The following is a 57,671-nucleotide window of genomic DNA, read 5'->3' as shown; positions in this document are numbered from 1 at the left end:
ATTTGAAGTAGCGCTCGACGGCATATGGTTAGCCTATTCGCTCGCCTCGGGCTAGTTGAGTTCTAATGCTCAACTAGCACCACGGGTATGTGCTATTTTTCTCAATCACTCAATTCTTTTTCTAACTAACCTTACCGACGTAAATTAGCATTTCCTCGGCGGCCTTGGCCCCCAGTACTGATAGTAATGCGTCTCAATGAAACCGTTAAACAGCTTGCGCCGCTTCGTCGCTGGCTTGCCGTAATGCGTTTCAAAGCCGCGGTGGGCGGTCAAGATGTACACCGACCACGTATCCAAGGCGGAAAAGGCACGGCCGATAGCACGGTAAAGGGCTTCGACTTCCCGCCGTTCGCCGAGCCGTTCCCCATATGGCGGGTTGCTGACGATCACTCCGTACGATTTGTCCGTCCGAAACTGCTCCGCCCGTCCGGTTTGGAACGAAATAAGATCGGCCAACCCGGCTTCGGCCGCGTTCGCCCGGGCCATGTCAACCATGCGCGGGTCAAGGTCGATCCCGCAAATATCGAGCGGCTCATCGTAGCGCGCCATATCTTCCACTTCTTGACGCGCCCTCTCCCATGCGCGCTCCCCGATCCACGGCCACTGCTCGGACACGAAATCGCGATTAAATCCCGGGGCGATGTTTTGCCCGATCAACGCCGCTTCAATCGCAATCGTTCCCGATCCGCAAAACGGATCGACAAACGGGCGATCCGGCGTCCAATTCGTCAGCAGCACTAAGGCGGCAGCGAGCGTTTCCCGAAGCGGCGCTTCCCCTTGACGGACACGGTAGCCGCGTTTATGCAGTCCCGCTCCGCTCGCATCGATCGTCAATGTGGCGATGTCTTTATGAAGCGCCACTTCAATGCGGTAAAGCGGTCCGGTTTCCGGGAACCATGATAGACGGTAGCGCTCTTTTAAACTTTCAACGATCGCTTTTTTGACGATGGCTTGGCAGTCGGAAACGCTGAACAGCGTCGACTTCACCGATTTCCCGATAACCGGAAATTCCGCGTCTTTCGGCAAATAATCGGCCCACGGCAGCGCCTTCGTTTGTTCAAACAGTTCCTCAAACGTCGTCGCCCGAAACTCACCGACTTTCAGCTTTACACGGTCGGCGGCGCGCAGCCAAAGATTGGCGCGACAAATGGCGAGCGCATCGCCTTCAAACGTCACTTTGCCGTTCTCGACTTGGCAATCGTAGCCAAGCCGGCGCACTTCGTCGGCGACGACCGATTCGAGCCCCATCGCGGCCGTGGCAATCAACGAAAACGAAGTCATTTTGTTCCCCCTATCTAACAGACGTATGTACAAGCTCCGTTTCTCTACTCCTCATTATAGCCATGACAGCGAAAAAACAGCAAAAAGAAATGGAAAAGCCCTCCTTCCTGCAGGAGGGCTTTTCACGATTCCATCCACCGCGTTCATCATGTTCTGTAAGCCATGTTCTGTACCATCGTACTGCAAGCGGCTTGCGCCTCGTACTCCGGCGGTAATCATCTATCTACAGGCAGCGAGCGCCGCCTGTCCTTCCCTCCGTTCATTTCCTTCGGGAAGGTGCCCCTACCATCATTTGGGTTTCTCGCTCGTGGGGTTTACCGCGTTCCACCTCTAAGGTTTCCCTTAGAGCTCCGTCACTGTGGCACTTTCAGGGTAATCGAACCATATCCGCATAGCGGACGTAGGTTCTTTCCCCGCCGTCAGCCCAGCCGAAGCCAGACTGCCCTAGCTTATGGATTCGCTAGGCACGAACACTACGGGCATCTCAGCACCGTGCGAGCATGGACTTTCCTCTACGGCCAACACCGGCCGCAGCGATTACCCGAACATGATGAACGCTGCGAGCATCTTTTAGTATAATTCATTTTCCTCAAGCAAGCAAGAGGAAAAAACTGGAATCTTTTTTTCGCTGACGCGGCTCTGCCGACTATTCATACAATTTACGGCCAAACACATGCTTCTCTAAGTTGGAAAGACGCTGCAAAATATCATAATTCGTCGTTCCCGCCGATACAGCCGGCCGTTTTTGCAACTCCTCAACTTGCCGCTTCAGCCGGGCGTTTTCTTGACGAAGCTCATCGATTTCTTGCTGAAACGCCTCGTAATCTTTGATGATGAGATCCAAAAACTGATCGACCTCGTCTTGATTGTACCCCCGCATACTGACTCGAAACTCTTTTTCTAATATGTCCTTTGGCGTCAGTTTCACCCTTTGGGCTGACATGATTTTTCACCTCAATCCGCATTCAACGATCATCTTTCCTTTATTTTTTCAGAAATTGCGCTGATTGTCAATGAACCGAGCGGAAGAAACGAAGCGACGCCTCCACTTCGATGCTATGTCCGGATCGTCCGTCTGCCAAACCGTTTTCAGCGTTTTCGACACCAAGAACAGGGCGAGCAAAAAAGCGCCATGGCCCATCGGTTCCCCTCCGCCCAAGGATGAAGCGCATGGCTCGCTGGCGCGGATGTTCAGCAAAAAAGCCGATCGCAGCGTCTTCCCGGCAAGCACGGACATTCATTGCCGCTGCGGGATGTTCATAGAAACGCCATGGACAACGCTTTGCCCTCCAGCCAAGGATGAAAATCAACGCTTGGTAAAGGGATTTTTACAAAAAGATCGATGAGCAGCGCGGTCTACCCTCCACCTGGGGATGAAAATCCCGCGCCCGTGCGGCATTTTCACAGAAAGATCCATGGGCAGCACGGTCTACCCTCCACCTAGGGATGAAAATCCGCGCCATTTCGAGATTTTTATGGAAAAGTTCCATGGGCAATGGTCTGTCCTCGACCCGTTGAAAATCTGGCGCCAGTCTTGCATTGTCACGCAAAAGAAGGGGTCCCCGTGTTGACGGGAACACCCTTTTTTGGCCTCGAGCCACTCCTTTTTAGCGCATAGGTGGCGCAGGGAATGGCCCCCATCCCGGCATCGGAGCAGGGCAGTACACATGGCGGTTGGCCGCTTGTGCCACTGCCGATTCCGTATGCGGGAAATAATGCTGATGTTCATACAGGTGATGATACACGTGCGTCGTGTGCGATGGATGGATATGCGGCACAATCGTTGCTTGGAAATGGTGTTGGACGCAACATTGAGGCGGATGAACGATCGGCGCCGTTACATGTGGTGGGCAATGCATGGCATCCTTCTCCTTTCATCATCTAGGCTGATTGTTGACAATACTAGCCTATGATGAACAGAGCCGTCTTGTACTAGTATAGATACCCATTTTCTTCTTTTGGCAGGCGCCTTGCTCGATCCTTCCCGTCAACGAAAAACGTTGGGCAAGCTCTTGTTAGTACACATACCGAAACACGACAAACGTCAAGCCGACGACAATAAAAAAGAGATACAAAATTTTTTTATACATGCTTCGCATCGTCTTCGTCTCCCTGCCATCGTTTTCATTCGTTCCGATGCCATTGTACATGTTTTTCTTTTTTTCTACAAGATTCGCAACAAAAAAGCCGCTATTTTTGCATTTTTGTCACATTTTGCGCTTGCCGGGGAAATGAGCGAACGACGACTTGGCTTTCTTGCGTTCCAACCGCGCCAACCGCTTGCGCCACTCCATTTCCTCTTTCTCGCTGCGTTCCCGACTTGCCCGGACGAGCGGCCGCCACGCTTCGTACGCCATCACCGCATAGCGGTGCGCCTCTTTAGCATCGCGGAAATGGTGTTCATACGCTTTCGCCAGCTCCAACCCGGCTTTCACTTTCCAGCGCGCGTTCCCGCCGGCCAATAAGTCGCGCCAAATGGCCGCGGCCTCTTCATATCGCTTTTCTCTTCGATACAAAAGCGACAGCTGCCATTTTGCCGCTTCGGCCTCTTTTGCTTCTTTACCGCTTGCTTGTTCGTAGACGTTCCGGGCGGCGGCTGTTTCCCCCACCGCTTCCAACCATCGCGCAGCGGCCAGCTGCTCCCTAGGATCGGCCAGCTGTGCCGCTTCAAGCAGTTGGATGGATAAATGGATGTAAAGGGAGATGAGCGACAGCACATCGTTTTCATTATGGCGCAATATCGGCATCATTCGGTCGGGATGCGGCGTGTGCAAAAACTCTTTGTACATCATCGGCGCCAAAAAGCCCGGCACATCCTCGCCCCGTTCGATCGACAGCAGGCTCCGTTCGACTTCCTCAAGGCGAAGGGAGTCGAGCGCATCTTTCCATAAGCGGCGAGCGGCGTGATATAAGTCGAAATGGCCGAACGACGGCAGGCGGGGGACGACGTCGCGGACGAGCGCGTGGCGGGTTTTCAGGCGCGGCCAGTCGAACGCTTTCCCGTTGTAGGTGACTAGCGTTGTGTAATCGACATCCGACAAGAAGCTTTGGTAAAGCGCCGCTTCCGCCCCGGGATAAGGCAGCACGTGCTGACGAACGACAACGCGATCGCCGAGTACACGGGCATGGCCGAGCAAAAACATGACGTTTCCGACCCCGCTCGACAACCCCATCGTCTCGGTATCAAAAAAGAATAAATCGCTAACGGCCAAACCGCGGCACGAAAGGGGATGGGAAAAAGGCGCCTCCTGCCATCTTCGGTGCACGTCATACAAATCACCAAGCCGATAGCGGCCGTGTGGCCAAGCGAGCGGATACGACGTTTCCCGAACAAGGCAATAATCGCCCTCATACCAATACGGCTTTACGCCGTATTCCTGCCAGAGATCGACATACGGCACGTCCGACCGCTGCTTGGCCGCTTCCCCGTTTTCGTCCGCCGGCCGTTTCGACTGATGACGAGCGGCAAGCAACTCTTTCCATTGCGATAACTTCGGCTTCATCCGTCCACCTCCCTTTGGCTCTCCGCATGCCCCACGATGTTCAATGGAATGGTTTGTGTGGAATTTTCATAGAACTTTTGACGCTACCGGCTCTAGCCGTACTTAGTTCACTTGCCCCCTCGTGACCTGCCCCTTTTCGCCATTCGAGCGAACTGTTGATCATCGGCTGGTTTGTTAAACCGATGACGGCAGCCAAGCGGCCATCTGCTCGCGTAAAAATGCAACGAGCTGACGCTTCACTGACGGCAAAGCGGCGCTTGAAACGCCGATGCACGACGGACACCCGTCCGCACATGGGCAATGCTCCACCCATTGCCGCACCCGCTCTACGATTTCTGTCCATCGCTCAAACACCGCTTCAGACAGACCGACACCACCGGGGTAATGATCGTAAAGAAAGATCGTCGGCCGCCCGGAATGCGGAGCTTTTAATTGCGGCACAACATGAATGTCAGAACGGTCGCACATGACAAATACCGGCACAAGGTGGCCAAGCACATTGGCCATGCTGACGAGAAGCTGTTCAAACTGCGCCGGTGAAAACTGCGGCGGCACCGTCTCCCACTCCACCCATGCCGCTGACGTATGGATCGTTTCCTCCGGAAGCCGGATTGGCCCGGAGCCGATCGTTTCAAACGTCGACAACTTGATCTTTTTAAAAATGGTTGCCATCGCCCGAACCGATACATCTCCATAGCGCACGACCATCGACCCGTTCGTTTGACGGCGGTCTTCCGACAGCACATCGAGCCGCACGGCCAAATTGGCGTCTGTAAAATAGTCGACATCCACTTGGCGGACGTACGCCTTTTTCTCTTCCCAGTCCAGCTTTTCAACTTGGTATTGAGTCCCCTCGTGCAAATAAATCGCTTCCTCATGGAGCAGCGTCATGGCGCTGAACCGATCCATCTCGCCGATGACGCGAGGGCGGGCCGTCTCGGAACGATCGATGATGACCACATTTTCCTGAGCCGCAGAACGCAAGCTGACATCATGCGCCGGAAACGCGTCACTCATCCAATGCCAGCGGCCGGCGCGTTCGTTTAGCACCCCTTGCTCAGTCAAAAAATCGAGCACCTCTTCGACCTCCACACCGCCGAACGTCTCGCCGCGCCGGAACGGCAGCTCGTAGGCCGCGCATTTGAGATGGTCGACCAAAATGAGCAAATTGTCCGGATTGATGCGCGCCGTTTCTGGGGAGCGGGCGAAAAGATATTCCGGGTGGGAGATCATATATTGATCGAGCGGATTGGAGCTGGCCACCAGCACTACGAGCGAATCGCCGTGGCGCCGGCCGGCGCGTCCCGCCTGTTGCCATGTACTGGCAATCGTTCCTGGATACCCGGCCATGACGCACGCTTGCAGCTGTCCGATATCAACGCCGAGTTCAAGGGCGTTTGTGCTGACGACGCCGAGCACCTCCCCACTGCGCAATCCTTTTTCAATCGCGCGCCGCTCGTTCGGCAAATAGCCGCCACGATAGCCGCGAACCGCCGTTTCTCCGCCCCGGCTGCGCAGCGCTGCCTGCAAATGGCTTAAAATAAGTTCGACGCGGACGCGGCTGCGGGCGAATACGATCGTCGGAATCCGGTTGAAAAGCAGCTGGCGGGCCAATTCGACCGCCGTTTTGGCCGCGCTTTGCCGGACGTTCATCGTTCGCTCGACGATCGGCGGATTGTAAAGCACAAACCATTTTCGCCCTTGCGGCGCTCCGTTTTGATCGATGAGCGTCATCGGTTCCCCTGTCAACCGCTCAGCCAGCTGCTGCGGATTGGCGATCGTCGCTGAAGCGCAAATAAATGTCGGGGAACTCCCATAAAAAGCGCATATTCGCTTTAAGCGGCGAATCACGTTCGCGACATGGCTGCCGAACACGCCGCGGTATGTATGCAATTCGTCAATAATGACATAACGCAGCTGCTCAAACAAAGAAATCCATTTCGTATGATGGGGCAAAATCGCCGTGTGCAACATGTCCGGATTCGTAATGACAATATGGCCGGCTTGACGGATTTTTTGCCGCAACACCGGGGGCGTGTCGCCATCATACGTATACGTGTAAATCGGCGCCTCCATCTCGGCGATGATCTCATGGAGTTCATGCATTTGGTCTTGAGCGAGCGCTTTTGTCGGAAACAAATAAAGCGCACGGCTTTCCGGCGCTTTCGCGATGGCGTCCAGCACCGGCAAATTATAGCAAAGCGTTTTTCCGGAAGCGGTCGGCGTGACGGCCACGACGTTCCGCCCGCCCCGCGCCGCCTCGTACGCGGCCGCCTGATGCGTATACAGCGAAGCGATGCCGCGCGCCTCGAGCGCCAAGCGCACCCGCGCGTCAAGTTCAGCGGGAAACGGAACGGTGTCCGCTTCTTTCGGTTCGATTTCATGCCAATAGACGACATGCGGATCTTGACGAAGCTGTTCCATCCATTCCGAAAGCGTTTGTTTTTTCACGTCGCAAATCACCTCGCTTCTATTTTACATGCATGGCTTGCTGATTTGCACGAAAAACATCGATGAGGAAGCGCCTCTTCCTTGGCATGAAAAGCGCCTTTTTCCTAAAAAAAGCGCCCAGCTGTTACAGCTGGACGGAGTGAGGCTGCCGGCACCCAAGCCGAGCTGACAGCTCGCTGCCGATCTGGCGCATGCGCACGGCCAAATCGCTGATCCGGTCGTCGGTCATGCGAATCGTTGGGCCGGAGACGCTGATCGCCGCTACGACACTGCCGGTATAGTCAAAAATGGGCACCGCCACACAGCGGATGCCATACTCGTTTTCTTCCAAATCGAGCGCATATCCGTTTTGCCGAACGATCTCAAGCTCACGGAAAAATGCCTCGCGGTTGGTGATCGTTCGATCGGTATGCTTCGGCAGCCCTTTTCGCTCAATGATCTCGGCGGCCACCGCCGGCGGCAAATGCGCCAAAATTGCCTTTCCGACCGCCGTGCAGTGCATCGGCGCCCGCTTGCCGACTTTCGAATGCATGCGCAGCGTCTCCGTTCCTTCCAATTTTTCAATATAAATGACTTCCCCTTGGTCATAGACGACGAGGTGGATCACCTCATTCGTTTCCTTTTCGAGCTGGCGCAAATACGGCTTTGCCTCTTGGCGCAAATCGATCGAATCAAGCAGCTTCGAGCTGAGTTCCAAAAATTTGTAACCGAGCTTATACCGCTCCGTTTCCGGATGCTGTTCGATATAGCCATATTGGGCGAGCGTCGTTAAAATACGATAGACCGAGCTTTTGTTGATGTCCATTTGCTTGGCGATTTCCGTCACACCCAGCCCATCCTTTTTCGCGCTGACGATCTCGATAATTTGCAGCGCCCGGCGCACGGACTTGACCGTATGCTCTTTTTCCATTTCATTCACCTCGATTTGTTCTCTCTGCTCGTCATTATACACGAACAGCCGGGCGTTTGCAGGCAAAAAGAGGGCCACCGGCGCGCATGGCAACGGCAGCGCCGCCTTAACGGACGGGACGCATTCACCATCAGGACGCGCCTGATACCGTGTTTGGCCCAAGGATGCCGCATGTTCGTTATGAACGTCGGATGGAAACGGCCGGCGTTTGGGCGGCAACGAACGTATTGCGGAGCATGCCGATGCCGTCCACCTCGCACTCCACCACCGTCCCCGGGCCGACAAGCTCGGCGCCGACCGGGCTTCCCGTCAAAATGACGTCGCCCGGCTGCAGCGTCATGACATGGGACAAATACGAAATCATTTTGCTGAGCGAAATGATCATCAGCCCGGTCGGACTGTTTTGCTTTTCCTCGCCGTTCACCCGCGCTTTCACCGATACGGTTCGAGGATCGAGCTCTGTTTCAATCACGGGGCCGAGCGGAGTGAACGTATCAAACGATTTGCCGATCGTCCAATGGCCATCCGGGTGGAAAAACTGCGGCGCGGTGACATCGTTGGCGACTGTATAGCCGAAAATATACGACCACACGTCCTCTTCGCTCACCTGCTTTGCCTCTTGGCCGATCACAACCGCTAGCTCGGATTCAAATTTCACTTCACCAATCCCGCTCGGAATGACCACCTCCGCTTCCGGCCCGACGACCGACGAGGATGGTTTAAAGAAAAAGACCGGAATATCTGGCAGTTCCACCGGCAGCTGTTCACTGGAGGCCACATAGTTGGCGCCAATGCCGATCACATGGCGCGGGACAAGCGGCGCCACGAGCGAAACGCGATCATAGTGAAAGACGTTTCCCGTATAATCCCAAGCGGTAAACATATTTCCTTCGATTTCGCGGATCACTTCACCGTTTACCACACCGGCGCGAATGGCGCCGTCGGCAAGAAAACGGGCAAATTTCATCGATGGCTACCCCTCTCTGACACGAATTCGTTCCGCAGTTTTTTCCGTGACTCGCGCCACCCCGGTCTCCACGGCGGCGCGGGCGACGGCGGAAGCGACCGCCTCGACAACGCGCCGGTCAAACGGGTTCGGGATGACATAGTCTTCCGCCAGCTCTTTTGGCTGGATCAGCCCAGCGATGGCTTCGGCCGCAGCGATTTTCATCGCCTCATTAATCTCTGTCGCCCGCACGTCAAGCGCACCGCGGAATACCCCCGGAAATGCCAACACGTTGTTCACTTGATTCGGCAAATCGGAGCGGCCGGTCGCGACAACAGCAGCTCCAGCGGCTTTCGCCTCATCCGGCATGATCTCCGGCACCGGATTGGCCAAAGCGAAGACAATGGCGTTGCGGTTCATCGTCTGCACCATCCTTGGCGTCAACGCGCCGGCAACGGAGACGCCGATAAACACATCCGCGCCTTGAATGACGTCCGCCAGCGTCCCGGAGATACGGCGGTGGTTCGTGTGCCGGGCAATCTCTTCCTTAATGACGTTCATCCCGTGCGGGCGCCCTGCATAAATCGCTCCTTTTGTGTCGCAAACGATCAGGTCACCGACCCCCATCGACAGCAGCAATTTGGCGATCGCCACCCCGGCAGCGCCGGCGCCGTTGATGACCACCCGACAATCGGCGAGCGATTTGCCGACCACTTTTAAGGCGTTCGCTAGCCCAGCAGCCACGACAATCGCCGTGCCATGCTGATCATCATGAAACACCGGAATCCCCATTTCCTGGCGGAGCCGCTCTTCAATGACAAAGCAGGCCGGAGCGGCGATGTCCTCCAAGTTGATGCCGCCAAACGTCGGTTCAAGCAGTTTGACCGTTTGGATGATCTGCTCCGGGTCTTCCGTGTCCAAACAAAGCGGCACGGCATCGATGCCGGCAAACGCTTTAAACAAAGCGGCTTTCCCTTCCATGACCGGAAGCGCCGCCCGCGCGCCAATGTTGCCAAGCCCAAGCACCGCTGTGCCGTTGGAAACTACCGCGACGAAATTGCCTTTCACGGTATAGTTGTAAATTTCCTCTCCATCGGCATGAATTTGTTTGCACGGCTCGGCCACTCCCGGCGAATAAATGACGCTTAAATCGTTCGCATCCGTGACCGGCACTTTCAATTCCACGGTTAATTTCCCTTTCGCCTGCCGGTGGACAAGCAACGCACGTTCCCGCAAATTCTCCATCGCTCATTCCCGGCTACCAACCTCGCCACATCGTTTGCGCCGTTTTGTTCTCCGTTTCGTTCAAAAACCGGCCAGTAGCAACGAGGAACTGCCCCCTTTCTATTGACAAAATTTTCAGAACAAATTCGATAAGGAAGGAACAAGGGCGCGCAGCCCTTGTTCAAGTGGTTGTTTATTGTTCCACTGCCGCAAATTTCGCTTTCGCTTCTTGACGGCGGCGGTGCAAAATCGGTTCCGTATAGCCGTTTGGCTGTTCGTAGCCGAGGAAAATGAGATCGCACGCCGCTTGGAACGCCACCGAATCATCATAGTTTGGCGCCATCGGCCGGTAGTTCGGATCGCCGGCGTTTTGTTCATCGACGACTTTCGCCATGCGCTTCAGCGTTTCCAGCACTTGCTCTTTCGTGCAAATGCCGTGATGGAGCCAGTTGGCGAGAATTTGGCTCGAGATGCGAAGCGTCGCCCGGTCTTCCATCAGCCCGATGTTGTGGATATCCGGCACTTTCGAGCAGCCGATCCCTTGGTCGATCCAACGGACGACATAGCCTAAAATGCTTTGGCAGTTGTTGTCAAGCTCCTCTTGAATGTCTTCCGCCGTCCATTGCGGGTTGTCGACGACCGGAATTTGCAAAATGTCGTCGCGGTAATCGCGCCGTTCGTTTGCCAGCTCACTTTGCACAGCGGCGACGTTCACTTGATGGTAATGAAGCGCATGAAGTGTGGCCGCTGTCGGCGACGGCACCCATGCTGTATTGGCGCCGGCTTTTAATTGCGCTCCTTTTTGCTTCAACATTTCCGCCATCAAATCCGGCATCGCCCACATCCCTTTGCCGATTTGCGCCCGGCCGCGGAAGCCGGCGGCAAGCCCAACGGCGACGTTCGATTTTTCGTACGCCTGCAGCCACGTCGATGATTTCATCTCGTTTTTCCTGCGCATCGGCCCGGCTTCCATCGATGTATGAATTTCATCGCCTGTCCGGTCAAGGAAACCGGTGTTGATGAACACGATGCGGTCGCGCACTTGGTAGATGCAGTTTTTCAAGTTAAGCGACGTGCGGCGCTCTTCATCCATCACGCCGATTTTGATCGTATTCCGCTCAAGGCCGAGCAAATCTTCGACGCGGTCAAACAGCTCGTTGGCAAACGCCACTTCCGCCGACCCGTGCATTTTCGGCTTGACGATGTAAATCGAGCCTTTGCGCGAGTTCAAGTAGCGGGTGTTGCCGATCAGCGAATGTTTCATGATCAAGCTGGTAATCACCGCGTCGATGATCCCTTCGTGCACTTCTTCGCCGTTCGCATCCAAAATGGCGTTGTTTGTCATCAGATGGCCGACGTTGCGCACGAACATGAGCGAGCGGCCCGGCAGCACGAGCTCCCCGCCATCCGGCGTTTTGTAGACGCGGTCCGGATTCAAGGCGCGCGTCATCATTTTGCCGTTTTTCTCAAACGTCGCGGTCAAATCACCTTTTATCAAACCAAACAAGTTGCGATACACGACCACTTTATCCTCGGCATCGACAGCTGCGACCGAATCTTCGCCGTCCATGATCGTCGTCACCGCCGCTTCTAAGACGATGTCTTTCACGCCGGCTTGATCTGTTTTGCCGACCGGATGTTCGCGGTCGATTTGAATTTCAATATGAAGGCCGTTGTTTTTGAGCAATACCGCCGTCGGGCGTTGCGGCTCACCTTGGAAACCGACGAATTTTTCCCGCTCTTTGAGCCCTGTCGTTGCCCCTCCTTCGATGGTCACGACGAGCTGCCCATCCACAATGGCGTACTGGACAGCGTCTTTATGGGAATATTGCGCCAGCGGCACCGCTTCATCTAAAAACTGCCGCCCGTAGGCGATCACTTTCGCCCCGCGCACCGGGTTGTACGACGAACCGCGTTCAGCGCCGTCTTCTTCACTAATGGCGTCCGTCCCGTAAAGCGCATCATACAAGCTGCCCCAGCGGGCGTTGGCGGCGTTTAACGCATAGCGGGCGTTCGTCAGCGGCACGACGAGCTGCGGCCCGGCTTGCACGGCGATTTCGTCGTCCACGTTGTCCGTTGTAATCTCGAAATCTTCCACTTCCGGCTCCAAATAGCCGATGTCTGTCAAAAACGATTTGTATTCATTGAAATCAAAGCGGCCGCGATGCGCTTTATGCCACTCATTCAATTGGTTTTGAATTTCGTCGCGGCGAGCGAGCAATGCTTTGTTGCGCGGCGTCAGATCAGCAATGAGCGCGCCGAAATCGCGCCAAAACTTGTCTTGATCCACCCCGCTGTTCGGCAGAAGCTCCTCGTTGACGAAGTCGTACAGCACTTTGGCCACTTGGATCGTCCCTGTTTGTACGTACTCGGCCATCGTTCCAGTCCCCTTTCTTGTTTCTTATTACGAAACATTGTTTCTTAATCAGCCTAAAAAAATGATACCATGAAAGCAAACGACGGGCAATCATTTTCGCAACATTTTCATTTGACTGGCAATGGCGCTTGTTTCGTCTCGACGCACCGCCCCGGCGTCGGAAACAGCTTGCCGGCATTGAGCAAGTTTTTCGGATTGAACACATCGCGGATCGCCGTTTGCGCCAAAATTTCCTCGTCCGTGAAAATGAAGCGCATCTCTTCTTTTTTCTCAATGCCAACGCCATGTTCCCCTGTAATCGATCCGCCGACCGCCGCGCACGCCTTGAGGCATTCGCTTCCGGCGGCAAGCGCCCGCTCCGTCTCCCTAGGCTTGCTCGCGTCAAACAGCACAAGCGGGTGCAAATTGCCGTCGCCGGCGTGGAAAATGTTAGCGATTCTCAGTCCATACCTGCGGCTGATCGCGGCGATTTCCCGCAGCACTTCCGGCAGCCGGCTGCGCGGAATGACGCCGTCCTGCACTAAATAGTCAGGCGAAATCGCCCCCATGGCGCCAAAGCCGGTTTTCCGATTCGCCCACCAGCGGGCTCGTTCTTCCTCTGACTGAGCGACTTTCACTTCGCGCACACGATGGCGGCGGCAAATCGTTAAAATATCGTTGATTTGTTCGTCGATTCCAGCGGAAATGCCATCCACTTCAATGAGCAACAGCGCGGCGATGTCTTTCGGGTGCCCGACCGGAAACGCGGCCGCTTCGACCGCCTCGATGGCGGTTTGATCCATCATCTCGAGCGCCGCCGGCACGATCCCGGCGGAAATGATGTCGGAAACGGTTTGGCTCGCGTCTTCGACTTCATCAAAATAAGCGAGCACCGTCTGTTTCGCCTCAGGATTTTTCAACAGGCGGACGGTAATTTTCGTCACGATGCCAAGCGTCCCTTCCGACCCGGTCAGCAGCCCGAGCAAATCGTAGCCGGGCGGATCGGGGACGCCGTTTCCGCCGATTTCAATCACTTCGCCGGTTGGCAAGACGACTTCAAGTCCTAAAATATGGTTCGTCGTCACTCCATATTTCAAGCAATGGGCGCCGCCGGCGTTTTCCGCGACGTTGCCGCCGATCGTGCAGCAATATTGGCTTGACGGGTCGGGCGCGTAGTAATAGCCGCGGTGGGCGACCGAGTTCGTCAGCTTCAAATTGACAAACCCCGGTTCAACAACGGCGCGGCGATTTTCCAAGTCCACATGCAACAGCCGCTTCATCCGCGTTAAGCTGATGACGACTTCGCCGTTTAACGGAATCGCTCCGCCGCTTAGCCCCGTGCCAGCGCCGCGGGCGAGAAACGGAAGGTCATGCTTATGGCAATAGTTGACGATTGCCGCCACTTCCTCAGTGCTGTTTGGAAAGACAACGGCCCTTGGCAAATGGCGGTGGACGGTGAACCCGTCGCAGTCATAGGCGATCAAGTCTTCCTTCCGGTACAAAATCGCCGTTTCGCCGACGATGCCGGCGAGCGCCTGAATGTGCGGGTCGTTCGTTGCAATCGGCCGCTTTCTCATATGCGCACGTCCTTCCCTTCTTTTTGATACGCCCAATCGAGCAGCTGCACCGTATGGACGATTTTTTGGTTTCGGCCATGTTTCATGACGCCAAGCGCCATTTGCAGCATGCAACCCGGGTTGCCCATCGAGATGAGTTCCACCTCTTGCGGCACGTGTTGCATTTTGCTCTCCAGCACCGCTTGCGCCATCTCCGGATGGGTGATGTTGTAAATGCCCGCACTGCCGCAGCAGCGGTCGGCGTTCGGCATGGCGACCATTTCCACCCCCGGAATGCTTTCAAGCAAGGCGCGCGGCTCTTGGCGGATGCCTTGGCCGTGGGCAAGATGGCACGCATCATGGTACGTGAGGCGCACGTTCAGTTCGGCTCGCGGTCGCTCAAAGCCGGTATCATGCAGAAACTTTGACACATCCTCGACTTTGGCGGCAAATTGCTCTGCTTTTTCATGCCATTCCGGATCATTGCGGAACAGTTCCGGATATTCTTTCAACATGCAGCCGCAGCCGGCGGCGTTGACAATGACATGGTCGACATGCTGAAACGCCTCGATGTTTTGCCTAGCGAGCTTCCGGCCCGTTTCGCGGTCGCCGGCATGCACATGAAGCGCCCCGCAGCACGTCTGGTTCGGCACGATGACGACGTCGTTGCCGTTTCGCGCCAATACGCGGATCGTCGCCTCGTTAATGTCGCTAAACATCACGTCCATCACGCAACCGGTCAAGATCGCGACCGTCCGCTTTGTTTCCCCCTTCGCCTTGATGAGCGGCGCGCGCTTATACTTTTTCCGCACCGGCGTGCCGACCTCGGGCAAAACGGCCTCCATCTCCGCCAAATGGTCCGGCATCACCCGCAGCAAGCCGGTTTTGCGCGCCACCGTCTGCAGCCCGCTTTTTTGGTACAGCTTCAACAAGCGGCCCAGCCAATCAAGGCGCGATGGGTGCGGGAACACCCCTTTTAAGAAAAAGTCGCTGACAAACGCCTTCCAGCCTGTAAGCGGCACCGCCTGGCGAAGCTGGCCGCGCACTTGTTCAATCAGACCGCCGACGTCGACATCGGCCGGGCAAGCCGTCGTACAGGCGCGGCAATCCAAGCACGTAAAAATCGGGTCAAGCAAATCCGGCGTTAAATCAAGCTTCCCTTCCCCGACCGACTTCATCAAATGGACGCGGCCGCGCGGGGAGTGCTGCTCTTGGCCGGTTTGTTCGTACGTCGGGCACGACTCTAAACACATGCCGCAATGGACGCAATCGGCCCACTTGCTTGGGTCGGGCAAATCGGCGAACCGGTAGTTGCCAAGGCTCGTGGTCGCACACGCCGGACTGCCCGTCCGCTCACTTGTCATGGCGTTCATCATTAAATCCCCCCAATAAAGCGCTGATCGTTGACCGTTTTGTTTGGATCGACTTTCCGTTTGATGCCCTCAAGCAAGAAAAAGTACGATGGCTTTCCGCCCCAGACATCAATGCGCTGGCGCAGCGAAAACGGCAAATGTTTCACCACCGCGTAGCCGCCGAGGCGAACTGCCGTTTGACGCAGCTCCTCGATCGCCGTCAACACGTCCTTTTCGCCGCCGCGCACGTACGCCTGACAAAGCCCATGGCCCAACCCGCCGTGCGCTTCGAGGCGGACATGGCAGCGGTCCGCAATTAAAGCGCTTTCTCGCAAGACGGAGAGCACATCCAAGTTGACAACCCCGATTTTCACTGCCGCTTCCACACCGTTTTCTGCCGGCGCCAGACGCCCGTTTGGCGCCACGGTATAAAACGTCCGCCAAAAAGCGGAAGCCTCCGCGCCGGCGAAAACGGCCATTTCCGCTGTTTGCGGCCGCAGGCGTTCGACCGACTGCTCTTGATAATGAACGGCGCTTTCCACATCTTCAAACCCGATCACAAGCGTATAAACCGGTCGTCCTGTCAGCCGCTCGGCCAGCGCCGGGTTGAGCAGTTCAAAACAAACCGGCTCCATCATCGTATCAAGGAAGGAAACGGCGAACGAGCGAACGTCATGAAGATCGCCGCTTGGGAACGACAACAGCACAACGCTTTCATATTTCGCCAGCGGCCGGAGCTTGAACGTAATCTCGCTCAGCACCCCGAGCGTCCCCATCGCCCCGATAAACAGTTTGTTCATGTCATAACCAGCGACGTTTTTCACCACTTTGCCGCCGGAACGAATGACCGTGCCGTCGGGATAGACGACGCGCAGCCCGATGACCGAATCGCGCGCTGACCCATAGCCGAGCCGCTTCGGACCGCTGTCGTTCACGGCAATGACCCCGCCGATCGTCGCTTCCTCCGGCCAAAACGGGTCCAAGGCGACCTTTTGCCGATACGGAGCGAGCGCGCGCTGCAACTCGCCAAACACCGTTCCCGCTTTGACCGTGACCGTCATATCGGCGGCCGCGTGTTCGACAATGCCGGCATAGCGTTCCAACGACAGCAAGATGTCCGCCTGCGCCCGCTGCCCGCCAAACCCCCGTTTTGTGCCGCGTCCGGCGATGGCGACTTTTTTGCCATGGCGGTCGGCATAGCGGAGCACCGCAGCGATTTCTTCCTCTGTTTGTGGATAGACCGTCACCGCCCCATCATTGCCAAGGGGATGGAACGTTTCATTCCGTTTGATTTGTTCCGGATGCAAAAACGCCTGCAGCTCCTCAATCCATGCCAATGAAAGCATGAGCGCCCTCCTTTGTTTCGTAATAGGAAACATCGTTTCTTTTTATCTGTAAAAAAAAGCAAACCGCTTGAACCGTTGTCTTCATCAGGAAGAGCGTCCCGAGAGGATCGGATACCTTTTCTGATCCCCGTCATATCGACAGGCGGTTTCGCCCCAAACAACCTTTTGGGGCCAGCCCCCTCTACTTCTATTAAATCATCGCGTCTCCATTTTTTCAATGAATTTTTTGAATTTGATGATCATTTTGTTCATTCTGTCTCTTTCACCACCACGCCAACCCGCTGCTCGAGCAGTTGGATGACGGCTGACATATCCAAATCGGCCAGTCCGGCGGCGATGGCTTCGGCAAACGCTTTTTCTGCTGGAATGCCGAGCCGACGGCCGAGGCCGATTTCATCCATCAACTCGTTCGCCAAGCGCACGTCTTTATGTACGTATTTCACCGCCCCGCCAGGAGTGAATCGACGAGGCAGCACGAACTGCTCCATATGGCGGCGCAGCATCCGGCTGTCTCCGTAGCTTTCTTTTAATAGGCGATACAGCTTCCCGGCGTCGAGCCCGTAAGCGACGCCGGCGACCATCGCTTCCGCCGCGGCGACCGAATGGACGGCGACTAAGTACTGGTTGATCGCTTTGGCTGCGCTGCCGGCGCCGCTTTCTCCTAAATATTCGACCGTTTTTCCCAACGCGCCAAGCAGCGGGCGCACCTGCTCCCACGCCGCTTGATCGCCGCCGACCATCATCGTGAGCGTTCCTTGTTCCGCCCCTTCCGGCCCGCCGCTGACCGGCGCATCCAAATAGGCGATGCCGCGCTGACGGGCCCGTTCGGCCACAAGCCGGCTCGTCTTTGGACCGACGGTTGTAAAATCGAGGCAAACCGTTCCCGGACGAGCCGCCTCAAGAATGCCGCCTTCCCCTGTATAGACATTGATGACATCATCCGGCATCGATAAGCATGTGCAAATGACATCCGCCCCGCCGGCCAGCTCTGCCACTGTCGCCGCCTGTCGGGCGCCAAGGTTGACAAGCGGAACCGCTTTTTCTGGCGTACGGTTGTACACCGTGACATTGAATCCCGCTTCCAGCAGGCGCCTGGCCATGCGTGAGCCCATCACACCCAAGCCGATAAAGCCGACGCGTGTCATCGTCCTCCTCCTTCCTGCCGACGATATTCCTCATACCAGCCCAAACTTTCGCTGCTTTCCCGCGATGGAATGTACTCAAGGCCAATCGCTCCATTGTAGCCGCGCTTTTGCAAAAAGGCGAACATCTCGCGATACGGCAGCGCCCCCGTCCCCGGCTCATGCCGCCCGGGGGCATCGGCGAATTGGACATGGGCAATGAGCGGCTCGTAAGCAGCAAACGTGGCCGCCACATCGAAGCCAAGCCGCGCCATATGATAGATGTCATACTGCAGCTTGATGTTCGGCCGGCCGAGATCGCGGATGATCGCCGCTGCTTCGGCAATGTCCGTTAAAAAGTAGCCGGGCATATCGAACGGATTGATCGGTTCAATCATCAGCGTCAACCCATGAACCGCAAGCGCTGCCGCCGCTTCGTCGATGCGGCGCATATACGTTTCCTTCGCCTGCTCGCGCGCCATCTCCTTCGGCACGACTCCAGCCATGCAATGAAGATGCGGCACACCAAGCTCAACCGCATAGCGCAGCCCCTCTTCCAGCGCCCGCTGAAACGCTTCATGACGATCGGGAAAAATCGCGAGTCCGCGCTCCCCCTTTTCCCAATCGCCCGCTGGCAAATTGATCAACAGAAGCGACAGTTCATGTGCTTCCAACTCACAAGCAATCGCCTCCGGCGCCGCCGCATACGGAAACTGGCACTCTACCAATGAAAACCCGTGCTGCCTTGCCTTGGCAAACCGGGCGAGAAACGGTGTCTCCGTAAACATGGTCGATACATTGACGGCAAACTTCATCCTGTGACTCCTTCCCCCTTTGTTCTTTTTTGTTATTCTCCTCACTCCCCGCCGATTCCTGCTTCACCGCGTCTCCCCTTTCACACCGTAAAAAAAGAGCCGCACCATGTCTTCGACCAATCGCTCGTTATACAAGGAAGCGGGAATTTTTTCCGACAGCTCCCGCCATCCGTTCAAGTAAAGCAACAGCGCCTCGAATGACGAAAAACGGGCGCTGTCGTTATCCGGCGGGGCCACCGTTTTGTTTTACAGCTTGGATCTCATCGGCAATCTGACTAAAAAACCGAATGGCTCCGATATGGGTCGATCTTTGCCGCCTTCGAGCCTGGAAACATCGCCCAAGGCCAAGCTGAATGGCTCCCTGTCTCCCTGTTGTTATTCGCGCTCGGCGCCCTCGGCTACACGGCAGGGATGGGCCTGTTTGCCAAGCGCGACTTGCCGCTTTGATCCGTGCCATCGTCATAGAAAAAGGGCTGCTCCTTTTGGCAGCCCTTTTTGATGCTCAATCGTCATCGCTGGCGAAAAAACGCAAAATGTAGACAAACAAGTTGATGAAATCAAGGTAAATATTGACGACAATCATCGGAATGTCCGCTTCCGTAAAGCCATAGCGGGCCAAACGGTTGATGTCGTAAATCGTAAAGCCAAGGAAAATCAAAATCCCTAGCGCCGCCACTCCCATTTGCCCGATGCTCGAGAACGGGATGAACCATTGAATGATCAACAAGCCAAGGAGCGCAAACGCGCCAAGCATCAAAAATCCGCCGAGGAACGAAAAATCTTCTTTCGTTCGCGCCGCGTAAATGGCAACGCCCGTAAACGAGACCACCGCTAGGGCAAACGCTTTGAACACCGCCGCCGCGCCGATGATGGAAATGTAATAGCCGATGAGCGGATAAAGCGTCGCCCCCGAGACAAACATAAAGGCAAACATGAGCGGATAGCCGACCGCTTTTTTGCGGCGGGCGAAGATCATCACCAAAAGCAAAATGAGTTCAAGCGCATAAAGCGGCAAATAAAGGCCGGCCGGCACCCACTGCCCAGCATACAGCCCCGCCGTCGCAACGGCCAACGCCGCGAGAAATGAAACCGCCAACTTCGCCACCGGACTGTGCGGACGATAAACGGTCGAATGATTCATGGCAACCCCCTCCTTTTTCTTTCTAGTTTAACATATGTTTGTTTCTTGTTACAGTCCTTTCTTTATTAGTTGCCGTTGACTGCATGGACCGTCCATCATACCGGATGGGCCATTGTTCGATCCGTTGTAAAATCCATCCAACGAAAACATCCTCCCCGTTGTGTTGGGGAGGAATGCTTTCTATTGAAGGCAAGGAGCAACAGAAGCAGACGCCCATGTTTTTTCACCGATGCGCCCTTCGCTTAATCGGCAAATAAATCAGATGACAAATACCGTTCACCGGAGTCCGGCGCCATGCAAAGGACGCGCGCTCCTTTTGGCAGCTGCTTGGCTACTTTGATGGCGTAATAGGCGCTCGCCGCAGCCGAAGCGCCGACCAAAATGCCTTCCTTCGCTGCCAGTTCGCGCGCCATCTGCTGGGCATCCTCATCTTTGATCAAAAAAATGTCATCATAAATCGAGCGGTTTAAAATTTTCGGGATAAACCCTGGACCCGTGCCGGGAATTTTGTGCGGCCCCGGCTTGCCGCCCGACAAGACGGGTGAGCCGTACGGTTCAACGACATAAATGCGCAAATTCGGGATCCGCTTTTTCAATTCTTCTCCTGTTCCCGTCACCGTTCCCCCGGTGCCGGCGGTGAGCACGAACGCATCGAGCCGCCCAGCGAACGCTTCGTAAATTTCCACCGCCGTTGTATGCCGATGCGCGTCCGGATTGGCCGGATTTTCAAACTGCATCGGGATGAAGCTGTCAGGGATCTCGCGGGCGAGCCGGTTCGCCTCGTCGATCGCTCCTTGCATCCGTTTCTCGGCCGGCGTCAAATAGACTTCGGCCCCGTACGCCTTTAAAATTTTCACCCGTTCGACCGTCGCGTTATCCGGCATCGTGATGATGCAGCGATACCCGCGGGCGGCGCACACCATCGCTAAGCCGATGCCGGTGTTGCCAGATGTCGGTTCAATGATCGTGCTTTTTCCCGGCGCAATTTTCCCTTCCGCCTCGGCGCGGCGGATCATTTCCCAAGCCGGCCGATCTTTGACGCTGCCGCCAGGGTTAAACGATTCAAGCTTTATGTATACATCCGCCCCGTTCGGGTCCGGAAGGCGGCGCAGCTTGACAATCGGCGTGCCGCCGATCAAATCCAAAATGGACTCATACAGTTTCACAGCGTTCCCCAACCTTTTGAAAGAGATTTCTGACTGTTTCATTATACATGATGCGTCCTTGTTTATTCAAACCGTCGGCGCTGTTTCATGGCAGCGGACATAGACATTCCCCTATGGCTCGTGAAAAACGGTTGTTTCTTTTGAACGATGGGGGAAGGTGTGAAAGGGATTCTGATGCGACAGGTTTTTTCGATTTGAGAAACGAGGCTGGTAAACGGTCTGCTTCCTTACATCATCACCTTCCCCTGCTTTGCCGCCAAAGTGCCGTGCGCAGCGCACAGACGATTTTCCCCCTGTTCTCGGCCGATGTTCCCTCTTATAATGAAAGTAACAGCACGTGATCGAAAGTGAGGTGGCCTTTTTGGCAACGATCGCACAGCAGCTCGTCACCCATTTAGAAGCCCAGTTGCCCTGCTTTCTGGTCGAATGGCGGCAACAGATGAAAATTGCCAAAGATGATAAATATATCGATCTTGTCGAGCAAAACGGACTAGCCGTATTTGAACTTGTCAAAGAGGCGCTGCTCCGTTCGCCGTCCAGCGAGGCAGTGGAGTGCCTAGCCAACAAAATCGCCAAGGAACGGGCAGAAATGAACGCCGGCATCGGCGCTCTCGTCTACAATGTCAATCTAGGTCGGCGGCTCGTCATCCATCATGCGTTGACCGCGCCGCTGCCCATCAGCGCGCTCGCACCGCTCATCGGCCATTTAAACGAATTGTTTGACCAATTTTTGTTTCATGCCGTCACGAAATACAGCGAACTAAAAGAGAAGGAGCTGCGCGAAAAAAACATGCTCATTGCCCGGTCGCATCAAGACCGGCTGACCTTGCTCGGGCAAATGTCATCGAGCTTTGTCCATGAGTTTCGCAACCCATTGACCGCTGTTATCGGGTTCATTCAGCTGCTGAAGTTTGAACATCCCGAGCTTCCCTACTTAGACATTATCGACCATGAATTGCAGCAGCTGAAATTTCGCATTTCGCAGTTTCTGCATGCCTCACGCAAAGAAATTGTCGAAAGTGAAAAGGAAACGTTTTCGCTGCGCCGACTGTTAGAGGAAATCATCGATTTTTTATACGCGACGATCGTCGACTGCGATGTGAACATTTCGTTGGCGATCGATGAATCGATACATATTTTCGCCTATAAGGAGCAGATTCGCCAAGTCGTAGTCAACATTTTGCTCAATTCGATCGAAGCGGTAAAAGAAAAGGAAAAACCGCGCCGTATCGAAATTGCCGCCCGCCGTCAAGATGCGGATATCATCGTCGACATCACCAACAACGGCCCGGCCATCCCCGCCGATATCGTCGAGACCATTTTTGAGCCGTTTTTTACGACCAAAAAATTAGGAACGGGCATCGGCCTTTACATTTGCAAAAAAATCATCGCGGACCATGGCGGGGATATTTGCTGCTTTTCCAACGCTAACAGGACAACGTTTTCGATTCGTCTTCCTGCATAATCCCCCTTCCGATTGGGCATGATGGATGAAAAAAGGTGATGCTGATGAAATCGCAATGGAAGCGCTGGTTGGAACAGGCAGCGGGCGCCGTTCGCGAATGGTTTGGTCAGGAAACCCATTCGTTCGCCGAGCTGGCTGAGCTGATCCGCCATCATCCCGATACCGTTCAGTCTGAACGGACATGGCTCGGCTTGACGTATCGGTTTTACTCCCTGGCGCTCGATGGCGCGACGCTCAAGATGGAAACAAAGGTCGCCCCGGCCGGACGCGAGCGCATTTTGCAATTGTCGCTTCACCCCCCGCGGGCCAAGGCGGCGGTGTACCGTTGTTACGATGAAACAGGCAGCTTGGATGACATCGTTGCCACCCCGCCGCTTGCACAAAAAACCGCACCGAGTTGATCACGGTGCGGTTTTGTTGCGTCTCTTCGCCGAGCAGAATGAAAACGAAAATCAGCCTTTCATTCCCTCCAGCCATTCTTGGTAACAATCCGGGCAGAGCGTTTCCTCCCGCTCCTCGCCGTTCGTATGGAACGAAACGTAATGCACGTTATCCTCGCACTGGCACTGGCAATAAAAGCACGTTTCGCTCATCGAGTTCCCCCCTTGCCTAGTAGTGTGAACTGCTAAACAGCGGCTGTTGCAAGGGAACTGTTCCCAGCGCGGTCAACGCGATGTGAGCGACAACAAATAATCCAATACCGCTTCTTGCTCCTCCTTCGTAAATCCGGCTTGACGGTCGATCCAATATCGATGCCCCTCCCCTGTCACATGCACTGTCGGCAAGGCGGGATCAGCAGTATTCGCAGCGATGACGCGCTGGCGCCACGTCCGGTCAATAAGCGCCCGCAAGCTGTTGCGCGCGTCGGGGACAATACCTTTTCCGACCGTGCCCGCCGGCCCGAGCTCCCCGTTCGGTCCAACCGCCACACCGCCATCATGCAAGTATGGAGCGCTCCAAGCGAGCCCGATCAGGCTCGGCACTTTATACCCTCCCGGCGAATCGCCATGCGCAAAGGAGAGCCGGATTTGTTCTCGGTCTAACTGATCGGTTGGCACTTTCAACACTTTCGCCCCTTTTGGAATCGGCACCGGCGTATTAGGAGCGTACAACACCGGCTCCCCAAACACTTTTTCTGTTTTCTTCAGCGCTTTCGCCCGCGACGGCTCGGTACCCACCACATCAGCGGCGATGACCCGGTTGTTCGTCAAATACGCCCCTTGCATGGCAGCGGATGCAGCCGGCGCGGACGAACACCTTCCGCGATGCCCATGATGTCGGTTAAGAACACCTCGTTTCCAAATGTCTCCTTATAAAACACCTCTTTGCCGAGACGAAGCAGCCGGTCATCGACGAGAACCGCTCCGTCCTCTTCCCGCAAGCGCCCGTTTGCCGTCGACAATGTTTTCACACGGCCGTCATCCGCGCCGATCCAACGTCCCCACCAGTCGATCCCAGTTCGCTCGCTTGCTTTATACGGCTTCACCGCTTCGTTGTCCGGTACAGCCGCGTACTCACCCCGGCGTAAAAGAAGAGCAGCCCCGGCAGCCAAAAGAAGGAGAACCGCGATGCCTAACGCAATGGCTGCCTTTTTCATCCGTTCATTCCCCCCTGCATGAAAATGGATTGCGGACATAGTATGCCCCGCCACCGGTAAAACTTGAGGCACACCGCCGGCGCTTTTTTCCGATGGGACAGCTGCCTCGAAGCGCCATCCCCGACGTTTCCATTACTCCATCTATACAGGCGAAACGCGTTACCGATCTGAAAACAGACCTGATATTCCCATGATTACCCATCTATACAACAAGCAACTGGGTACATACTATGTCACGGGTAGCGTCAAAAGTTCTATGAAAACTCCACACAGACCATCCCATTGAGCATCGTGGGGCATGCAGAGAGCCGGATTCGCCCTTGACCAACACCCGCCAAAGGTGGGAAAGAGTCGTCAAGGGCGACGGGGACAAAAAAGAAGGCAATAGGAAAGCCGCCCTTGCTTTTACCGAATTTTACCTTTGGCGGTGTTCGGTTGGTCAAGGGTTCGCTTCGCCGAATCCGGCAGGAGTTCTGTTCAACGGGCTCTGGAGGACAAAAAAGTTAGGCTGCCTCGTTTTGAAGGAAGTCCTGAGCCATGGTGATGAGCTTCGTCCACCGGGCTGGCATATGCGGCAGCTCGGCGAGCTCCGGGATGACGACCGGTACCCGGCCTTCGAGCGCGCTATGCGGGCGCAGAAAGTTGAAATACGCCACAAACAGCGTCACAAAGGACACCGAGCCTTCCTCGGCGCCAAACCCATGGGTCGGGCGGTAGTTGCCTTTAAAGGTCCGGTTGAATCGCTCGATGATCTGCTTGAGAGGGCGAAACTCTTCCGAGACCGGATCTTCGTTGGTCAGGCCGATCACCTGGCGGACGTCAAACGAAATCCCGTGCTGGGCAAAGAAGTGTTGCGCCAACCGGTAAATCGGGTTGCCATCCACGACGAACGACAAGTCGTCTGGAAGGGACGGCAGCTTCCTGAGGACATCATTGATCGCCTTGATGGCCGAGAGCGTGTCCCGGTTGGGCGAGACGCGATAGGACAGCACGATCTTTTTCACGGCGTCGAACATAAAGAATAGGTAATGCCAACGGCCCTTCACACGAATATATGTCTCGTCCCCACAGAACGAACCGGACAGCTCATACGGGAATCGGTCGACAAAGGGCTTGATCCAAAGCGCGACGCTGTTGGCGTAGTTGAGCACCGTCTGATGAGAGATCGAGACGCCATGGATGTCCTTCAGGGCGGCGGCGGTTTCCCTCGAGGACATCCCAAAGTTGACGTAGTACGTCAACACGAGCCCCAACACGTGCGGCGACGCAGCCAGCCGGGACAAATCGACCTTCGGCTTGATGAGCGACGAGGAAGCCAACGGGAGAAAGTCAAACAAGAACTCCCGAAACAAATACCGCACCTTGAAGGCTTGAGGATTCTGTTGAAACTGTTGGCGCTCTTTCTTCGTCATCCGGCGAAGGTTGGCCTGGTAAAACGGGCAATCGTTGTTCTTGCACTTATAGACGTTGTATTCCTTGCGTTCCTTGATTTTTTCCAACGTCTTTTTGCAGTGCGGACAACGAAAGACCGCTTGCTTGGTGAACCGATTTCGGTGGTTGAACCGGCATTGGCACACTTTGCATTGGTATTGCCCTTTTCCGCCGTTATTGGCGTACAGGTAAGAAGAGGGAGCCTGGCAGCGAGGGCAGGTCAACGAATCCGGAACACGGTGTTTCGCCTTCGCGCGGCGCTGGATGGGCCGTAAAGGACGTCTGTGCTGGGCTTCATAGTCTGCCAACAGCTTCCGGTAATCAAGGGTTTCCGGCACATCGATGATCGGAAGGTCATCGACCTGAAGTTTCCGGTACGGCTTTTGGATGGGTTCGTCCCAGTCCTCGAGATGCAAGGATTTTCCCAATATCACACCCATCAAATACACAATGATTTGATATTGGGTCTTGATGATTTCGAGCAAATAGGCTAATAATTGAGGTAACAAGCTTGTCACTCCTTTGTTTTGGCTGTTGGGTGTCGTTACCTCAATGATGGCCGAAAACAATGGGGGTGGCAAGCTTTTTTTCTTCCAACCGTTGAAACTCAAGGGAAAACCGTGAGTGTGGAGGATAAACTTTTGACAATACCATGTCACGGAAGGTGGTGAAAGGGATGAAAGCGGCAGGAACGCACGAAACACTCGAGTTGCACGAGCTGCTGATGTTTAAAAACACATGCCTCGCCAAAAGCATGGCCATGCGGCAAATGGTGAGCGACCCGCAACTGAAATCGCTCATCGAGCAAGACATTCAAAAAACAACGCAGCATATCCGCGACTTGCAAAACTTATTATCATAACGAACGAAGGAGGGACAATGATGCAGGCAACAATGACGCCGACCGGCGTATTAAATGATCAAATGATCGCCGCCGATTATCTCATTGGGGCGAAAAGCGCGATCAAAGGGTGCGCGATGGCCATTGCCGAAGCAGCGACCCCGGAAGTGCGCAATACGCTGAAGCAACATTTAAATGATGCGATTGCGTTTCATGAGCAAATTAGCCAATATATGGTCAACAAAGGGTATTACCATCCGACCAACGTTCAAGAGCAGTTGCGTATGGATATACAGGCAGCGCAACAAGTGCTGCAATCAGCCGGACGCTAGATGAATTCATGGGATTCGCCCATTAAAGGGAGAATCCCATTTTTTCATCATTTGCCCGCCATTCGCCCATCCTAACAAAGAGGGAGGTGAACATCATGAATCGCCGATGGAGGAGATGGGCAGTCTTGAGTGCAGCCGCAGCTTTGGTCGTCATCGCCGCCATTAGTTTCCACCGGCCGGCGACCGAACGGAACGCCCCGGCCCCACCGCGGCTTGAGCCGTTTGACACCAAAGACAGGCGCACTCATCCGACCGTCGTCACCTTGGACAGTCTCAGCGCAGGCGAACAGCTGAAACAGCGATTGAACGGGCACCCGCGCATTCGGGAAATCCGCCACAACCGCCGCGGCGACCGAAGCCACTATTTTGCAAACGACATCATCGTCCGTTTTCGGACGATGCCGACCGATCGCGAGCTTGCGCAAATCGAGGCCGCCGTTGCCGGACGGCTTGTTCAACAGCTTGATCACGTGTTTGTGTTCCGTTCGCGCGAGCGGACATATGAGGAGATGCGCCGCTATTTCCGCGCGATTCCAGCGGTCGACTATTGCGAACCGAACTACATTTACATGCAAAATGACCTTCGAGAAGCAGTGGAAAGGCCAAACGATTCGTTTTACGCCCGCTATCAATGGAATTTGCCCGCCATTGATACGGAAGCGGGCTGGACGTTGTCGCACGGCAGACGAACCGTACCTGTCGCCGTGATTGACAGCGGCGTCGATTTGACCCATCCCGATTTGGCCCGCCGCCTCGATCCCGGGTACAACGTGTTGGCCAACGATCGTTTGCCGGCAGACGAAAACGGTCATGGCACCCATGTTGCCGGCATCATCGCCTCACAGCCAAACAACGGCGAGGGGATTGCTGGCATGACTTGGCTGAACCCGATTCTGCCCGTTAAGGCATTGAACGCCGATGGCTATGGAACAAGCATTGACGTGGCGAAAGGAATCCGTTGGGCGGTCGATCACGGCGCCAAAGTCATTAATTTGAGCCTTGGCAATTACCAACCTTCTTCGGTGCTGGAGGAAGCGATTCGTTACGCCGATCAACACGATGTCGTCCTTGTGGCCGCTTCCGGCAATGACAGCACGTCCCAGCCGAGCTTTCCGGCCGCTTACCCGGAAGTGATCAGCGTCGGGGCGGTAGACCCGGATCTTTCGTACGCGTTGTACTCCAACTATGGCGATTATGTCGATGTCGTCGCGCCCGGGACGAACATTGCCAGCACGTTTGCCGGACACCGGTACGCCGCCCTTTCCGGCACGTCGATGGCCGCGCCACACGTCGCCGCGCTCGCCGCTTTGATCCGCTCTATCAACCCGCGCCTCACCAACGACGAGGTGCGCCGCGTGATCATTCAGAGCGCCGTCGATTTAGGCGACCGCGGAAAAGACCCGTATTATGGCTATGGGCTGATTAACGTTTACCGTGCGCTTCAGCTGGCAAAAGCCTCCGCTTCCTAAGAGGCTGGAAAAACGGGTGTTTGTCTTGGGCAAGGGGGAGCGTGTGAAAGACGATCCTGATGCGACAGAGCTTTTCTATTTGAGAAACGGGGTTGATAAGCGGCCTGCTCCGTTAAATCACCAGCCTTCTAAGCACCGCCATCCTGCGCCGTGCGGCCAACCATCGAACGGCGCAAAAAACGATGGGGCGTTGTTACCTCCCCATCGTTTTTTGATGTGTCAATATCGTCGTGACAATGCCGACAACGGTGACAACGACAAGCGAGTGAACAAATGGCACAGCATCGATGAGCAAGCTTCCGACCGAAATAATGCAAGCATCAATGACAAAGATAATGACTCCCACATTCCAGTTCGTCAATCTAGAAATAAACTGGGCAAGCAAGTCGGTGCCGCCCGTGCTCGTCTCTTCGCGCAGCATCACACCGATGCCCGCACCGACGAACGTCCCGCCGATGACTGCGGCTAAGAGCGGGTCTACGGTCACAATGCCGCGCAACCCCGACAATACATCGATCATCCACGAGGAGAAAAGAAGGCCGTGCAAGCTGTTGTAAAAAAACGGACGGTAATAAAACCAAGCCGCCAAATAAAGAGGAACGCTTAAGACGATCATCGTCAAGCCCGCTTGAACGTGCCAGACGTATTTGGCGATCAGCCCAAGGCCGATCATCCCCCCGTCAAGCAAATGATGAGGAACGAAAAAAACGTTGATCCCGATGCCGAGCAGCACGCTTCCCCCGACGATTGCCGCCAGTTTTCGCATCACCATGGTCGATCCCTCCGCCCCATTGGCCATTCGGCCAGCCCAAAACGAACAACGTGTCCCGGTAGTATGTATATGGCTTTTACCGGCCACGCTTGTCTCTTTTTTGCTGCGCCGGCGCGAAAAAACGGCGGATCGTTTAGCGGCTTGCGAACGAAAAATAAGAGGCTAGGCGTCAAGGCCTAGCCCCTTATTTTTGCGCTTTTGTCGCCTCGTCGTCATCGATGATGCCTTTGGTTGCGTTTTTAAATTCACGCAACGTTTTCCCGGCTGCTTGGCCTAATTCCGGCAGCTTTTTCGGACCAAAAATCAACAAAGCGAAAAAGACGATGAGCGCAATTTCCCCAAAGCCGATATTCATATTGGTCACTCCAATGCCCAACGTCGTTTCTCAAGTTATTATAGCATACCAAGGTCAGGTATGTCATCGTCTTTCCCTCGCCAAAAGCGGCGGCTTGCTCGGCGCTTACCGCTCCTTGAGCAGGCGCACCGGCACATCTTGCTCGCGTTCCGGTTCATCGGCGAAAAAAATGCGCGCCATTTCCTGCTCTTCATCAACGTGCTGAATGATCACCGCTTTTCCTTCATACGTCACCGGGACGATTTCTCCCGCTTCGGCAATCCGTTTGGCCCGGAGCCGTTCCATGTCCTATTCGCCTCCTTTCGCGCTGTCTTCGGCCTGCGCGCGCAAGCTTTTCCAAAACAACTCATCGTTGCAGACGATCTCATGCAGTTCCCCTTCGTCGCCTTTGGCGTTAATGATTTGTAACAGCTGCGTCATATCCTCGGTTTCATTCCGACCGTTTTTCACCCAATCATCACCTTTCTGTGGCAAACTCATGTCATGGACAGTGGCCATGTCGTTGACTCCCCTCAAAAAAAAGGAGTATGATTCGAATTGGTGTAATACAGAAAGGAGGAGAAACACTATGAAGGAGCGGGATTACTATTTTGACAACGCCAAATGCGCGTTAATGCTCCTCGTCGTGTTTGGCCACTTTCTGCGCCCGTACATTGACGGCGTCTTATGGGTGCACAGCTTGTATACGTGGATCTTCTTCTTCCATATGCCGGCATTCATCTTCATTTCCGGCTACTTTGCTAAGCGATTCCATGAGCAAGGCTACTTGCCGAAAATCATGAAAAAACTGCTGTTTCCGTACTTGTTGTTCCAGTTTCTTTACTCTATCTACTATTTCTTCCTGTACGACCAATCGTCGCTCGAACTCGACTTATTGACCCCGCATTGGAGCTTATGGTTTTTGCTTAGCCTGTTCAGTTGGAACGTTTTGTTGCTCTGGTTCGGGCGGCTGCCAAAATGGGCGGCGTTGCCAGCCGCGCTTTTGCTTGGGCTTGCCGGCGGCATGATGGAAGCGGAAAAATGGTTAAGCTTGTCGCGAACGCTTACGTTTTTTCCGTTCTTTCTGCTCGGGTTTTTCACGCAAAAGTCGTTGATCGAGCGCTTGTTCGCTGTTCCTGTGCGTCTCGTCTCCCTTGCGGTGCTGGTCGGAATGTTCCTTCTGATTCACTTCGGCTTTCCGGACCTCCCGCAAGATTGGCTGTACGGTTCGAAATCGTACGATACGCTCGGCGTTTCCGAACCGACGGGCATCATGAACCGCCTCGTCATTTATGCGGCCAGCTTGGTAATGATGTTCAGCTTTCTGGCGCTCATCCCGAGCCGGCGCTTCTCCTTTTCCGTGCTCGGGGCGCGCACGTTTTACATCTATATCTTGCACGGGTTTATTTTAAAATATTTGCACGAAACGCCGTTCCCGGATTTTATTATGGATGTGCACGGCTATCCGCTGCTGCTCGGCTTGTCGATCGCCGTGATGCTCATCCTCGGAAGCCAGCCGGTCATCCGGCTCGTGCGGCCGCTGTTGGAATGGCGGCTGCCGAAGTGGCGGCAGACCGCGTCATAGCGTGCAAAAAGGGTGTCCCGCAACAGATCGGGACACCCTTTTCCGCCTTCTTGTCGAACATGCTGGTCGAGGAGCTGAAAGCGCCCGCAACGGAGCGAGACGCTCTTTTTCCATGCCATCTATACGTGCCGACTTCTTCGAACGAGTCGCTCGTGAAGGCGGACGATTTTTCGACCCGCCCTCGCTTGTGACAGTCTCGCCACCGGTTTAGCGCGAGCGGGCGGCTTGCACCGCCGCGGCCAGCGCGGCCGCCGCCGCTTTTGGCTCCGAAGCGGAAGCGATGGCGCTAATGACGGACACACCGTCCGCTCCGGCTTCAATGACCGCTTGCGCATTGTCAACCGTGATGCCGCCGATGGCGACAATCGGAATCGCGATTCCTTGTTCGCGCAAGGATCGGAGAATCTCCGGTCCTTGCGCCTCGTTCGCATCTTCTTTCGAGCGGGTCGGATAAATCGGACCGACGCCGATGTAGTCGGCGCCCGCCTCAATGGCCGCTCTCGCCTCCTCGACATTATGAGCGGAAACGCCGAGAATTTTGTCGCCGATCTTCTCCCGCACGCGCCGTGCGTCTTCATCATCTTGGCCGACATGAACGCCGTCGGCGTCAATGGCGATGGCCAGCTCGACATCATCGTTGACGATCAGCGGCACGCCATACGCGCGGCAAAGCCGCTGCAGCTGCCGAGCCAGCGCTTCCTTTTCTGCCCCCTGTAAAGCTCCCGCTCCCTTTTCGCGAAATTGAAACAGCGTCACGCCGCCGTCAAGCGCTTCTTTCAACACGTCGACAGCCGGCCGCTCGCTGTTTTGGCTTCCCATAATGAAGTAAACGGCCAGCCGCTTTTTCATCTCCTCACTCGCGATGCGCGCCATCGACCTCACTCCCCGTATTGCCGGTAAGCCCAATGATTCGTCGGCCCGTGTCCATGGCCGATGCCGAGCGGATGGGCGATCGCTGATTGCACAAACGCTTTCGCCGTCCCGACGGCATCGACCGGGTGTCTTCCTTTTGCCAGCTCAGCCGCCACCGCTGCGGCGAACGTGCAGCCGGTTCCGTGCGTATGACGCGTATCAATCCGCTTGCTTTTAAAATACGAAAATTCGCTGCCGTTATACAAAAGGTCAACCGTCTCCTCGCCCTCATCGTCATGGCCGCCTTTCACGACGACATAGCGGGCGCCCATGCGGTGGAGAAGGCGCGCGGCTTCGCGACGGTCATCCATCGTCCGGATCGCAACACCCGTTAGCGCTTCCGCTTCCGGAATGTTCGGCGTAATGACAAGCGCCAACGGCAACAGCGCCTCTTTCAGCGCCGCCACCGCCTCTTCCTGCAACAGCGGCGCACCGCCTTTGGCGATCATCACCGGGTCGACGACCAACCGCTCCCATTGATGCTTTTTCACTTGTTCGGCAACGGTGCGGATGATCTCAGCGCTAAAGAGCATACCCGTTTTGACCGCATCTGCCCCTAAATCCGTCGCCACCGATTCGATTTGGGCGGCAACGGCTTCCGCCGAGAGCGGATAAACTCCTTGAACGCCGAGCGTATTTTGCGCGGTCACCGCCGTAATCGCCGACATGCCGAAGACACCGAGCTCTTGGAACGTTTTCAAGTCGGCCTGAATGCCGGCGCCACCACCGCTGTCCGACCCAGCAATCGTCAACGCTTTATAGACGGTCATCGTTCTTCCTCTCCTTTTCCCTTACCGTTGTTCGACCCGGCCGGTACGCTTCACATCATCGGCTGTCGTATGCGCGAGCGCATCCAAAAACGCTGCTTGGAAGCTGCCCGGGCCGCGCTCTCCTGCCTCCGCAGCCGCCCGTTCCGCCGCAACGCCGTAATACGTGAGCGCCGCCACCGCCGCTTTGACCGCATCGCGCTCAACGGCCGCAAATGCTCCGATGACTGACGTTGCCAAACAGCCGGTGCCTGTCACTTTCGTCAGCAGCGGGTGCCCATTGCCGACCACATAGACCGTTTGTCCATCGGTGACGACATCTTCTTTTCCCGTAATCGCCACGACGGTGCCAAGCTCGGCGGCCGCCCGTTTGGCCAAAGCGACCACATCTCCGCTTCCTTGGCCGGCATCAACCCCTTTAATCATCCACGGTTCACCGATCATATTGGCGATCTCCGCCGCATTGCCGCGTACAACGGCGAGTTTGATCTGTTCGGCGATACAGCGCGCCGTCTCCGTTCGGTAGTTGGTCGCTCCGACACCGACCGGATCGAAAATGACGGGTACGCCAGCCTCGTTGGCCGCCCGCCCGGCCATAAGCATCGCCTCGACTTCGGCCGCGTTCAACGTTCCGATATTCAACACGAGCGCCCCGGCGAGCTTCGCCATCTCGGCCACTTCCTCTTTCGCATACGCCATCACCGGCGAAGCGCCGAGCGCTAAGAGTCCGTTCGCCGTAAAGTTCGTCACGACGACATTCGTGATATTGTGGACGAGCGGATTCGCTTTTCGCACGCGCTCGAGCAGCTCCGCCCATTCATACCCATGGCTCATTCCCGAATCCATCCCCCTTTTCACTCGACCTCTTTACCGCTGTCTCCGGCTTAGCAGCGCCAACATCACAGCAATCTTCCTGCTAACGAAGCCAGCCATTCGTCCCATCCATCAGTCTACTCTTTCTTTTTTTCAATTGCAAGAAAAGAAAAAAAGGCGGCTGTCAACACCGCCTGATTTACTACTTCTTTAACGGCCCTCCCGCCGGTTTCACCGCTTCGAGCTCATCGGCCGCCGATGATAGCCGCTGCGGCAGCGGCCAGTTCCACAGATCGAGATCAACGATATAGCGAGGCCGCCGTTTTGTTTCTTTATACATTTTCCCAATATATTCACCGATCAGCCCGAGCGCCATCAGCTGCAAGCCGCCTAACAGCCAAATGGAGGTAATGAGCGATGTCCACCCTGTCGCCGTATGCCCGGCCCATTTAAGAAAAAGGAAGTAGGCTCCAAAGGCGAGGCTGATGACAAAAGAGAACAACCCGATGAGCGAAATAAAGCGAATCGGGGTGACGCTAAACGAGGTCACTCCATCAAGAGCAAACGAAATCATCTTTTTCAATGGATATTTCGTTTGCCCGGCCAGCCGCTCCTTCCGATCGTAATAAATGGCCGTTGACCGGAAGCCAAGGAGCGGGACGATGCCGCGCAAAAACAAGTTCACTTCCCCAAACTGTTCCAGCGCGTCAACCGCCCGGCGGCTCATGAGGCGGTAGTCGGCATGGTTGTAAACGAGGTCGACGCCAAACATCTTCATTAACCGGTAAAATCCTTGGGCGGTATGGCGTTTAAACCATGTGTCCGTGTCGCGGCGCCGGCGCACGCCGTAAACGATATCATAGCCTTGGCGAAACTTTTGTACAAACTCGCGAATGGCCGACACATCGTCTTGCAAGTCAGCGTCGATCGAAACGAGGCAATCGGCGTGCGCTTTCGCCGCAAACAGTCCGGCCAACAGCGCGTTTTGGTGACCCGCGTTGCGCGCTAGTTTCAGCCCCTTCACTTCCGGGTAGCGCAAGCTCGCCTTGTAAATGAGCTTCCACGTGCTGTCGCGGCTGCCGTCATCGACGAACAGGAGCGCACTTTTTGGCGAAATGAGCCGCTCTTCGATCAGCTCTTCGCGCAATGCCCGCAAGCGGCCGATCGTCTCCGGCAGCACTTCCTCCTCATTGTAGCACGGCACGACAATAGCCAAGATCGGGTCAGACATGTCATCTTCCTCCTTCCCGCACCACTTTGTATAAGTAGATCGTCCAAGCCGATTCATCAGAGCGGAACACCCGTTCAAGCCGAAGGGCGTTTTCCGCTGCGTTTTCAATCGGCAGCGCCGAAAAAATGTAGCGCCCGCCCATCTCGTAAAACGCCTCCGTGTTCAATTCAAGATGGCGGATCGTCCGTTTCGAGTTTTTCTTAAACATATAGCGCTTGCCGAGCTCATCGACGAACAAGTAGCAGCGCCCGCCCCACTCATCGAAATACTCGCGCAGTTTTTTGTTTTTTTCGAGTTCTTTGGCAATGATGCGGCGGAAGCGGTATTTATATTCCAACGGATAGAAATTGTTGTACGTATCAAGTGTGTAAAAGCCGTTGTATTGCGCAATCGCCGGATGGATGCCAATGCTGGCGACGCGGTATGTATGCACAGGACGGCCGATATACTCGCGGATGGCCGCAAACTGCTTTTCGGCGTAAAATTCACGGAACGACGGTTGATGGCGGTAGACGATTTCCTCATTGTACGAGATGAGCACCACCAGCTGCAAAGCGATGGCCGCCGCACCGACCGCCTGCCACCTTCGCCCTTCCTGCCAAACAATTTTCAGCGCCATCGCAAACAAGACATAAATGACCATCGGGCGCAAGAAATGATAGCGGGCAAAATTGAACTTATCGAGCAAATCAAATCGTTCGGTAAGCGGCAGCCATCCTTTGTAAAACCAAAACGCATACCACGTAGACAAGGCAACGTTCAGCACGTGCAGCACGACAAACGGCGTTTCCTGTCGCCAGCGCTTCCGTTTCCAAACAAAATACAAGGCAATCAACGTCACCGGCAAGATGACGAGCCCATGCACGGTCATCACATGCGTGTGCCCGAGCACGTAGTTTTTGAACGTCAAGCGGATGACGCGCCAAAGTGGCAAACGGGCGTGGAAATACTCGTCACGGCTCGTCGGTTCATCAGAAAACAACAACGAATGAACGAGCCGGTAATCGACCGCCAAATAGAGCGTTGTCATATAGGCGATCGCGGCGAAAAACCGCCAGTTCCAGCCTTTGCCGCGGATGACGTCCACAAGCCACCAAACACCGAGCGCGCTTAAGAAAAAGAAAAAGCCGAGAACAAAACTGGAATACAGCGGCAAGAACGTCAACACCGCCCAGTTCACCCATGAGCGCTCGCCGTTGCGGATGTTTAAAAACGCCCAAAGCGCAAGCGGCATGCCGAGCGTGCTTAACATGCCCGACGGCCAAAACGGTGTCAGCGCAAACGTCAAAGCGGCACCGATGCGAATCCATAGCCAACGCCGGTCTGGCAAGACATGCGTTTTCAACAACAAATACATGCCGATGAACGCAAAGACGCGAGTGATCGCTTGGCTCATTCCGTAGGCATACACGGACGGAAACAACGCATGGAGCCAAACGATGCCGCTGAATTCCGTGCCGAACGCGTTGCGCGGCAGCCCGTTAATGATTTGCGGAATGATCCCATCGACCGGCCCGAACAATTCGCCGCTGCGGGCGAGCACTTTATACCAAGCGATGTTCGAGTCCAAATTGTCGTGAACGCGCATATGGGCATCTTCACCGAGGACAAAATACGGCGACACGTACAAGGCGATGGCAAGCAGCGAGAAGAACAGGAGTCGCTTTTCAATCGCCGGCACCTTTTCTCCTCCTTTCGCCCGGCTCATGTCTTTCCTTATTTTTCAACACATCAGGAAAATTATTCATGATGGTGGAAAAAAGCGGGTGTCAAATAAAAAGCCGCTGGCGGCTCGGCTAAGCCAAGCGACAGCGGGGTCGTCTTCATCTTCCGGGCTCTGTTCCCCATTTATGCGCGGAACGACCGCGAAGATGGCATCCCTCTCGTCAACTGCACGGCCTGTGCCCTAGGAGTGGGTGGGGCTGGCCCCAAAAGCATTCGAAATCCGTCTCATTAAATGCCACGGCCTATGTCCTAAAAGGAGCGGGGCGCCGTCCCCAGCCCCGGCTCAAGGAACGGGACGGCCCGGATAGGCGCCTTTCCATTCGCCCGCGTCAAGCGGAGAACAAGGCGGCCGGATTGCGGATAAATATTTGCTCCAGCTCCTTGTCGCTGATTCCTTCGTTTTTCAAAACCGGAAGGATGTTTACAAACAAATGCTCGACATGCCAGTTGATCATCATTTCCGCAAACGGCTCCGGCAGCGTGAACGGGCGGCCGAGCCAAAGGTTGACCGTATCATGGGAAAGCATGATCCGATCGGCATATCCGTCGCGGAGAAGGGCGAGCAACGTCTGCACCCGCTCCTCGTCCGTCGGCGCGCCGACCATCCCTTGAATGCCGAAACGGTCAAAAGCGATATAGACGCCGTAAGCGAGCGTGCGGCGGTGGTAATCGGGGTCGGTGTTGCCGCACATATGGCCGATGACGATTTTTTTCGGATCGGCGCCGTGCTCAAGCAAATAGGCGGCTTGCTCCGGCCCCATCGTTCCTTCTTGCGTGTGAGTGATGATGACCGCGCCCGTTTCTTTTTGCGCGCGGGCGGCAGCGCGGAAAAACAGCTTCTCATACTCGGTGATGCGCCCTTTGCTTGAGGCAAGTTTAATGACGCCGGCTTTGACCCCCGTGCCGGCGATGCCTTCGGTCAATTCGGTCGTGAACATATCATAAATATCGTCCTCAGCGGTCCCAAGCAGCCGGCGGAATTGGAAATACGGCGGCGCCCCTTCCCCTTCATAGTAATAGCCGGTGGCGCAAATGATGTTCAGCCCGGTTTCTTCAGCGACGCGCCGCAAAAACGCCGGATTGCGCCCGCAGTCATTCGGCGTCGGGTCCACGACCGTTTGGACGCCGTGCCGTTTCATTTTCTCGGCCGCTTCGATCGCCACGCGCAGCGCTTCGTCTTCGCGGAATGGGCCGCGCGTCACATCGCCTTGAAACCCCGGATAACCGAACAGAAAATGCTCGTGGATGAGCGTTTTGCCAAGCTGGTCCGCCGGCACCGGACCAAGAACCGTCTCGACCGTCTTCGCCATCAGGCGTTCGCCCCTTTCCCCGCTTTTTCATATTCCTCTTCCTGCAATTTTCGCCAAAGCAGCTTGCCGCTTGACGTCATCGGCAGCGACCGACGGAACTCGACGAGGCGCGGGTATTTGTACGCCGCCATTTGCGTTTTCGCCCACTCGATGATCTCTTCTTCCGTCACTTTACCGACATATTCGTCGTGAAGGACGATAAACGCTTTGACCGTTTCGCCGCGGCGCGGATCCGGCACGCCGACGACGCACGCCTGCTGGACGGCCGGATGTTTGTAAAGGAGCGATTCAACCTCAGTCGGCCACACTTTATACCCGGAAGCGTTGATCATCCGTTTGACGCGGTCAACGATGAAAAAGTAACCTTCCTCATCCATCCGCCCGATGTCGCCGGTGCGGAAAAACCGCTTGCCATCCAATTCGATGAACGCCTCTTCCGTTTCCTTCTCACGCCGGTAATAACCGCGGAACACTTGCGGGCCATGGACAACGATTTCCCCGATCTCGCCAACGCCGAGCTCTCGGCCGGTCGCCGGGTCGATGATGCGCGCGTCGACATCGAAAGCCGGCACGCCAAGGCATTGCAATTTCGGGCGATCCGGCGGATTGAAATGCGTCTGCGAAATGGTTTCCGTCAACCCGTAACCTTCAAAATAGCGAACGCCGGTAAGTTCGAACAATTTTTCCCCGACCGCTTCCGGAAGCGCCGCCCCGCCGCCGGAAATGCTGGAGAGCGAGGAAATGTCATACCGGTCAAGCGCTGGATTGGCCAAAAAGTCGATCAGCATTGTGCTGATGTTCACCCAATGCGTGCAACGGTACAGCTCGATCAACCGAGCGGCCGCATCCCGATCCCAGCGCGTCATGAGAACGATCGCTGCGCCGGCGAAAATCGGCGTATGCATGCTGTGAACCATGCCGGTAACGTGGAAAAACGGCAGCGTCGCCAACGCGACCGAGTCGCTCGTCACATCGCCCCAATGGTAAGCGCCGACGATGTTCGCGTTCACCGTCCGGTGTGGGTGGATGCAGCCTTTTGGCACCCCGGTCGTCCCGGACGTGTACGGCAAAACGGCGATGTCATCGACATGGCCGCCGTATGGAAGCGGCGGTAATTGGGCGGCAAGGCAGTCTGTCCACAAACGAATTCGCTCATCGCGCCAACCTCGACGCGGCGCCGCCACTTCCGCCGGCAAGGCGACCGGTGATTCAGCGGACGCATAATCGGAGTACGCCGCGGCGATGACGTGCTCAAGCGGCGTCCGGCCGAAAAGCGGAACGACGTTATCAAGCAGCTCCTGTCCTACCAAGGCGACTTTCGTGTCACAATCGTTGACGTAAAAGGAAAGCTCTTCTGAGGTGTTCATCGGGTTGATCGGCACGACAATGGCTTCGGCGCGCAAAATGGCGTAGTAGGAGATGATAAATTGCGGAGAATTTTGCATGTACAAAAGAACGCGGTCGCCCGGTTTGACGGACAGCGTTTGCTGCAAGTAGCCGGCAAGCGCGTTGACGTCATCAAGCAGCTGTTTATACGAATACGCAGCGCCGTAATAGTAAAGGGCCGGTCTGTTTGGATAACGTTTCACCGTTGTTTCCAGATGGTCCACAAGCGTCGTCTCGGGCACAGCCAGCGTTTTCGACAACCGTTTTGGCCAGTACGGATAATGACGGGTATTCATCTCATATCCCTCCTTATTTTTGGCACGATCACCGCCAGAACCGCTCTTAGGCCAAAGACAGCGATGGTCAACGATGAGGTCCAAACCCATTCTGACCAGTTGGTATGCGGGCGGCTGCTTTTATTGTACGCGCTTTCATTTTTATTTTCAATAATATTCAGAATATAAAATAACAAGATCTTCTCTGCGCTTACATGTCCATGCGGAGCCCCCGCGCAAACGAGGGCGGGCCAGCGACATGCTCTTGATGGATCCAACCTATATGCCGACAGGGGATAGGTGACGCAGGCGACAGCAAGCGAGATGCTCTTGGTTGATGAAGCATTCACTGTGACGCGGCCGACGGGAGAAAGAGGGAGAGGGATCGCCGGCGAGCCTTCCTTTTGCTGCTCGCCTGTTGCCTAACGCCAAAGGGCGGGATCACCCCTTGGCGTTTTGGCCGATTCATTTTCCCCTTACACCGCATCTCTTCCTTTGCCCGAGTCGCGAACGTCCATCAACGCCGGCGGATACGGAGCAAAATAGCGCTGCTGCAACAAATACTCGTTCTCTTCACGAATGACCCACGACTTTAACACGCTCGTCACGCTGCTGAGCGGAAGCTGGTGCGCCCGATACTGGGCGAGGAGTTCAAGCACGTATTGCTTTTCCTTTGCCGACATTTCTTTTTTGAAATATCCCATCAGATGTTGACAAACGTTCACATGCGAGCGCCGCTGCGGCGCGCGGGCAAACAGCGCGTGCAATCCTTGCTCGTACGCGTTTAGCACCTCCTCAATCGGGAGACGTTCACGGTTGGCCACCAAGCGGCCAAGCTGCTTTAAGCCGGTCTGGCTGTACGCCATGAACAAGTATTTATGTTCGGAATGAAAGCGCACGAGCGCACGCATTGATCGTTCCGCTTTCACTTCCCGAAACAAGGCGAGCGAGAACAATTTGGTCAAAAAATGTTCGCGAATCGCCGCATTCATCAAACGTCCTTCTTCTTCAATAACCGCATAGGGAAAGCGGCGAACAGCCTGTTCCGCGAACATTCCCATCCCTTTTTCGACCGGCATGGCCCGGTCTCCTTCGTGATAAATTTTCACTTCTTTTATGCCGCAAGTTGGTGAGCGGCCTTTGAAAATGAATCCGTCCACTTCACCGATCGTCTCAAGAAACTCGCGAGCAAACGTCTTCATTTCCTCCGTCCAATCGCGATTGGACGCGGGCTGCACCAACCGTTTTTCCTCGCCGCGCTTGACCAACCGCACCGTCTCCCGCGGAACACCGAGTCCGATGGCTACCTCCGGACATACCGGAATGAAGCGGGCGACATCGGCTAAACGAGCGACCAACGAATGATGAATGATATCCCCGTTATAGCGACAAGCGGAAAAACCTAGACACTCGCTCACCACCACAACAGGAGTGGCATAATACATCAGCACCCCTCCTTTCTCCCGCCATTCTCCCTTTATTGTATCCGAAAAAGCGATCGACTGTCATGAAGGAAGGGAAAATCGCCGCGCCGCCGCTCTCAGCCGCTTACGTTCCTCCCGCTGCTTTGTCTATCGGTGATATGGGGCGAACGGCAATCCCTTCGTTTTGCAATGCCGCATGCAACCGTCGGGCAAACCGGACCGCCTGTTCGTTGTCGCCGTGCACGCAAATGGTGTCAGCGTCGATCGCCACCTCTGTCCCTTGCACGGAACGAACGCGCCGCTCGCGAACGATCATGAGCACTTGCCTAACGGCCTCCTCTTCATCAACAATGACGGCTTCGCGGCAGTTTCGCGGCGTGAGCGTGCCATCGGCCTGATACGTGCGGTCGGCGAACGCCTCGCTTGCCGTCCGCAGCCCATGCGCTTGACCAGCGCGGATGAGCTCGCTGCCTGCCAGGCCGTACAAGACAAGCCCCGGATCGACATCCCGCACGGCCTTGGCGACCGCTTTGGCTAAGGCGGCATCGGTTGCCGCCATATTGTACAGCGCCCCGTGCGGCTTGACGTGCGTCATCACGCCGCCTTCCGCCTTGACGAACGCTGATAGCGCGCCAATTTGGTAGACGACGTACGCATACACTTCCTCCGGCGAAACGGCCATCATCCGCCGGCCGAAACCGAGCAAATCGGGGAATCCGGGATGGGCGCCGATGGCGACGCCGTGCCGGATGGCGAGCTGCACCGTTTCCCTCATGACGAGCGGATCACCGGCGTGAAACCCGCAAGCAATGTTGACGGACGTGACATACGACAAAATCTCCTCCTGTCCAAGCCGATACACGCCAAAACGTTCACCGAAATCGCAGTTCAAATCAATCGTTTTCACTGTTCTCTCCTCCATTGGCAGCGAATGGCGGCGATCCATCGGCTGAGCCGCCGCTGTTGTTCGCTATAAAGTCGCAACGCTTCTTCGCGCGCAATCAGCGCAAATTGAATATGATCACCAGGGCGCGCCTGCGCCAATACGGGCAAATCGGCTGCCGCCACTTGGGCGATGCGCGGATAGCCGCCCGTTGTCTGGCTGTCGGCCATCAACACGATCGGCTGACCGGAGGACGGAACTTGCACCGTGCCGAACACAACCGCTTCCGAAACCATCTCCCGCTCCCGCTCAAGCGCCAACGCTGGACCGGCAAGCCGGTAGCCAATCCGATCGGACCGCGCCGTCACCTCGTAGCAAGCGGCAAAGAACTGGCGGCGGCTTTCCGGCGTAAACTCGCCATACTCCGGGCCGGGGACGGCGCGCACCGTTTTCGTTTTTCCGCCAATATATCGGCTGGCTGAACGGGCCAGCCCCCAGCGAAGCGGCTTGGCAACGCGGTGCCGGCATGCAGCGCCCGTCGGCAGCACATCCCCCGGCTGGAGCGGGCGGCCTGATAAGCCGCCGAGCCGTGCGGGGACGTATGTCGAGCGGCTGCCCATGACAGGCGGCACAGCGATGCCGCCTGACACCGCGATATACGCGCGCCACCCCGCCCGGCACACACCGATCTTTAGGACGTCCCCCGGCCGAACGATTGCCGGTTTCCAAAGCGGGAGCGGCCGTCCATTGAGCATGCACGGGAAATCACCGCCACATACAGCGATGACCGTCTCAACGTGAAAGCGGAGCGTGGGACCGACCATCGTCGCTTCGAGCACCGCCTCATCGCCGGCGTTGCCAACAAGCGCATTGGCGAGACGGTACGCCCAGACGTCCATCACCCCGCCGGGCGGCACGCCGACGTGCCGGTAGCCGCTGCGCCCCCGATCTTGAACAGTCGTAAAAAATCCGCCTTCCAGCACATCAATCATCGTTCTCTCTCCCAACGTGCAAATTCCTCGCGGCCAATCGGCCGAAACTGGACGATGTCACCGGCTGAAAGCAAGCTTGGCTTTTCGCCGTGCGGGTCGAACAGTTTGACCGGTGTCCGGCCGATCAACTGCCAGCCCCCTGGCGTTGCCAGCGGATAGACGCCGGTCTGCGCCCCGGCGATGCCGACCGAACCGGCGGGCACCATGGTGCGCGGCACTCGTCGCCTCGGCGTCGCCAAGCGCGGCGATAATCCTCCCAAATAAGCGAACCCTGGAGAAAAGCCGATCATATAGACGCGGTAACGTCCCCCAGCATGAAGCGCCACCACTTCGTCCTCCGTCATTCCATGAAAGCGGGCGACCTCCGCCAAATCCGGTCCCAACTCGCCGCCGTAACAAACCGGGATGACGACCGTCCGCGCCGGAGGGCGAACGACCGGTTCCGATGACTTGAGATGCTCGCGCAGCCAAGCGCATACATCGGCAGCAGAGCCGACGACGAACGGATCGTAGTAAACGGTGAGCGACGAAAACGCTGGGACCATTTCTATAATCCCTTCTTTGCGCGCGCCTTCGAGCCGCGCCGCCACCTCATGAACGACATCGTTGACCCGTTCGTCAATACGGTCGGCAAACCGAATCGTCACCGCGTATTCACATAATGGAACCAACGTATACTCCATCGTCATCCCTGCCCCCGAAACCCAAGCTCGCGCGAAATGGCCATCGCCGCCTGTTTCAACCGCGGAACGATGCGCGCTATATCGTCCGGTGAAAACCGTTGTTCCGGGCCGGCAACGCTCAGCCCGGCGACCGCCGCTCCTTCATGGTTGAAAATCGGCACGGCAACGGCGGCCGAATAGTTTTCTAGCTCGGAATAGCTGACCGTATAGCCGCGGTTTCGGCCTTCCTCCAGCAATCGGCGCAACACTTGCTTGTCCGTCACTGTACATTTCGCCATTTTCACTAACTCGACTTGTTCGACATATCGTTCCCGATCGGCCTCATTCATAAACGCCAGCAAGATGCGCGGGCACGCCCCGGCGTACAGCGGCGCGCGTCGCCCAACCTTCGTGTACACGCGCACCGGTTCAGACGTCTCGACTTTTTCGATATACAGCGCCTCATCACCATCCCGGATGACGAGATTGACCGCTTCTTTCGTTTCTTCTTTCAGCCGCTCCATGACCGGCAATGCCACCCGGCGAAGATCAAGCCGCTCGGCGACGAGCGTTCCAAACGTTAGCAATGACAACCCAAGCTCATAGTCATCGCCTTGTTTTTGCAGAAAACCAAGCGCGACAAGCGACTGCGCCATGCGATACACCGAAGTTTTCGGCATTTGAAGCCGCGCGACCATCTCTGGCAGCGTCAACCGTTCACTCTCAAGAAACAAATCGAGCAGTTCTTTCGTTTTTAAGACCGTTTTATTCATCGTCGCCCCTCTTGTTCCGAATTTCAGAATATGAATTCCAAAATAAGAATTATCTATTTCTTATTATAATGAAAAATAAAACAATTTTCTAGAAGGGCGGTGATTTACTCGCGTAACCGCTTCCCAGCATCGTTTTTCAAATAGAAAAGCCTTGCAACAGTGCACACTTTTTTTCATCGACCAAAGGAAACCAATGTTTTTCACCAGCCTTCTAGAAGGCCGGTGAAAAACCGCTGTCACACACCAATTGGAGGCATTTTCATTCAGAAAAGAAAGCTGATGCTGCGAGGTTTCTCTCATTGAGAAATGGGTGGAGTTCAGCAGTATTTTGCACGAAATCACCAGCCTTCTAGAAGGCGGATGAAAAAACGTGGTTTCCTTGATCGATCGAACACAGGGGCGGATGCAACAAGGTTTTCCTACTTGAGAAACGATGTGGAGAAGCGGTTACGCAAGTCAATCACCAGCCTCCTAAGGAAGAGGTTGTGTTAGCCAATCACCGGGCTCCTAGCACAAAATGAAAAGAGGATGTCCCACAGCGAGCGGGACATCCTCTTTCACCGCTATCGGCAGGCGCTTACCGCTTATGCCGATCTATATCTATTTGGCCCATCTTGAAGGGCGGCGACCTTATCGATCAGCGCCGGCCGGCTTCAAACCGAGAGGCGTTTCAAAAACACATAACTCACCTTTTGGTATTCCATTTTTTCCTCATAAAACCGATGAGCATCAACCCGCTGCAATCCCGATGACAGCGAAACAATTCCGTAGCCGTTCGCCTTCGCCCATTCATGCACGTACGACAGCAACGCCTTTCCGTACCCTTTCGACCGCTCGCTTGCAGCAGTGACCAAGTCGCATACCCAAACAAAACGGCCGTTGTAAAGCGTAATCATCGGCATGAACCCGATGACGGCCACCATTTTGCCTTGATCATCATTCAATGCCACCAGCTTATACCCTTCTTTTTCTTGAGCTTCGCGCACAAGCGAAACATACGTTTCTTCATCCAAGTGCGTGCGCAGTTCGCGCATGATGGGAAAAGCGCTTCGTACTTCCTCTTCGGTTTCAAGCCAAACAAACGATGGCATGGTTTTCCTCTCCTTTTTGCTACTGAATTGTAGACGATGTCATTTCCACTTGTCGAGAAAAATCGAAATGCAAGGGACATGGCGCTTTACCGTTTGGCTTCGCTAATGGGGGAACCTTTCCGGGATTGACTTCTCGTTATACGTCAACGAAGCCAGCACAGCCGGCAACGCATCAATCACGTCCGACGCCAGTACATCCCATGGAGAATGGCCGTGTTGGACAAGCCAATCAGCGGCCTTTCCATGCACGAACACCGCATTGCTCACCGCCGGCTGCACCTCCTTATGCTGCAGCAAAAACGCCGCAATGATGCCCGTCAGCACATCGCCGCTGCCGCCCTTTGCCAACGCCGGGTTGCCGGTCGCGTTCACATACTGCGCCCCGTCCGGCGTCGCAACAATCGTATACGGCCCTTTTAAGACGACATAGACTCCGTATTCGATCGCCAATCGCTTCGATACGCCAAAGCGGTCATGCTCCACTTCGCGAACGGAACGATGGACGATGCGCGCCATCTCCCCGGGATGCGGAGTAATGACCGTCGGCGCGCTCCGTCCGCGCACTTGTTCGGCGTAGTCATCCCAAAAAAACAGAGCGTCTGCGTCAAGAACGAGCGGCACTGGCTGGCGCACTAGTTCGCTTACTAAGCGGCGCACGCCGTCTGTCCGACCCATTCCCGGACCGATCGCCATCGCATCGATGTCAAGCCCGTCCCAATCGGCGGCGCCGGCAAATGCGCCATCTTCCGCCGGCCATAGTCGGCACATCGCCTCCGGCACACGGCTCGCCACCACCTCGTACACCGTTTCCGGAACCGCCATCGTCACAAGACCAGCCCCGCCGCGAAGCGCTGCTTTCGCCGCCATCGTCACCGCCCCGCTCATCGCCTTGGATCCGCCGACAATAAGCAGCTTGCCGTGCGTTCCTTTATGCGCGGACCGCGTTCGCTTTGGCATCGTCCGCGCGACATCGTCCTCTTCCCACAAAAACCGGGCAGCCGCCTTCGCCTGCACCGCTGCGGGCGGAATACCGATATCGACAACAGCGAGCTCTCCGTAATAATCCGCGGCTGGAAACGTATACGCCCCAAGCTTCGGGCATTGGATCGTGAGCGTGACATCGGCGCAAACGGCGGTGCTGACGTCGCCGCCGTCCGCCGGCACTCCGCTCGGCACATCGATCGCATATATTGTCGCCTGTGCGCGATTCACTTGTTCAATGATTTCTTTGTACGGCGAGCGCACCGTCCCTTTGACGCCAATGCCAAGAAGCGCGTCAACGATGGCGTCATAATGCGGCAGGCGCGCCGCAAACGCCTGTTCATTGCCCTCATAAGGCAGCCACGAATAGCCGGACCGCTCGTACACCTCAAGCGCTAGGAGCGCCGCCCCTTTCACCTTTTCCCGCGGCGGAATGAGCCAGACATCGGTTTCATAGCCATAACTTTTCAACATGCGCGCGATGACGAACCCATCGCCGCCGTTATTGCCCGTCCCAGCGAGCACCGCGACCCGAGCGGCGCGCGAGATCCGCTCTTTCAACGCCCGAAACAGCGCCTGTCCAGCGTTTTCCATCAACGAATCGCTGCGAATGCCAATTTTCTCCTCTACTTCTTGGTCAATGGCGTACATTTCACCAGTCGTCACGATCGGAATCATTGTCCATTCCCCTTTCCAGCCGATTGTAACTCCTCCCAAAGTACGAACGTTCAAGGTGTAGACCTTTCCATCCGCCAAGCTTCACTCGAATTTTGCAAGCGAAACAGGAAGAGAACGTTTCCCTTTATCGGCGGCATTCAATAACGAGCGTCCGAATCGATGAACGTTCGCGCGTCCATTAGCGCTGGGGCCGCTCTGTTGTATGGTTTAGGAGGCTGGTGATTGACTCGTGGATACGGCTTTACCATGTCATTTCTCAATGAGAGAACCCTTGTTGCATCGGTTCTGTTTTTCACTCATTCTCCGATTGATGAAGGGAAGCCGCGGTTTTGCACCAACCTTTTCGAAAGATGGTGAATGAACGAAAGGGACGGCTCGTTGTATCTCTCGTTCAATGAGGGAAGCCTTGTCAAATCTGCTCTCCTTGCCCATCCAGTCGGTGCGAGCAAAACACTCATTTTCACCAGCCTCCACCGGAGCGGCCGCAACCGCGGCTCGGCTCACCTTACACAAAGCGGCGTCATCGCCCGTGTATTGGCATGGCCCGCTATCCGGTCCGCAGAAAAACGGCGGCCATCACCCCGAGGATGACCGCCGCTTCGCTTACGGCTGTTTCGCCATGATTTCGAGCCCAAACTGCAGGCAATCTTCGCAAATCGCCACCATCGGGCCGTTGACAAGCCGCGGCTTCTCTTTCAGGCAAAACGAACAACGGCCGTTGCGAGCTTCCTGCGCTTCGAGCGCCAAAGCCTCTTCCAGCTTGTCAAGCGGGAAAGCGGTGAGCGCTTCATACACGTTATGAAGCAAATGGTCGTCAATATAAGCGCATTTTCCTTCCCAGCGCAGCGCGATGAGTTTCGCCGCCACCGCCATTCCTTCATAAAACCGGCGGCGGGCTTCGTCCCCGCTCTGTTCAGCCATCGCAGCGACCTCATCGGCAAACCGCTCTAAAGCCGCGGCCGTGCATTCATCGAGCCACCGTGTCGTTCCGCTTGTCATGATCTCCCCCCTTGTTTCTTTCCCTTTTCAATACGACAAACGGACCGATTTTCCTTCTTCACCGCGGCAATTCGTCTAGAAAACGGGCGCGCAGCTCAGGGGGCGGCAGCGGACAGTGATCGTGCTGGCGAATGAGGCGGTGGCGGCGGACAGCGATTTGGTCATAGACAAAGTTGCGGAGCGGCCGCGGAACGAGAAACCCGGCCGCGGCCAGCCCATTCCATGGCCAGACCAGACGCCGGCCGATGCGCAACACGGCATCCGACTTGACATAATAGCAGCCGTCTTCGATGAGCACGACCGTGCCCCCGGCTAGCCCGTTTCCCCGTTCCAACAACGCCCGGCCCACGGTGCTTTGCTGCGAGGCAAAACGGAATACCGCCTTCCGGTCGCGAGCGGCCACCCACCGGACACTCGCATGGCAAAACAAGCAATCGCCATCAAACAAAATGATCGGTTGCATCCCACTTCCCCCCCCCACTATCGGCTGTTAACCGGCTCAATGCAGGCGCTGACATCATTTTTTGGCGAATTGACAAGCGCCGACACTTCGTACATTCGCATTTGTTCACTCGGATACGGCTGCAGGAACGTTTTCAAATACTCGCTGTCATCGAAGCTTGAATCGAGCCAGTCATCGTGCCGCTCAGAAGGCAGGATGACCGGCATCCGGTCGTGAATGGAAGCGATCAGCTCGTTCGCCCTCGTCGTAATGATCGCACACGTCTCCAGCGGCCCGCTCGCTCCCTCCCAGCGCTCCCACAGTCCGGCGAACGCAAACGGCGTGCCCGTTGCGAGCGTAAACCGGTACGGCACTTTTGTCTTCCCCTCTTTTTTCCATTCATAAAATCCATCGGCTAAAATCAAACAGCGCCGCCGTTTGAACGCATGACGGAAGCTCGCCTTCTCATCGACCGTTTCCGCCCGGGCATTAATCATCTTGGCGCCGATGCGAACGTCTTTCGCCCAAAACGGCACTAGACCCCAGCGCATCATTTTCCCGACTCGCTCTCCTTTTTCCGCCACAACCGTTAGCACTTCTTGGCTCGGAGCGATGTTAAACCGCGGGGCGAGCGAGCCTTCATACCGAAACCGAAACAGCGCTTGCAGCGTTTCCAACTCAGCTGTCAACGTAAACCGACCGCACATGGCATTCACTCCTTGATTCGTTCATTGACGCGAGCGCCATCTTCATTTTTTCCATTATAATCAAAAAAGTGGCCGAATACGAATGGCGGCCACCTGAAAACGACGTTTTTTCCAATGAGCGCAAAAATGTCAACACGCGTTCGATATACTCATCGCCGTAGAGAGAAAAACTTTTCACATGATCGGCTTTTTCCATCAGCCATAGCTGAAACGCATCCGGATGGGTGTTGTACAACTTCACACTTTCTTTGTATGGAATCGAACGGTCGTCCTTGCTGTGGATGAACAAAATCGGCCTCGGCGCGACACGATCGACCGCATGGATGGGCGAAGACACACCCAAATCCAAATCCGCAAGCGCCGGGACGATCGCTAAAATCAAGTACGTAAACGGCACGTTCGGCAAGTGCGTCCATACCGGCATGTTGGCGCGCAAATACGATTCGAGGTCGCTAAACGGGCTGTCCGCAATCACCCCGCGAACATCACTGTCTTCTGCCGCCGCCAAGATCGATGTCGCCGCCCCCATCGAAACTCCGTACAGCGCGATCGGTTCACGGAAGTGTTTCTTTGCGTAATCGATCACGCCAAGCAAATCATCCTTCTCTTTGACGCCGATCGTAATCATATCGCCTTCCGATTCACCGCTGGCGCGGAAATCAAATAAGATGACGCGGTACCCTTCGGCAACGAGCCGCTTGGCGATCGGCAAAAACGGTACATTTTCTTGGACGCGGTTGTTGCCGTATCCGTGGGCAAAAATGACCGTCATCTTCGCCGCCCCGGTAGGCGGAATGATCCAGCCTGTGAGCGCCGTTTTCCCATCTTTGCTTGTAAATGTCGCGCTTTCATACGCCATGCCGTAGTCTTTCGGCGTCACGGTAATCGGCGCGCGCGGTTTATGCGTCAACTGCCAGCCGACGTAAACGGATAAACCGACGCAAACGAGCAATCCGAAAATGACAACGCCAATGGCCGCCGAAATCCAAATGCGCCGTTTCGCTCGGCGCGGTGTGCGCACCACTTCCATATCGGTTTTCCCCCTTCCTTTCTTTCATCCTACTTGTTGAATGGCTCATTTGGCAATCAAAAAAAGAGATGTCCGCCAAAAACGAACATCCTGTTATCCATGCCGCCAACTTACGAATGAGCAAGCGGCGCAGACGCTCCTTTCCATCTGACGATCAAGTCAAACTCACGCACCGATGTCATCCGCTCGTCGACAAGCCCGCGCTCCCACACATGGCGCAAAAACAGCTCGGCGATCCGCTTGTTCCGCTCGTTTTCTTGCCCGCGTTCGAGGGCGATGACGCTCAAATACACATCGCACATCCGATTGGCCACCGTTTTCGCATGAAACGTCTGCACCTCGTCCGTTTGGCCGCCAAGATGCGCGAGCGCCGCCATCCATTCATTCAACCCTTCTTCAACCGGGCGGGCAAGCGGCTTCATCTCGTCCGCCACCCCCTCAAGCCGCGCTTTCATCTCGGCGGCAAACCGCTCGTGAATGCGGTATTTGCGCATGAGCCGGAGCACTTCAAGCGCCAAAATGTTGGCCGTCCCTTCCCAAACGGTCAGCACTTGGGCGTCGCGGAGCAGGCGCGGGGTGACAAAATCTTCAATGTATCCGTTGCCGCCGTGCAGTTCAATCGCCTCATGGCTAAACGCGATCGCCTCTTCGGCCGTACGCATCTTAAGGAGCGCAATCAGAAGCCGGAGCCAAGCTTTCTCCGCCTCGTCTGCCTCATGCGGCGCGGTCATGACGCGGTCAAACAAGGCGACCATGTCAAAACAAGCGCTCGTTTCCACCTCTTGCCGCGCCGTCAAGTCGGCAAGCGTCGCGCGCACCATCGGGTAATCGGTCAATCGCCGGCCAAACGCCGTGCGCTGCTCAGCGTATTGTTTCGCTTCCTCGAGCGCCCGCTTCATGATGCCGACCGAGGCGATCGCATTGCAGACGCGCGAGAGATTAAGCGCTTCCATCATATAATAGAAGCCTTTGCGCGGATCGCCGACGACATATGCCTTGGCGCCATCAAACACAACTTCGGCCGACGGCACGGCGCGCACCCCTAATTTATCTTTTAAGCGGCGGATGGTGATGCCGTTTACTGTTCCATCCTCGTTACGCCATGGGACGAGAAACAAGCTCAGCCCCTTCGTCCCCGGACCGCTCCCGTCGATGCGCGCCAACACGAGCGCCACGCCGCAGCGCCCGGCGTTGCTGGCAAAATATTTTTCCCCGTATAACTGATAATGATCGCCGCACGGCACGGCGCGCACGGCGTTGGCGCCAACGTCCGACCCGCCTTGCCGCTCCGTTAAAAACGTCGCCCCTTCATACAGCTCGACCTCGCCGGTGGAAATGACATGGGGCAAGTACCGTGCTTTTAACTCGTCGTCGGCAAAATGTTCAAGCACATAGGCGGTTGCCATCGTCAGCGTCACCGGACAATAAAACCCCGGCTCGGCTTGGGATAAAATGTACCCTTGGGCGTACGAATACATATAGTTTCCTTTTCTCCCAAGCTCGGGAATCGGTTTGTGCACATACCCGACGATTCCCGTTTCGTACGTTTGTTTCGCCGTCTGCTCGTACCCTTCGTTCACCCACACTTCGGAAATGTCGTTGCCAAAGCGGTCATATTTGATCAGGCGCGGCTGCCCTTCACGATCGGTATGCACGGCGCGGCGGTCGACGTCCGTCAAACAAAACTCGTAAAACGATGAGAGTTTTTCCTCTGCATATTGATACAACTCATCATCCAAATACCGTTTCAAATTCGCCAGCAAATTCGGATCGGCTTCACGAAGCGGTTTCATCGTCCCTCCCCTTTCCTCCCATCTTATTCATGCCTGTGTCTTCTGTGTTGCCGCCTCCCGCGCCCGCAGTGCTTGTTTCAACACTTTTCCCGTCGCATTGCGCGGCAGTTCAGCGACCGCCTCATACAAGCGGGGGATTTTATAGTCAGCCAGCTCGCCGGATAGGAAGCGCTTACACTCCTCGGCAAGCGACTCAAGCGGTGCACTCAGCACAACGAACGCTTTCGCTGTTTCCCCCCACTCCGGATGCGGCACGCCGATCACGGCGACATCGGCGATCGCTGGATGCGTCCGCAACACATCTTCCACTTCCTTTGGGTAAATATTGACGCCGCCGGAAATAATGACATCTTTCTTCCGGTCAACGATCCAAATGTAGCCGTCCTCGTCACGGCGCGCCAAATCGCCGGTGTACAGCCAACCGTTTCGGATCGCTTCATTCGTTTTTTCCTCGTCTTTGTAATATCCTTTCATCACGCCCTCCCCGCGCAGCACGATCTCGCCGACCTCGCCGGGCGCGACTTCCTGCCCGTTTTCGTCCACGATCGCCACTTCACAATGGAGGGCAGCATAGCGGCCGACGCTTCCTGCTTTCTCCGCATGCTCCTCAGGCGCCAAGTACGTGCCGTTCGGGCCGGCTTCGGTCAAACCGTATAAACACATCATCCGCTCGACGCCAAAGCAGTCGGCGACAAACCGCACTTCCTCGCGCGACAGCGGCGCCCCGCCGTACATCCAACAACGGACGGAAGAAAGATCATAGTCGGAAAACCGCGGATGCTTCGCCGTCAACAAATACGCCACCGGCGCACCGAAAAAGTGAGTAATCTTATGCCGCTCCACTAATTCAAGCAATACCTCAGGGGAGAACGCAGGCGCCAAGACATGGGTCGCGCCGACATACATGCCGCCGACAAAAAACAGATGAAGCGGCGCCGAGTGGCTGAGCGGCATCAGGTGCAGCAGGCGGCTTTGACGGTCGATTTTCGTTTCGATCACGATCATGTCCGCGACCGTGAGAATGTTGCGGTGCGTGAACAACACGCCTTTCGGCCGCCCTGTTGTTCCCGATGTATACAAAATCGTCGCCTCATCGTCCTCTTTGGCCGGACAGACGATCGCTTGCGGATCACCTGAACCGATCAACTCCTCAAGCGACAGCCAGCCGTCTTCCCCCTTTCCTGTCTTAATCCAAGTGATATGGCTTCTACCAACAAGCGGAGCGAGTGCCTGATGCACCCAATCGTGGGCGATGAGCAATTTTGCTTCACTATGGCCGAGAATGTATTGCACTTCCGCCGCCGTAAGACGAGCGTTGATCGGCACGACAACCGCGCCAAGGCGCAAAACAGCAAAGTACGAAATGGCAAACTCCTTCGTATTCGGCATATACAGCGCGACTTTATCACCGCGGCCGACGCCAAGTCGAGCCAATGACGAAGCCAAACGGTTGACCATGCGATCAACTTCGGCATACGAAAGCTCCGTTTCCCCATCAATGACCGCCGTTTTCGCCGGAAATTTCCTCGCTTGGCGGGCAAGCAACTCCGAAATGTTCATCCGCCCGATTCCTCCCATTCTCGCAATCGCTTTTCAAAATCGGAAAGCAGGGACTCCATCTCCGCCTTCAGTTGCAATAAATCCTCGATCCGCTCGTTCACCTCCTTCAGTTTTCGCCGCCCGTATTCGACCGTTTTTTCGAGTTGTTTTTTTCCCGTGCGATCCTCATCAAACAGCGCAATCATCTCATAAATTTCGTCAAGCGAGAAGCCGAACCGTTTGCCGCGCAAAATGAGCTTGAGCTTCGCCCGCTCCTTTTTCGTATACAGCCGCTGCCCGGATTCCGTGCGAATCGGGGCAAGCAGCCCGCGCTCTTCGTAATAGCGGATCGTCCGCGTGCTCACATCAAACTCGTGCGCCAAATCGGAAATGGTGAAATAGTGCATGGCCATCCCTTTTCAGTATTAATATTCTGAATTTTATTTTAGTTTACGTTGACGTAAAAGTCAATCAACATCTTGCTTGAGGAACAAAGAAAAAAGGATGTCTCAGCAGAAACGAGACACCCTTTCCTTGAAGCTGGATGAATCCTCACCCGCCCGCTCCTGTATAAAAGCGCAAGGCAAAGCGCCAAAAGCGACGGGCAATCCATAAAAAGACGAGAGCCACAACCAAAGCGGCAAGCGCTGCCCAAGCACTCCATTTGCCAAGCAGCGCCAGCGCGGGCGTGTTCGTGATTAATACAGCCGGCAATATGTAGGTGATCACCATCCGAACTGCGCCGCGGTACATGCTGCCGGGGAAGCGGGCCGTTTCAAAAAACGAGTCGAAAATAAACGACAAGTCGTCGATGCGCACCACCCAAAACGATGTCGTCATGAGCATCATCCATAGGGAATAAATAAGTAAGAACGAAGCGGCCATGACGACAAGAAACACCAATACGTCCGCCACCGATGGCACGTAGCGTTCGACATACAAGCCGTAGCCGATGACGCCAAAGCCGAGCACGACATCGATGAGCCGCCAAAACACAAGGTGACGGAAGCTGACGTAAAACATGCTGTCGACCGGCTTCGTCAACACGTAATCGAGCGTGCCGCGCCGGACGTGTTCAAGCAGTCTCGGCATGTTGGGGCGGAGCGCAAAATCGATACATCCACGCAACGTATTGAAGACACCAAGCAACACAAGCACTTCCCCATACGTCCAGCCACCTAAGCGATCCGTCTGGTAAAAAAAGATCTGGATGGTGAGCAGCGCCATGCCAATGCCGAAAAAGCTGGAGATGACATTGCCGAAAAACTCACTCCGATATTCCATTTCCTCGACCAAACAAGCGCGGAAAAATTCGCGGAACACCCGTCCATACCGCCGCACGTTCATCCACCTACCGCCTGATTTTTTCGCATTCCCGCTCTCCACAACCATTGCAAAACGGCCGTCAACACCACCATCCACCCGCCGGCAATCGCAAAACCGCGCGCCAACTCCCCGCCATCCGCCGCTCCAGTGGCGATTTCAATCGGAAAGCTGATCATATAGCGGAACGGCAGCCACTCGCTCCATTCCCGAAGCCGCGGCGGAAGCAGCTCAAGCGGCGCGATTCTTCCCGACAAAAACAGCGAAATGACATCGATGACGCCGTACACGGCCGCCACTTTGGTCACCCAAAACGCCAGCAGTCCGCACGAGTAACTCAACAAGAAACGAAGCGCCGCGCCCAACACGACCGCCAGCAAAAACCACCCGATTTGGCTTCCGGTCATATGTGGGCGAAGCGCCGGCCAACACGCCGCCCCCACCGCCCAAACCGGCACTAAAATGACGAGAAACAGCCATTTATAGACGATATTCTCGGCGATCGCCCAATGGATCGGATGAAACGGCCGCAACAACAAGTTCGAAAACGTCCCTTCGCGGATTTCACGGTCGAGCTCCCATACATCCCACGCGCTCGTCATCCGCTCGACAAAAATGACCGCCATAAAATAAAAGACAAACGACTCGCTCTCTTCCGGATGAATGTTCATCCAAACGAACATCGTGATGAGCGGCTGCGTAACCGCGCCCGTCATCCAGACGAACGTCGCGAGCCGATACGCGAGCATTTCAATGTATTTCATCCGCAGCAGGGCAATATATTTGCGAATCATACGTGCTCCTCCTGAAACGCGCGCGCAATCACTTCCTCCAGCGGCGGATCTTCGATATTGATGTCACGGACTTCAAACTGCTGAAGCAGCCGCGCCGCCGTTTCCGCCGCCGTCTCGCGCGCCACTCTAAGCACGACCGCCCCCTCTTCGACTTCCGCCACTTCGCCATACTCGCTCCAATTCACCTTCGGCAGCCGCGAAAACCGAACCTCAAGCCGCTTGTACGGCGCCAGTTTCTCCGTCAGCACCGAAAGCTCGCCGTCGTAAATGAGCCGCCCGTAGTTAATAATCATCACCCGGTCGCAAAGCGCGGCGACATCACCCATGTAATGCGACGTCAACAAAATGGTCGTCTCGTGCTCTCGATTGTAGTCAACGATAAAACGGCGCACGTTTTCTTGCGTATGAACGTCAAGCCCGATCGTCGGCTCATCCAAAAACAACACGCGCGGCCGATGCAACAGCGCCGCCGCCAGCTCACAGCGCATCCGCTGGCCGAGCGACAAGCTGCGCGTCGGTTTGTCCAACAGGGGCGCCAAATCAAGCAGCTCGGTCAGCTCCTCGAGCGTCTGGCGGAACGCCCGATCGTCAATGTCATAAATGGCTTTATTGACCAAAAACGTCTCCATCGGTGGAATGTCCCAAATAAGCTGGCTTTTTTGCCCCATCACTAAGCTCATCATCTTTTTAAACTCTGGCTTTTGTTCAAACGGCACAAAACCGCCGACCGTGATTTCCCCCGACGTCGGATGCAACAGGCCGGCCAGCATTTTCATCGTCGTCGTCTTCCCAGCCCCGTTCGGGCCTAAAAAACCGACAATCTCCCCTTTTTCGATCGTGAACGAAACGTCTTTCACCGCCTCGACGATCCGGTAGTCACGGCGCCATAAATGGCGCACCGCCTCAAACCATCCGGCTTCGCGGCGATGGACGCGGAACGATTTATGCAAATGGCTGACACGGATCACGACATTCATCCCCCAATAGGCGCAATACTGTTGACATTCTTTTGTTATATCACATTCAGAAGGAGCGCGGCAAAGAAAAACATTTCGTCATCTTTTCCCTATCGTTCCCTTCTTTCGTCATGTATAATAGAGAAAAGAATCGAACGAGAAAGGGGATTGTCGAATGGCGGAGATCACTAATGAAATGATTTGGCAAGCCATCAAAGAACTCGCCGATCAGCTTCAACAAACAAACGGACAAGTCGAGCGACTCGCCAAACAAGTGCAACAAACGAACGAACAAGTCGAACAGCTCACCAAACAAGTACAACAAACGAACGAGCAAGTCGAACAGCTCACCAAACAAGTACAACAAACGAACGAGCAAGTCGAACAGCTCACCAAACAAAGTTCAACAAACAAACGAGCAAGTCGAACAGCTCACCAAACAAAGTTCAACAAACAAACGAACAAGTGCACCGGTTAAGCGAACAAGTGTCCAACATGGACCAGCGGCTCACCGACGTCGCCAACGGCCAAACAATTTTAGTGGAAGAGCTGTTCGAAAACAAAAAGGAGATCAAGCGCATCAAAACGGCGCTCAACCTGTATTAAGGCTGATCCTTTCGCCCGTTTTACCATTCCGCTGCTTTCCTCTCGATTTGTTTCTCATCTTTGCTTCACTCATCCAGAGGGGTTGACAAAACGGGGCATTCCCGTCACCGTTGTCCATAACCATTGGTTGTTTGAACAACGTTGGATCTAAGCCAAATTCTTCGCAGTTTGTAATAAACACTCGAAGAGGGATCCTTTTCATCGACCTTCTAGCCATATGATCAAGCTCAGAACTCAGCAGCAAATACTTGATTTTGACGTTGATATCATTCGTCGTTCCGCCAAACACGACTGTTCCTGAATCCGCTTAAATCACTCCATTTGCAGGCAACCGGCGCTATAGAGCTGTCGAATGTCCCCCATTGCCCTTACAGCCAGGACATATCTTGCGGCCTTAAAAGAAACCCAAGAGATCTTGCCTAACGATCTCTTGGGCCTTCCTGTCACCATCGTTTATTAGCGTGTGAACTACCCACCGCCTAGGTTTCGCTTAGAAGCGGGACTTCAAGTGACTTGTGCATGTTCACCGAACGGTAAGCTACACACAAGAATCCTTTACGCCTTCATCCGTTCCAACCAGCAATG

The 57,671-nt window shown here is 55.5% G+C and carries 56 protein-coding genes, 1 other RNA gene and 2 pseudogenes (1 of these 59 running past the window's edge); 8 read left to right on the top strand and 51 right to left on the bottom strand.

Annotation, left to right across the window (positions count from 1 at the left end; all coding sequences use genetic code 11):
- A pseudogene (locus GC56T2_RS07575) lies at positions 1-55 on the top strand (IS982 family transposase); its annotated part reaches 566 nt to the left of the window's first position; the annotation flags it as partial.
- 89 nt (positions 56-144) lie between these two features.
- On the opposite strand, the gene GC56T2_RS07570 reads toward GC56T2_RS07575, so the two are convergent.
- The 20 genes from GC56T2_RS07570 to cysK form a co-directional block, all read right to left on the bottom strand.
- The gene (locus GC56T2_RS07570) at positions 145-1,281 is read right to left on the bottom strand and encodes a THUMP domain-containing class I SAM-dependent RNA methyltransferase (protein WP_144974211.1); all 1,137 of its coding nucleotides are present in this window, start codon (positions 1,279-1,281) and stop codon (positions 145-147) included.
- A gap of 151 nt (positions 1,282-1,432) precedes the next feature.
- Positions 1,433-1,830, bottom strand: an RNA gene (gene rnpB / locus GC56T2_RS07565) — RNase P RNA component class B.
- A gap of 97 nt (positions 1,831-1,927) precedes the next feature.
- Positions 1,928-2,224 carry a cell division regulator GpsB gene (gene gpsB, locus GC56T2_RS07560; protein ID WP_033017746.1) on the bottom strand — a complete coding sequence of 99 codons (297 nt, stop codon included), beginning with the start codon at positions 2,222-2,224 and terminating at the stop codon, positions 1,928-1,930.
- 48 nt (positions 2,225-2,272) lie between these two features.
- Positions 2,273-2,422 carry a hypothetical protein gene (locus GC56T2_RS17755; protein WP_186440025.1) on the bottom strand — a complete coding sequence of 50 codons (150 nt, stop codon included), beginning with the start codon at positions 2,420-2,422 and terminating at the stop codon, positions 2,273-2,275.
- Positions 2,423-2,888: 466 nt separating this feature from the next.
- Entirely contained in the window at positions 2,889-3,140 is a 252-nt protein-coding gene (locus GC56T2_RS07555) for a CotD family spore coat protein (protein ID WP_081897222.1), read from the bottom strand.
- Between the two features lie 156 nt (positions 3,141-3,296).
- Complete coding sequence (locus GC56T2_RS18100) at positions 3,297-3,431, bottom strand: hypothetical protein (protein ID WP_255358705.1); 135 nt, start codon at positions 3,429-3,431, stop codon at positions 3,297-3,299.
- A 57-nt stretch (positions 3,432-3,488) separates the two neighbouring features.
- Positions 3,489-4,784 (bottom strand): ribonuclease H-like domain-containing protein, encoded by a 1,296-nt coding sequence (locus tag GC56T2_RS07550; protein ID WP_144974209.1) that lies wholly within the window; start codon positions 4,782-4,784, stop codon positions 3,489-3,491.
- A gap of 174 nt (positions 4,785-4,958) precedes the next feature.
- Positions 4,959-7,235, bottom strand: coding sequence for a DEAD/DEAH box helicase (locus tag GC56T2_RS07545; RefSeq protein ID WP_033843977.1), 2,277 nt, complete (start codon positions 7,233-7,235; stop codon positions 4,959-4,961).
- A gap of 124 nt (positions 7,236-7,359) precedes the next feature.
- Positions 7,360-8,145, bottom strand: coding sequence for an IclR family transcriptional regulator (locus tag GC56T2_RS07540; RefSeq protein WP_144977141.1), 786 nt, complete (start codon positions 8,143-8,145; stop codon positions 7,360-7,362).
- A gap of 178 nt (positions 8,146-8,323) precedes the next feature.
- Positions 8,324-9,112 (bottom strand): fumarylacetoacetate hydrolase family protein, encoded by a 789-nt coding sequence (locus GC56T2_RS07535; RefSeq protein ID WP_144974207.1) that lies wholly within the window; start codon positions 9,110-9,112, stop codon positions 8,324-8,326.
- Between the two features lie 6 nt (positions 9,113-9,118).
- On the bottom strand, positions 9,119-10,336 hold the full coding sequence (locus tag GC56T2_RS07530; RefSeq protein WP_144974205.1) for an NAD(P)-dependent malic enzyme: 1,218 nt from the start codon (positions 10,334-10,336) through the stop codon (positions 9,119-9,121).
- Positions 10,337-10,508: 172 nt separating this feature from the next.
- Entirely contained in the window at positions 10,509-12,692 is a 2,184-nt protein-coding gene (locus GC56T2_RS07525) for a malate synthase G (RefSeq protein ID WP_144974203.1), read from the bottom strand.
- A gap of 107 nt (positions 12,693-12,799) precedes the next feature.
- Entirely contained in the window at positions 12,800-14,248 is a 1,449-nt protein-coding gene (locus GC56T2_RS07520; RefSeq protein WP_144974201.1) for an FAD-binding oxidoreductase, read from the bottom strand.
- Positions 14,245-15,603, bottom strand: a complete 1,359-nt coding sequence (locus GC56T2_RS07515) for a (Fe-S)-binding protein (RefSeq protein ID WP_144974199.1) — start codon at positions 15,601-15,603, stop codon at positions 14,245-14,247. The genes GC56T2_RS07520 and GC56T2_RS07515 overlap by 4 nt, the downstream gene beginning before the upstream one ends.
- Positions 15,603-16,925 carry an FAD-binding oxidoreductase gene (locus GC56T2_RS07510; protein WP_144974197.1) on the bottom strand — a complete coding sequence of 441 codons (1,323 nt, stop codon included), beginning with the start codon at positions 16,923-16,925 and terminating at the stop codon, positions 15,603-15,605. The genes GC56T2_RS07515 and GC56T2_RS07510 overlap by 1 nt, the downstream gene beginning before the upstream one ends.
- 248 nt (positions 16,926-17,173) lie before the next feature.
- Positions 17,174-18,070, bottom strand: a complete 897-nt coding sequence (locus GC56T2_RS07505) for an NAD(P)-dependent oxidoreductase (protein ID WP_144974195.1) — start codon at positions 18,068-18,070, stop codon at positions 17,174-17,176.
- Complete coding sequence (locus GC56T2_RS07500; RefSeq protein WP_144974193.1) at positions 18,067-18,861, bottom strand: hydroxypyruvate isomerase family protein; 795 nt, start codon at positions 18,859-18,861, stop codon at positions 18,067-18,069. The genes GC56T2_RS07505 and GC56T2_RS07500 overlap by 4 nt, the downstream gene beginning before the upstream one ends.
- A 63-nt stretch (positions 18,862-18,924) precedes the next feature.
- Entirely contained in the window at positions 18,925-19,098 is a 174-nt protein-coding gene (locus tag GC56T2_RS07495; protein WP_186440024.1) for a hypothetical protein, read from the bottom strand.
- A gap of 265 nt (positions 19,099-19,363) precedes the next feature.
- Positions 19,364-20,002 carry a Bax inhibitor-1/YccA family protein gene (locus GC56T2_RS07485; RefSeq protein ID WP_144974191.1) on the bottom strand — a complete coding sequence of 213 codons (639 nt, stop codon included), beginning with the start codon at positions 20,000-20,002 and terminating at the stop codon, positions 19,364-19,366.
- 242 nt (positions 20,003-20,244) lie between these two features.
- Entirely contained in the window at positions 20,245-21,168 is a 924-nt protein-coding gene (cysK, locus tag GC56T2_RS07480) for a cysteine synthase A (RefSeq protein WP_144974189.1), read from the bottom strand.
- A gap of 361 nt (positions 21,169-21,529) precedes the next feature.
- Here cysK and GC56T2_RS07475 point away from each other — a divergent pair, with 361 nt between their 5' ends.
- Both GC56T2_RS07475 and GC56T2_RS07470 read left to right on the top strand, forming a co-directional pair.
- Positions 21,530-22,633, top strand: coding sequence for a histidine kinase N-terminal domain-containing protein (locus tag GC56T2_RS07475; RefSeq protein WP_144974187.1), 1,104 nt, complete (start codon positions 21,530-21,532; stop codon positions 22,631-22,633).
- 44 nt (positions 22,634-22,677) lie between these two features.
- The gene (locus GC56T2_RS07470) at positions 22,678-23,034 is read left to right on the top strand and encodes a hypothetical protein (protein ID WP_144974185.1); all 357 of its coding nucleotides are present in this window, start codon (positions 22,678-22,680) and stop codon (positions 23,032-23,034) included.
- A 51-nt stretch (positions 23,035-23,085) separates the two neighbouring features.
- Here GC56T2_RS07470 and GC56T2_RS17750 read toward each other — a convergent pair whose 3' ends face one another.
- From GC56T2_RS17750 to GC56T2_RS07460, 3 genes and pseudogenes are all read right to left on the bottom strand, one after another.
- The gene (locus tag GC56T2_RS17750; protein WP_172706212.1) at positions 23,086-23,226 is read right to left on the bottom strand and encodes a hypothetical protein; all 141 of its coding nucleotides are present in this window, start codon (positions 23,224-23,226) and stop codon (positions 23,086-23,088) included.
- 72 nt (positions 23,227-23,298) lie between these two features.
- Positions 23,299-23,896, bottom strand: a pseudogene (locus GC56T2_RS18095) (electron transport protein); the annotation flags it as partial.
- Positions 23,897-24,733: 837 nt separating this feature from the next.
- Positions 24,734-26,170, bottom strand: coding sequence for a DDE-type integrase/transposase/recombinase (locus tag GC56T2_RS07460; RefSeq protein ID WP_144974183.1), 1,437 nt, complete (start codon positions 26,168-26,170; stop codon positions 24,734-24,736).
- 167 nt (positions 26,171-26,337) lie between these two features.
- Between GC56T2_RS07460 and GC56T2_RS07455 the strand changes: the two genes are divergently transcribed.
- The 3 genes from GC56T2_RS07455 (at position 26,338) to GC56T2_RS07445 (ending at position 28,303) form a co-directional block, all read left to right on the top strand.
- Positions 26,338-26,523: a spore coat protein gene (locus GC56T2_RS07455; RefSeq protein ID WP_081207549.1), complete on the top strand. Its 186-nt coding sequence runs from the start codon at positions 26,338-26,340 to the stop codon at positions 26,521-26,523.
- Between the two features lie 20 nt (positions 26,524-26,543).
- Entirely contained in the window at positions 26,544-26,834 is a 291-nt protein-coding gene (locus GC56T2_RS07450; RefSeq protein WP_063166064.1) for a spore coat protein, read from the top strand.
- Positions 26,835-26,929: 95 nt separating this feature from the next.
- Positions 26,930-28,303, top strand: coding sequence for a S8 family peptidase (locus tag GC56T2_RS07445; protein ID WP_144974181.1), 1,374 nt, complete (start codon positions 26,930-26,932; stop codon positions 28,301-28,303).
- Between the two features lie 193 nt (positions 28,304-28,496).
- Here the strand turns inward: GC56T2_RS07445 and GC56T2_RS07440 are convergent, their stop codons facing one another.
- From GC56T2_RS07440 to GC56T2_RS07425, 4 genes are all read right to left on the bottom strand, one after another.
- Positions 28,497-29,072 (bottom strand): YitT family protein, encoded by a 576-nt coding sequence (locus GC56T2_RS07440; RefSeq protein ID WP_144977138.1) that lies wholly within the window; start codon positions 29,070-29,072, stop codon positions 28,497-28,499.
- 187 nt (positions 29,073-29,259) lie between these two features.
- Complete coding sequence (locus GC56T2_RS07435) at positions 29,260-29,430, bottom strand: twin-arginine translocase TatA/TatE family subunit (protein ID WP_020959661.1); 171 nt, start codon at positions 29,428-29,430, stop codon at positions 29,260-29,262.
- Positions 29,431-29,535: 105 nt separating this feature from the next.
- Positions 29,536-29,715, bottom strand: a complete 180-nt coding sequence (locus tag GC56T2_RS07430; RefSeq protein WP_144974179.1) for an H-type small acid-soluble spore protein — start codon at positions 29,713-29,715, stop codon at positions 29,536-29,538.
- Positions 29,716-29,718: 3 nt separating this feature from the next.
- Positions 29,719-29,928 (bottom strand): hypothetical protein, encoded by a 210-nt coding sequence (locus tag GC56T2_RS07425; RefSeq protein WP_144974177.1) that lies wholly within the window; start codon positions 29,926-29,928, stop codon positions 29,719-29,721.
- A gap of 70 nt (positions 29,929-29,998) precedes the next feature.
- Here GC56T2_RS07425 and GC56T2_RS07420 point away from each other — a divergent pair, with 70 nt between their 5' ends.
- On the top strand, positions 29,999-30,994 hold the full coding sequence (locus tag GC56T2_RS07420; protein WP_144974175.1) for an acyltransferase family protein: 996 nt from the start codon (positions 29,999-30,001) through the stop codon (positions 30,992-30,994).
- A gap of 207 nt (positions 30,995-31,201) precedes the next feature.
- On the opposite strand, the gene thiE is transcribed toward GC56T2_RS07420, so the two are convergent.
- The 24 genes from thiE to GC56T2_RS07300 all read right to left on the bottom strand — a co-directional run bounded on the left by thiE (position 31,202) and on the right by GC56T2_RS07300 (position 56,492).
- Entirely contained in the window at positions 31,202-31,867 is a 666-nt protein-coding gene (gene thiE / locus GC56T2_RS07415) for a thiamine phosphate synthase (RefSeq protein WP_144974173.1), read from the bottom strand.
- A 5-nt stretch (positions 31,868-31,872) separates the two neighbouring features.
- Complete coding sequence (gene thiD / locus GC56T2_RS07410; RefSeq protein WP_144974171.1) at positions 31,873-32,676, bottom strand: bifunctional hydroxymethylpyrimidine kinase/phosphomethylpyrimidine kinase; 804 nt, start codon at positions 32,674-32,676, stop codon at positions 31,873-31,875.
- Positions 32,677-32,697: 21 nt separating this feature from the next.
- Positions 32,698-33,507, bottom strand: a complete 810-nt coding sequence (gene thiM / locus GC56T2_RS07405; RefSeq protein ID WP_144974169.1) for a hydroxyethylthiazole kinase — start codon at positions 33,505-33,507, stop codon at positions 32,698-32,700.
- A gap of 181 nt (positions 33,508-33,688) precedes the next feature.
- Positions 33,689-34,717 (bottom strand): glycosyltransferase family 2 protein, encoded by a 1,029-nt coding sequence (locus GC56T2_RS07400; protein WP_144974167.1) that lies wholly within the window; start codon positions 34,715-34,717, stop codon positions 33,689-33,691.
- Between the two features lies 1 nt (position 34,718).
- Complete coding sequence (locus GC56T2_RS07395; RefSeq protein ID WP_172706211.1) at positions 34,719-36,398, bottom strand: DUF6044 family protein; 1,680 nt, start codon at positions 36,396-36,398, stop codon at positions 34,719-34,721.
- Between the two features lie 373 nt (positions 36,399-36,771).
- Positions 36,772-37,752 (bottom strand): phosphotriesterase family protein, encoded by a 981-nt coding sequence (locus GC56T2_RS07390; protein WP_144974163.1) that lies wholly within the window; start codon positions 37,750-37,752, stop codon positions 36,772-36,774.
- The gene (locus tag GC56T2_RS07385) at positions 37,752-39,434 is read right to left on the bottom strand and encodes a long-chain fatty acid--CoA ligase (protein ID WP_144974162.1); all 1,683 of its coding nucleotides are present in this window, start codon (positions 39,432-39,434) and stop codon (positions 37,752-37,754) included. The genes GC56T2_RS07390 and GC56T2_RS07385 overlap by 1 nt, the downstream gene beginning before the upstream one ends.
- Positions 39,435-39,889: 455 nt before the next feature.
- Positions 39,890-40,858 (bottom strand): YbgA family protein, encoded by a 969-nt coding sequence (locus GC56T2_RS07380; RefSeq protein WP_370454538.1) that lies wholly within the window; start codon positions 40,856-40,858, stop codon positions 39,890-39,892.
- 103 nt (positions 40,859-40,961) lie between these two features.
- Complete coding sequence (locus tag GC56T2_RS07375; protein WP_144974159.1) at positions 40,962-41,744, bottom strand: LamB/YcsF family protein; 783 nt, start codon at positions 41,742-41,744, stop codon at positions 40,962-40,964.
- Positions 41,741-42,712: a 5-oxoprolinase subunit C family protein gene (locus tag GC56T2_RS07370; protein WP_144974157.1), complete on the bottom strand. Its 972-nt coding sequence runs from the start codon at positions 42,710-42,712 to the stop codon at positions 41,741-41,743. The genes GC56T2_RS07375 and GC56T2_RS07370 overlap by 4 nt, the downstream gene beginning before the upstream one ends.
- Positions 42,709-43,401 (bottom strand): 5-oxoprolinase subunit PxpB, encoded by a 693-nt coding sequence (gene pxpB / locus GC56T2_RS07365; RefSeq protein ID WP_172706210.1) that lies wholly within the window; start codon positions 43,399-43,401, stop codon positions 42,709-42,711. The genes GC56T2_RS07370 and pxpB overlap by 4 nt, the downstream gene beginning before the upstream one ends.
- Positions 43,398-44,147 carry an IclR family transcriptional regulator gene (locus GC56T2_RS07360; protein ID WP_033843992.1) on the bottom strand — a complete coding sequence of 250 codons (750 nt, stop codon included), beginning with the start codon at positions 44,145-44,147 and terminating at the stop codon, positions 43,398-43,400. The genes pxpB and GC56T2_RS07360 overlap by 4 nt, the downstream gene beginning before the upstream one ends.
- 653 nt (positions 44,148-44,800) lie before the next feature.
- On the bottom strand, positions 44,801-45,238 hold the full coding sequence (locus GC56T2_RS07355) for a GNAT family N-acetyltransferase (protein WP_033022856.1): 438 nt from the start codon (positions 45,236-45,238) through the stop codon (positions 44,801-44,803).
- 102 nt (positions 45,239-45,340) lie between these two features.
- Positions 45,341-46,897 carry an NAD(P)H-hydrate dehydratase gene (locus GC56T2_RS07350; RefSeq protein ID WP_144974155.1) on the bottom strand — a complete coding sequence of 519 codons (1,557 nt, stop codon included), beginning with the start codon at positions 46,895-46,897 and terminating at the stop codon, positions 45,341-45,343.
- Between the two features lie 603 nt (positions 46,898-47,500).
- A complete protein-coding gene (locus GC56T2_RS07345) occupies positions 47,501-47,896 on the bottom strand; it encodes a ClpX C4-type zinc finger protein (RefSeq protein WP_144974153.1) in 396 nt (131 codons plus the stop codon).
- 58 nt (positions 47,897-47,954) lie between these two features.
- Entirely contained in the window at positions 47,955-48,359 is a 405-nt protein-coding gene (locus GC56T2_RS07340; protein WP_144974151.1) for a thiol-disulfide oxidoreductase DCC family protein, read from the bottom strand.
- Positions 48,360-48,376: 17 nt separating this feature from the next.
- Entirely contained in the window at positions 48,377-49,045 is a 669-nt protein-coding gene (locus tag GC56T2_RS07335; protein ID WP_144974149.1) for an SOS response-associated peptidase, read from the bottom strand.
- The gene (locus GC56T2_RS07330; RefSeq protein ID WP_255516046.1) at positions 49,017-50,075 is read right to left on the bottom strand and encodes an alpha/beta hydrolase; all 1,059 of its coding nucleotides are present in this window, start codon (positions 50,073-50,075) and stop codon (positions 49,017-49,019) included. The genes GC56T2_RS07335 and GC56T2_RS07330 overlap by 29 nt, the downstream gene beginning before the upstream one ends.
- Positions 50,076-50,185: 110 nt before the next feature.
- The gene (locus tag GC56T2_RS07325; RefSeq protein WP_144974147.1) at positions 50,186-51,868 is read right to left on the bottom strand and encodes an acyl-CoA dehydrogenase family protein; all 1,683 of its coding nucleotides are present in this window, start codon (positions 51,866-51,868) and stop codon (positions 50,186-50,188) included.
- A 27-nt stretch (positions 51,869-51,895) separates the two neighbouring features.
- On the bottom strand, positions 51,896-53,428 hold the full coding sequence (locus GC56T2_RS07320; protein WP_144974144.1) for a class I adenylate-forming enzyme family protein: 1,533 nt from the start codon (positions 53,426-53,428) through the stop codon (positions 51,896-51,898).
- A complete protein-coding gene (locus tag GC56T2_RS07315) occupies positions 53,425-53,814 on the bottom strand; it encodes a MerR family transcriptional regulator (protein WP_144974142.1) in 390 nt (129 codons plus the stop codon). The genes GC56T2_RS07320 and GC56T2_RS07315 overlap by 4 nt, the downstream gene beginning before the upstream one ends.
- 145 nt (positions 53,815-53,959) lie before the next feature.
- A complete protein-coding gene (locus tag GC56T2_RS07310) occupies positions 53,960-54,748 on the bottom strand; it encodes an ABC transporter permease (protein WP_144977131.1) in 789 nt (262 codons plus the stop codon).
- A gap of 2 nt (positions 54,749-54,750) precedes the next feature.
- Positions 54,751-55,524, bottom strand: a complete 774-nt coding sequence (locus GC56T2_RS07305) for an ABC transporter permease (protein ID WP_144974140.1) — start codon at positions 55,522-55,524, stop codon at positions 54,751-54,753.
- A complete protein-coding gene (locus GC56T2_RS07300) occupies positions 55,521-56,492 on the bottom strand; it encodes an ABC transporter ATP-binding protein (RefSeq protein ID WP_144974138.1) in 972 nt (323 codons plus the stop codon). Before GC56T2_RS07300 ends, GC56T2_RS07305 begins: the two co-directional genes overlap by 4 nt.
- A gap of 163 nt (positions 56,493-56,655) precedes the next feature.
- Here GC56T2_RS07300 and GC56T2_RS07295 point away from each other — a divergent pair, with 163 nt between their 5' ends.
- Complete coding sequence (locus GC56T2_RS07295) at positions 56,656-56,958, top strand: hypothetical protein (protein WP_255516045.1); 303 nt, start codon at positions 56,656-56,658, stop codon at positions 56,956-56,958.
- The last annotated feature ends 713 nt before the right edge of the window (positions 56,959-57,671 follow it).

It is taken from the genome of Geobacillus sp. C56-T2 (assembly GCF_007829715.1).
Classification (GTDB): Bacteria; Bacillota; Bacilli; order Bacillales; family Anoxybacillaceae; genus Geobacillus; species Geobacillus icigianus.
The sequence above is the reverse complement of the archived record's forward strand: the minus strand, read 5'-3'. Positions and strand labels throughout refer to the sequence as shown.

Coding starts and splice junctions, on each gene's coding strand:
- GC56T2_RS17755 (WP_186440025.1), bottom strand. CDS start 2,422: ATGGGCCATGGCGCTTTTTTGCTCGCCCTGTTCTTGGTGTCGAAAACG.
- GC56T2_RS07535 (WP_144974207.1), bottom strand. CDS start 9,112: ATGAAATTTGCCCGTTTTCTTGCCGACGGCGCCATTCGCGCCGGTGTG.
- GC56T2_RS17750 (WP_172706212.1), bottom strand. CDS start 23,226: ATGAGCGAAACGTGCTTTTATTGCCAGTGCCAGTGCGAGGATAACGTG.
- thiM (WP_144974169.1), bottom strand. CDS start 33,507: ATGAGCCATGGGTATGAATGGGCGGAGCTGCTCGAGCGCGTGCGAAAA.
- GC56T2_RS07335 (WP_144974149.1), bottom strand. CDS start 49,045: ATGTGCGGTCGGTTTACGTTGACAGCTGAGTTGGAAACGCTGCAAGCG.
- GC56T2_RS07570 (WP_144974211.1), bottom strand. CDS start 1,281: ATGACTTCGTTTTCGTTGATTGCCACGGCCGCGATGGGGCTCGAATCG.
- GC56T2_RS18100 (WP_255358705.1), bottom strand. CDS start 3,431: ATGTACAATGGCATCGGAACGAATGAAAACGATGGCAGGGAGACGAAG.
- GC56T2_RS07425 (WP_144974177.1), bottom strand. CDS start 29,928: ATGGCCACTGTCCATGACATGAGTTTGCCACAGAAAGGTGATGATTGG.
- GC56T2_RS07550 (WP_144974209.1), bottom strand. CDS start 4,784: ATGAAGCCGAAGTTATCGCAATGGAAAGAGTTGCTTGCCGCTCGTCAT.
- GC56T2_RS07555 (WP_081897222.1), bottom strand. CDS start 3,140: ATGCATTGCCCACCACATGTAACGGCGCCGATCGTTCATCCGCCTCAA.
- thiE (WP_144974173.1), bottom strand. CDS start 31,867: ATGGCGCGCATCGCGAGTGAGGAGATGAAAAAGCGGCTGGCCGTTTAC.
- GC56T2_RS07385 (WP_144974162.1), bottom strand. CDS start 39,434: ATGAATACCCGTCATTATCCGTACTGGCCAAAACGGTTGTCGAAAACG.
- GC56T2_RS07320 (WP_144974144.1), bottom strand. CDS start 53,428: ATGAACATTTCGGAGTTGCTTGCCCGCCAAGCGAGGAAATTTCCGGCG.
- GC56T2_RS07355 (WP_033022856.1), bottom strand. CDS start 45,238: ATGCCATCGTTTGTTTGGCTTGAAACCGAAGAGGAAGTACGAAGCGCT.
- GC56T2_RS07315 (WP_144974142.1), bottom strand. CDS start 53,814: ATGCACTATTTCACCATTTCCGATTTGGCGCACGAGTTTGATGTGAGC.
- GC56T2_RS07420 (WP_144974175.1), top strand. CDS start 29,999: ATGAAGGAGCGGGATTACTATTTTGACAACGCCAAATGCGCGTTAATG.
- GC56T2_RS07450 (WP_063166064.1), top strand. CDS start 26,544: ATGCAGGCAACAATGACGCCGACCGGCGTATTAAATGATCAAATGATC.
- GC56T2_RS07340 (WP_144974151.1), bottom strand. CDS start 48,359: ATGCAACCGATCATTTTGTTTGATGGCGATTGCTTGTTTTGCCATGCG.
- GC56T2_RS07525 (WP_144974203.1), bottom strand. CDS start 12,692: ATGGCCGAGTACGTACAAACAGGGACGATCCAAGTGGCCAAAGTGCTG.
- GC56T2_RS07370 (WP_144974157.1), bottom strand. CDS start 42,712: ATGATTGATGTGCTGGAAGGCGGATTTTTTACGACTGTTCAAGATCGG.
- gpsB (WP_033017746.1), bottom strand. CDS start 2,224: ATGTCAGCCCAAAGGGTGAAACTGACGCCAAAGGACATATTAGAAAAA.
- GC56T2_RS07505 (WP_144974195.1), bottom strand. CDS start 18,070: ATGACACGCGTCGGCTTTATCGGCTTGGGTGTGATGGGCTCACGCATG.
- GC56T2_RS07295 (WP_255516045.1), top strand. CDS start 56,656: ATGGCGGAGATCACTAATGAAATGATTTGGCAAGCCATCAAAGAACTC.
- GC56T2_RS07470 (WP_144974185.1), top strand. CDS start 22,678: ATGAAATCGCAATGGAAGCGCTGGTTGGAACAGGCAGCGGGCGCCGTT.
- GC56T2_RS07500 (WP_144974193.1), bottom strand. CDS start 18,861: ATGAAGTTTGCCGTCAATGTATCGACCATGTTTACGGAGACACCGTTT.
- GC56T2_RS07390 (WP_144974163.1), bottom strand. CDS start 37,752: ATGGCGAAGACGGTCGAGACGGTTCTTGGTCCGGTGCCGGCGGACCAG.
- GC56T2_RS07305 (WP_144974140.1), bottom strand. CDS start 55,524: ATGATTCGCAAATATATTGCCCTGCTGCGGATGAAATACATTGAAATG.
- GC56T2_RS07445 (WP_144974181.1), top strand. CDS start 26,930: ATGAATCGCCGATGGAGGAGATGGGCAGTCTTGAGTGCAGCCGCAGCT.
- GC56T2_RS07330 (WP_255516046.1), bottom strand. CDS start 50,075: ATGGAAGTGGTGCGCACACCGCGCCGAGCGAAACGGCGCATTTGGATT.
- GC56T2_RS07510 (WP_144974197.1), bottom strand. CDS start 16,925: ATGCTTTCATTGGCATGGATTGAGGAGCTGCAGGCGTTTTTGCATCCG.
- GC56T2_RS07520 (WP_144974201.1), bottom strand. CDS start 14,248: ATGAGAAAGCGGCCGATTGCAACGAACGACCCGCACATTCAGGCGCTC.
- thiD (WP_144974171.1), bottom strand. CDS start 32,676: ATGACCGTCTATAAAGCGTTGACGATTGCTGGGTCGGACAGCGGTGGT.
- GC56T2_RS07430 (WP_144974179.1), bottom strand. CDS start 29,715: ATGGAACGGCTCCGGGCCAAACGGATTGCCGAAGCGGGAGAAATCGTC.
- GC56T2_RS07485 (WP_144974191.1), bottom strand. CDS start 20,002: ATGAATCATTCGACCGTTTATCGTCCGCACAGTCCGGTGGCGAAGTTG.
- GC56T2_RS07325 (WP_144974147.1), bottom strand. CDS start 51,868: ATGAAACCGCTTCGTGAAGCCGATCCGAATTTGCTGGCGAATTTGAAA.
- GC56T2_RS07360 (WP_033843992.1), bottom strand. CDS start 44,147: ATGAATAAAACGGTCTTAAAAACGAAAGAACTGCTCGATTTGTTTCTT.
- pxpB (WP_172706210.1), bottom strand. CDS start 43,401: ATGACGATGGAGTATACGTTGGTTCCATTATGTGAATACGCGGTGACG.
- GC56T2_RS07515 (WP_144974199.1), bottom strand. CDS start 15,603: ATGATGAACGCCATGACAAGTGAGCGGACGGGCAGTCCGGCGTGTGCG.
- GC56T2_RS07455 (WP_081207549.1), top strand. CDS start 26,338: ATGAAAGCGGCAGGAACGCACGAAACACTCGAGTTGCACGAGCTGCTG.
- GC56T2_RS07350 (WP_144974155.1), bottom strand. CDS start 46,897: ATGATTCCGATCGTGACGACTGGTGAAATGTACGCCATTGACCAAGAA.
- GC56T2_RS07380 (WP_370454538.1), bottom strand. CDS start 40,858: ATGTATTATGCCACTCCTGTTGTGGTGGTGAGCGAGTGTCTAGGTTTT.
- GC56T2_RS07345 (WP_144974153.1), bottom strand. CDS start 47,896: ATGACAAGCGGAACGACACGGTGGCTCGATGAATGCACGGCCGCGGCT.
- GC56T2_RS07435 (WP_020959661.1), bottom strand. CDS start 29,430: ATGAATATCGGCTTTGGGGAAATTGCGCTCATCGTCTTTTTCGCTTTG.
- GC56T2_RS07540 (WP_144977141.1), bottom strand. CDS start 8,145: ATGGAAAAAGAGCATACGGTCAAGTCCGTGCGCCGGGCGCTGCAAATT.
- GC56T2_RS07400 (WP_144974167.1), bottom strand. CDS start 34,717: ATGTCTGACCCGATCTTGGCTATTGTCGTGCCGTGCTACAATGAGGAG.
- GC56T2_RS07530 (WP_144974205.1), bottom strand. CDS start 10,336: ATGGAGAATTTGCGGGAACGTGCGTTGCTTGTCCACCGGCAGGCGAAA.